The 51,200-nt window shown below is 60.7% G+C and carries 52 protein-coding genes (1 of these 52 cut by a window edge); 26 read left to right on the top strand and 26 right to left on the bottom strand.

Going from position 1 to position 51,200, the window contains the following annotated elements:
* Positions 1 to 95 precede the first annotated feature (95 nt).
* Positions 96 to 1,316 carry a CaiB/BaiF CoA transferase family protein gene (locus tag AD659_RS28770; RefSeq protein WP_053127093.1) on the bottom strand — a complete coding sequence of 407 codons (1,221 nt, stop codon included), beginning with the start codon at positions 1,314 to 1,316 and terminating at the stop codon, positions 96 to 98.
* A gap of 13 nt (positions 1,317 to 1,329) precedes the next feature.
* The gene (locus AD659_RS28765) at positions 1,330 to 2,511 is read right to left on the bottom strand and encodes an acyl-CoA dehydrogenase (protein ID WP_053127090.1); all 1,182 of its coding nucleotides are present in this window, start codon (positions 2,509 to 2,511) and stop codon (positions 1,330 to 1,332) included.
* A 156-nt stretch (positions 2,512 to 2,667) separates the two neighbouring features.
* Between AD659_RS28765 and AD659_RS28760 the strand changes: the two genes are divergently transcribed.
* From AD659_RS28760 to AD659_RS28715, 10 genes are all read left to right on the top strand, one after another.
* Positions 2,668 to 3,564 (top strand): LysR family transcriptional regulator, encoded by an 897-nt coding sequence (locus AD659_RS28760; protein WP_053127088.1) that lies wholly within the window; start codon positions 2,668 to 2,670, stop codon positions 3,562 to 3,564.
* A 434-nt stretch (positions 3,565 to 3,998) separates the two neighbouring features.
* Positions 3,999 to 5,120 carry a Re/Si-specific NAD(P)(+) transhydrogenase subunit alpha gene (locus tag AD659_RS28755; RefSeq protein WP_053127087.1) on the top strand — a complete coding sequence of 374 codons (1,122 nt, stop codon included), beginning with the start codon at positions 3,999 to 4,001 and terminating at the stop codon, positions 5,118 to 5,120.
* Between the two features lie 15 nt (positions 5,121 to 5,135).
* Positions 5,136 to 5,459, top strand: a complete 324-nt coding sequence (locus AD659_RS28750; RefSeq protein WP_003187010.1) for an NAD(P) transhydrogenase subunit alpha part 2 — start codon at positions 5,136 to 5,138, stop codon at positions 5,457 to 5,459.
* Positions 5,459 to 6,895, top strand: a complete 1,437-nt coding sequence (locus tag AD659_RS28745; protein ID WP_053127085.1) for an NAD(P)(+) transhydrogenase (Re/Si-specific) subunit beta — start codon at positions 5,459 to 5,461, stop codon at positions 6,893 to 6,895. The genes AD659_RS28750 and AD659_RS28745 overlap by 1 nt, the downstream gene beginning before the upstream one ends.
* Before the next feature lie 203 nt (positions 6,896 to 7,098).
* Positions 7,099 to 8,592 carry a succinyl-CoA:acetate CoA-transferase ScpC gene (gene scpC / locus AD659_RS28740; protein ID WP_053127083.1) on the top strand — a complete coding sequence of 498 codons (1,494 nt, stop codon included), beginning with the start codon at positions 7,099 to 7,101 and terminating at the stop codon, positions 8,590 to 8,592.
* Positions 8,593 to 8,911: 319 nt separating this feature from the next.
* Positions 8,912 to 9,127, top strand: coding sequence for a DUF1127 domain-containing protein (locus tag AD659_RS28735; RefSeq protein ID WP_003187014.1), 216 nt, complete (start codon positions 8,912 to 8,914; stop codon positions 9,125 to 9,127).
* Between the two features lie 346 nt (positions 9,128 to 9,473).
* Positions 9,474 to 9,791 carry a DUF2388 domain-containing protein gene (locus tag AD659_RS28730; RefSeq protein WP_053127081.1) on the top strand — a complete coding sequence of 106 codons (318 nt, stop codon included), beginning with the start codon at positions 9,474 to 9,476 and terminating at the stop codon, positions 9,789 to 9,791.
* Between the two features lie 106 nt (positions 9,792 to 9,897).
* Positions 9,898 to 10,206 (top strand): DUF2388 domain-containing protein, encoded by a 309-nt coding sequence (locus AD659_RS28725; protein ID WP_053127079.1) that lies wholly within the window; start codon positions 9,898 to 9,900, stop codon positions 10,204 to 10,206.
* A gap of 28 nt (positions 10,207 to 10,234) precedes the next feature.
* A complete protein-coding gene (locus tag AD659_RS28720; protein ID WP_003187020.1) occupies positions 10,235 to 10,555 on the top strand; it encodes a DUF2388 domain-containing protein in 321 nt (106 codons plus the stop codon).
* Complete coding sequence (locus AD659_RS28715) at positions 10,552 to 12,513, top strand: DUF7844 domain-containing protein (RefSeq protein WP_053127077.1); 1,962 nt, start codon at positions 10,552 to 10,554, stop codon at positions 12,511 to 12,513. The genes AD659_RS28720 and AD659_RS28715 overlap by 4 nt, the downstream gene beginning before the upstream one ends.
* 226 nt (positions 12,514 to 12,739) lie before the next feature.
* Here AD659_RS28715 and trpA read toward each other — a convergent pair whose 3' ends face one another.
* Both trpA and trpB read right to left on the bottom strand, forming a co-directional pair.
* On the bottom strand, positions 12,740 to 13,552 hold the full coding sequence (gene trpA, locus AD659_RS28710) for a tryptophan synthase subunit alpha (RefSeq protein WP_053127075.1): 813 nt from the start codon (positions 13,550 to 13,552) through the stop codon (positions 12,740 to 12,742).
* The gene (trpB, locus tag AD659_RS28705) at positions 13,552 to 14,784 is read right to left on the bottom strand and encodes a tryptophan synthase subunit beta (protein ID WP_053127073.1); all 1,233 of its coding nucleotides are present in this window, start codon (positions 14,782 to 14,784) and stop codon (positions 13,552 to 13,554) included. Before trpB ends, trpA begins: the two co-directional genes overlap by 1 nt.
* A 112-nt stretch (positions 14,785 to 14,896) precedes the next feature.
* On the opposite strand from trpB, the gene AD659_RS28700 reads away from it, so the two are divergent.
* The gene (locus tag AD659_RS28700) at positions 14,897 to 15,814 is read left to right on the top strand and encodes a LysR family transcriptional regulator (protein ID WP_053127071.1); all 918 of its coding nucleotides are present in this window, start codon (positions 14,897 to 14,899) and stop codon (positions 15,812 to 15,814) included.
* Here the strand turns inward: AD659_RS28700 and AD659_RS28695 are convergent.
* Positions 15,787 to 16,113, bottom strand: a complete 327-nt coding sequence (locus tag AD659_RS28695) for an ElaB/YgaM/YqjD family protein (RefSeq protein ID WP_053127069.1) — start codon at positions 16,111 to 16,113, stop codon at positions 15,787 to 15,789. The genes AD659_RS28700 and AD659_RS28695 overlap by 28 nt on opposite strands.
* Before the next feature lie 155 nt (positions 16,114 to 16,268).
* Between AD659_RS28695 and AD659_RS28690 the strand changes: the two genes are divergently transcribed.
* Positions 16,269 to 16,484 carry a dodecin gene (locus AD659_RS28690; protein ID WP_003177209.1) on the top strand — a complete coding sequence of 72 codons (216 nt, stop codon included), beginning with the start codon at positions 16,269 to 16,271 and terminating at the stop codon, positions 16,482 to 16,484.
* 114 nt (positions 16,485 to 16,598) lie between these two features.
* Positions 16,599 to 16,826 carry a DUF1161 domain-containing protein gene (locus AD659_RS28685; protein ID WP_053127067.1) on the top strand — a complete coding sequence of 76 codons (228 nt, stop codon included), beginning with the start codon at positions 16,599 to 16,601 and terminating at the stop codon, positions 16,824 to 16,826.
* 54 nt (positions 16,827 to 16,880) lie between these two features.
* Here AD659_RS28685 and AD659_RS28680 read toward each other — a convergent pair whose 3' ends face one another.
* The gene (locus tag AD659_RS28680) at positions 16,881 to 17,882 is read right to left on the bottom strand and encodes an LLM class flavin-dependent oxidoreductase (RefSeq protein ID WP_053127065.1); all 1,002 of its coding nucleotides are present in this window, start codon (positions 17,880 to 17,882) and stop codon (positions 16,881 to 16,883) included.
* Positions 17,883 to 18,120: 238 nt separating this feature from the next.
* Between AD659_RS28680 and AD659_RS28675 the strand changes: the two genes are divergently transcribed.
* Together AD659_RS28675 and AD659_RS28670 are read left to right on the top strand one after the other, a co-directional pair.
* On the top strand, positions 18,121 to 18,552 hold the full coding sequence (locus AD659_RS28675; RefSeq protein WP_053127063.1) for an OsmC family protein: 432 nt from the start codon (positions 18,121 to 18,123) through the stop codon (positions 18,550 to 18,552).
* A gap of 151 nt (positions 18,553 to 18,703) precedes the next feature.
* Positions 18,704 to 18,937 carry a DUF1161 domain-containing protein gene (locus AD659_RS28670; RefSeq protein ID WP_003196417.1) on the top strand — a complete coding sequence of 78 codons (234 nt, stop codon included), beginning with the start codon at positions 18,704 to 18,706 and terminating at the stop codon, positions 18,935 to 18,937.
* A 9-nt stretch (positions 18,938 to 18,946) separates the two neighbouring features.
* Here the strand turns inward: AD659_RS28670 and AD659_RS28665 are convergent, their stop codons facing one another.
* Entirely contained in the window at positions 18,947 to 19,372 is a 426-nt protein-coding gene (locus AD659_RS28665; protein WP_053127061.1) for a PA0061/PA0062 family lipoprotein, read from the bottom strand.
* 40 nt (positions 19,373 to 19,412) lie between these two features.
* The gene (locus AD659_RS28660; protein WP_053127060.1) at positions 19,413 to 19,826 is read right to left on the bottom strand and encodes a PA0061/PA0062 family lipoprotein; all 414 of its coding nucleotides are present in this window, start codon (positions 19,824 to 19,826) and stop codon (positions 19,413 to 19,415) included.
* Positions 19,827 to 19,884: 58 nt separating this feature from the next.
* Between AD659_RS28660 and AD659_RS28655 the strand changes: the two genes are divergently transcribed.
* On the top strand, positions 19,885 to 20,976 hold the full coding sequence (locus AD659_RS28655; RefSeq protein ID WP_053127058.1) for an aminopeptidase: 1,092 nt from the start codon (positions 19,885 to 19,887) through the stop codon (positions 20,974 to 20,976).
* Between the two features lie 281 nt (positions 20,977 to 21,257).
* On the opposite strand, the gene AD659_RS28650 is transcribed toward AD659_RS28655, so the two are convergent.
* From AD659_RS28650 to AD659_RS28640, 3 genes are all read right to left on the bottom strand, one after another.
* Complete coding sequence (locus AD659_RS28650; RefSeq protein WP_053127056.1) at positions 21,258 to 21,530, bottom strand: HU family DNA-binding protein; 273 nt, start codon at positions 21,528 to 21,530, stop codon at positions 21,258 to 21,260.
* A gap of 191 nt (positions 21,531 to 21,721) precedes the next feature.
* Positions 21,722 to 22,870, bottom strand: a complete 1,149-nt coding sequence (locus AD659_RS28645) for an NAD(P)/FAD-dependent oxidoreductase (protein ID WP_053127054.1) — start codon at positions 22,868 to 22,870, stop codon at positions 21,722 to 21,724.
* Positions 22,871 to 22,894: 24 nt separating this feature from the next.
* Complete coding sequence (locus tag AD659_RS28640; RefSeq protein ID WP_003177199.1) at positions 22,895 to 23,062, bottom strand: rubredoxin; 168 nt, start codon at positions 23,060 to 23,062, stop codon at positions 22,895 to 22,897.
* A 175-nt stretch (positions 23,063 to 23,237) separates the two neighbouring features.
* Here AD659_RS28640 and AD659_RS28635 point away from each other — a divergent pair, with 175 nt between their 5' ends.
* Complete coding sequence (locus AD659_RS28635) at positions 23,238 to 23,801, top strand: chorismate--pyruvate lyase family protein (protein WP_053127143.1); 564 nt, start codon at positions 23,238 to 23,240, stop codon at positions 23,799 to 23,801.
* On the top strand, positions 23,801 to 24,691 hold the full coding sequence (gene ubiA, locus AD659_RS28630; RefSeq protein WP_053127052.1) for a 4-hydroxybenzoate octaprenyltransferase: 891 nt from the start codon (positions 23,801 to 23,803) through the stop codon (positions 24,689 to 24,691). Before AD659_RS28635 ends, ubiA begins: the two co-directional genes overlap by 1 nt.
* 184 nt (positions 24,692 to 24,875) lie before the next feature.
* Here ubiA and AD659_RS28625 read toward each other — a convergent pair whose 3' ends face one another.
* Complete coding sequence (locus AD659_RS28625) at positions 24,876 to 25,259, bottom strand: COG4315 family predicted lipoprotein (RefSeq protein WP_053127049.1); 384 nt, start codon at positions 25,257 to 25,259, stop codon at positions 24,876 to 24,878.
* A gap of 152 nt (positions 25,260 to 25,411) precedes the next feature.
* On the opposite strand from AD659_RS28625, the gene phoB reads away from it, so the two are divergent.
* The 3 genes from phoB (at position 25,412) to AD659_RS28610 (ending at position 28,922) form a co-directional block, all read left to right on the top strand.
* Positions 25,412 to 26,101 carry a phosphate regulon transcriptional regulator PhoB gene (gene phoB, locus AD659_RS28620; protein WP_003177195.1) on the top strand — a complete coding sequence of 230 codons (690 nt, stop codon included), beginning with the start codon at positions 25,412 to 25,414 and terminating at the stop codon, positions 26,099 to 26,101.
* A gap of 44 nt (positions 26,102 to 26,145) precedes the next feature.
* Positions 26,146 to 27,468 carry a phosphate regulon sensor histidine kinase PhoR gene (phoR, locus tag AD659_RS28615; protein WP_053127047.1) on the top strand — a complete coding sequence of 441 codons (1,323 nt, stop codon included), beginning with the start codon at positions 26,146 to 26,148 and terminating at the stop codon, positions 27,466 to 27,468.
* A gap of 113 nt (positions 27,469 to 27,581) precedes the next feature.
* Positions 27,582 to 28,922, top strand: a complete 1,341-nt coding sequence (locus AD659_RS28610; protein WP_030138217.1) for a hemolysin family protein — start codon at positions 27,582 to 27,584, stop codon at positions 28,920 to 28,922.
* A gap of 257 nt (positions 28,923 to 29,179) precedes the next feature.
* Here the strand turns inward: AD659_RS28610 and AD659_RS28605 are convergent, their stop codons facing one another.
* From AD659_RS28605 to AD659_RS28565, 9 genes are all read right to left on the bottom strand, one after another.
* The gene (locus AD659_RS28605; protein WP_053127045.1) at positions 29,180 to 30,076 is read right to left on the bottom strand and encodes a peptidoglycan DD-metalloendopeptidase family protein; all 897 of its coding nucleotides are present in this window, start codon (positions 30,074 to 30,076) and stop codon (positions 29,180 to 29,182) included.
* Between the two features lie 79 nt (positions 30,077 to 30,155).
* Positions 30,156 to 31,241 carry a hypothetical protein gene (locus AD659_RS28600; RefSeq protein WP_053127042.1) on the bottom strand — a complete coding sequence of 362 codons (1,086 nt, stop codon included), beginning with the start codon at positions 31,239 to 31,241 and terminating at the stop codon, positions 30,156 to 30,158.
* Positions 31,242 to 31,515: 274 nt separating this feature from the next.
* Positions 31,516 to 32,463 carry a response regulator gene (locus tag AD659_RS28595; protein WP_053127040.1) on the bottom strand — a complete coding sequence of 316 codons (948 nt, stop codon included), beginning with the start codon at positions 32,461 to 32,463 and terminating at the stop codon, positions 31,516 to 31,518.
* Between the two features lie 169 nt (positions 32,464 to 32,632).
* Positions 32,633 to 33,394 (bottom strand): phosphate signaling complex protein PhoU, encoded by a 762-nt coding sequence (gene phoU / locus AD659_RS28590; RefSeq protein WP_030139132.1) that lies wholly within the window; start codon positions 33,392 to 33,394, stop codon positions 32,633 to 32,635.
* Between the two features lie 97 nt (positions 33,395 to 33,491).
* Positions 33,492 to 34,325 carry a phosphate ABC transporter ATP-binding protein PstB gene (gene pstB / locus AD659_RS28585; RefSeq protein ID WP_053127038.1) on the bottom strand — a complete coding sequence of 278 codons (834 nt, stop codon included), beginning with the start codon at positions 34,323 to 34,325 and terminating at the stop codon, positions 33,492 to 33,494.
* A gap of 175 nt (positions 34,326 to 34,500) precedes the next feature.
* Complete coding sequence (gene pstA / locus AD659_RS28580) at positions 34,501 to 36,171, bottom strand: phosphate ABC transporter permease PstA (protein WP_053127036.1); 1,671 nt, start codon at positions 36,169 to 36,171, stop codon at positions 34,501 to 34,503.
* Positions 36,172 to 36,186: 15 nt separating this feature from the next.
* Entirely contained in the window at positions 36,187 to 38,220 is a 2,034-nt protein-coding gene (locus AD659_RS28575; protein WP_173667210.1) for an ABC transporter permease subunit, read from the bottom strand.
* A gap of 406 nt (positions 38,221 to 38,626) precedes the next feature.
* Positions 38,627 to 39,625, bottom strand: a complete 999-nt coding sequence (locus AD659_RS28570) for a phosphate ABC transporter substrate-binding protein PstS (RefSeq protein ID WP_053127032.1) — start codon at positions 39,623 to 39,625, stop codon at positions 38,627 to 38,629.
* A 254-nt stretch (positions 39,626 to 39,879) separates the two neighbouring features.
* Positions 39,880 to 41,178, bottom strand: coding sequence for an MFS transporter (locus AD659_RS28565; RefSeq protein WP_053127029.1), 1,299 nt, complete (start codon positions 41,176 to 41,178; stop codon positions 39,880 to 39,882).
* 375 nt (positions 41,179 to 41,553) lie between these two features.
* Between AD659_RS28565 and AD659_RS28560 the strand changes: the two genes are divergently transcribed.
* Together AD659_RS28560 and AD659_RS28555 are read left to right on the top strand one after the other, a co-directional pair.
* Positions 41,554 to 41,958, top strand: a complete 405-nt coding sequence (locus AD659_RS28560) for an acyl-CoA thioesterase (RefSeq protein WP_003177184.1) — start codon at positions 41,554 to 41,556, stop codon at positions 41,956 to 41,958.
* A 57-nt stretch (positions 41,959 to 42,015) separates the two neighbouring features.
* Positions 42,016 to 42,915: a D-hexose-6-phosphate mutarotase gene (locus AD659_RS28555; protein ID WP_053127027.1), complete on the top strand. Its 900-nt coding sequence runs from the start codon at positions 42,016 to 42,018 to the stop codon at positions 42,913 to 42,915.
* A 127-nt stretch (positions 42,916 to 43,042) separates the two neighbouring features.
* Here AD659_RS28555 and AD659_RS28550 read toward each other — a convergent pair whose 3' ends face one another.
* The 5 genes from AD659_RS28550 to AD659_RS28530 form a co-directional block, all read right to left on the bottom strand.
* Positions 43,043 to 43,579 (bottom strand): DUF3299 domain-containing protein, encoded by a 537-nt coding sequence (locus tag AD659_RS28550; RefSeq protein ID WP_053127025.1) that lies wholly within the window; start codon positions 43,577 to 43,579, stop codon positions 43,043 to 43,045.
* Positions 43,580 to 43,666: 87 nt separating this feature from the next.
* The gene (locus tag AD659_RS28545) at positions 43,667 to 43,912 is read right to left on the bottom strand and encodes a GlsB/YeaQ/YmgE family stress response membrane protein (RefSeq protein WP_003187057.1); all 246 of its coding nucleotides are present in this window, start codon (positions 43,910 to 43,912) and stop codon (positions 43,667 to 43,669) included.
* A gap of 102 nt (positions 43,913 to 44,014) precedes the next feature.
* Positions 44,015 to 45,100 (bottom strand): 5-(carboxyamino)imidazole ribonucleotide synthase, encoded by a 1,086-nt coding sequence (locus AD659_RS28540; protein ID WP_053127023.1) that lies wholly within the window; start codon positions 45,098 to 45,100, stop codon positions 44,015 to 44,017.
* A 12-nt stretch (positions 45,101 to 45,112) separates the two neighbouring features.
* Complete coding sequence (gene purE / locus AD659_RS28535; RefSeq protein WP_003196369.1) at positions 45,113 to 45,604, bottom strand: 5-(carboxyamino)imidazole ribonucleotide mutase; 492 nt, start codon at positions 45,602 to 45,604, stop codon at positions 45,113 to 45,115.
* A gap of 247 nt (positions 45,605 to 45,851) precedes the next feature.
* Positions 45,852 to 46,769 (bottom strand): LysR substrate-binding domain-containing protein, encoded by a 918-nt coding sequence (locus AD659_RS28530; RefSeq protein ID WP_053127021.1) that lies wholly within the window; start codon positions 46,767 to 46,769, stop codon positions 45,852 to 45,854.
* 180 nt (positions 46,770 to 46,949) lie between these two features.
* Between AD659_RS28530 and aspA the strand changes: the two genes are divergently transcribed.
* The 3 genes from aspA to AD659_RS28515 form a co-directional block, all read left to right on the top strand.
* Positions 46,950 to 48,374, top strand: coding sequence for an aspartate ammonia-lyase (gene aspA / locus AD659_RS28525; protein WP_053127019.1), 1,425 nt, complete (start codon positions 46,950 to 46,952; stop codon positions 48,372 to 48,374).
* 488 nt (positions 48,375 to 48,862) lie between these two features.
* Entirely contained in the window at positions 48,863 to 50,314 is a 1,452-nt protein-coding gene (locus AD659_RS28520) for an alanine/glycine:cation symporter family protein (RefSeq protein WP_053127017.1), read from the top strand.
* 132 nt (positions 50,315 to 50,446) lie between these two features.
* A protein-coding gene (locus AD659_RS28515) for an asparaginase (RefSeq protein ID WP_053127015.1) crosses the window boundary here: on the top strand, positions 50,447 to 51,200 show its 5' portion. 251 nt of this gene lie beyond the right edge of the window; 754 of the gene's 1,005 nt are visible here — the first part of the coding sequence; it begins with the start codon at positions 50,447 to 50,449; the stop codon falls past the right edge of the window.

The following is a 51,200-nucleotide window of genomic DNA, read 5'->3' as shown; positions in this document are numbered from 1 at the left end:
AACCCTTAATTTCGCTTTTCTATCAATAAGTTGCGCAGCACCGGCAAACCCGCTGTTTTTGCCTTTTAAACGCGCCTCTATATAGAAGAGAAGACTCAAAGAACCCCAGCCTCCCTGAACGCCGTCACTGCCGCTTCATCCAACCCCAACACTCGCTGCAATACCTCCAGGGTATGCTCCCCTAATAAAGGGGGCGCATTGCGATACTGCACCGGCGTCTCGGACAATCGAATCGGGCTGGCCACCTGCGGCACTTTACCGGCCAGTAGGTGAGGCAATTCCATCGCCAATCCACGCGCCTGAACTTGAGGATCAGCAAACACCTGGGCCAGGTCGTTGATAGGCCCACATGGCACGCCTGCCTGCTCCAACTGAACCACCCACTCGGCGGTGGTCTTGAACACCGTCGCCTGGCGAATCAATGGAATCAGCACCGCCCGGTTCGCCACCCGCAGCTTGTTAGTGGCAAAACGCGGATCATCAGCCCACTGCGGCTGACCGGCCACCTCAGCGAACTTTCGGAACTGGCCGTCATTACCCACAGTCAGGATGAAATCGCCATCAGCCGTAGGAAAGTCCTGATAAGGCACGATGTTCGGATGCGCATTGCCCAGCCGCTTCGGCGCATTGCCCGTGGTCAGGTAATTCATCGCCTGGTTGGCCAGGCAAGCCACCTGGACATCCAGCAAGGCCATATCGATGTGCTGCCCGCCGCCGGCGTGGTCGCGGTGAGCCAGCGCCGCCAAAATGGCAGCGGTGGAATACAGCCCCGTGAGGATATCTGTCAGCGCGACCCCCACCTTCACCGGCCCCGCGCCCTCATCACCCTCAGGACGGCCGGTCAGGCTCATCAATCCCCCCAGCCCCTGGATCATGAAGTCATACCCGGCGCGCTTGGCATAAGGGCCGGTCTGGCCAAACCCGGTGATCGAGCAATAGATCAATTGCGGATTGATCGCCTTCAGCGAGTCATAGTCCAGGCCATACGCCGCCAGGCCACCTACCTTGAAATTCTCGATCAGGATATCGGACTTGGCCGCCAACTCCCGCACCAGCCGCTGACCCTCTGGCCGCGTAAAGTCGATGGTCACCGACTGCTTGTTGCGATTGGCCGACAGATAATAAGCAGCTTCGGTCGTGTTCTCGCCCTGGGCATCCTTCAAGAAGGGCGGTCCCCAGGCGCGCGTATCATCGCCATTGCCGGGACGCTCGACCTTGATGACATCAGCCCCCAGGTCCGCCAGGATCTGCCCAGCCCAAGGGCCGGCCAAGACCCTCGATAAATCCAATACCCGCAGATGCGAAAGCGCGCCCATGGCCGTTCTCCTATTAATAGAACGCCTGGATACCGGTTTGCGCACGCCCCAGGATCAGCGCATGAACGTCGTGTGTGCCTTCGTAGGTGTTTACCACTTCCAGGTTGACCAGATGACGGGCAATGCCAAACTCATCGGAGATGCCGTTTCCGCCCAGCATATCCCGCGCCATGCGGGCAATATCCAGCGACTTGCCGCAGGAGTTACGCTTCATGATCGAAGTGATCTCAACCGCCGCGGTGCCTTCATCTTTCATGCGCCCCAGGCGCAGACAACCCTGCAGGGCCAGCGTGATTTCCGTCTGCATGTCAGCCAGTTTCTTCTGGATCAACTGATTCGCAGCAAGCGGACGACCAAACTGTTGGCGATCCAGCGTGTACTGGCGAGCGGTGTGCCAGCAGAACTCAGCAGCCCCAAGGGCGCCCCAGGAGATGCCGTAGCGCGCGGAGTTCAGACAAGTAAACGGGCCCTTCAAGCCACGGACATCGGGGAAAATGTTTTCTTCCGGGACAAATACACTGTCCATGACGATTTCGCCGGTGATCGAAGCTCGCAACCCGACCTTGCCATGGATAGCCGGCGCGCTCAGCCCCTTCCAGCCTTTTTCGAGAACGAAGCCGCGGATATCACCGGCGTCGTCCTTACCCCAGACGACAAATACGTCAGCGATCGGACTGTTGGTGATCCACATCTTGCTGCCCGTCAGGCTGTAGCCGCCTTCCACTTTGCGTGCACGAGTAATCATCGCACCCGGGTCAGAACCATGGTTCGGCTCGGTCAGACCAAAGCAGCCGATCCACTCGCCAGACGCCAGCTTCGGCAAATACTTCTGTTTTTGCGCCTCAGTCCCGAATTCATTGATCGGCACCATGACCAGTGAGGATTGCACGCTCATCATCGAACGATAACCGGAGTCGACGCGCTCCACTTCACGAGCGATCAGGCCGTAGCTGACGTAGTTCAGCCCGCTGCCGCCGTACTGCTCAGGAATGGTTGCTCCCAGCAGGCCCACTTCACCCATCTCGCGGAAAATCGCCGGGTCGGTTTTCTCATGGCGGAACGCTTCCAGCACCCGCGGTGCGAGCTTCTGCTGGGCGAACTGCTCGGCAGTGTCGCGGATCATGCGTTCTTCTTCGGTGAGCTGCTGGTCCAGCAACAATGGATCGATCCAGTTGAAGCTCGCTTTACCGGCCATGAAAGAGTCCTCGCCAATTAAATAAATGTCGTGGACTGATCCTAGGCGCGCTTTCCTACAAGGGCAAACGAGGATTACGCACTAACCTGTGCTAATTTCTCACTCCGTAAACGCCATAAACCCGGTTTATGCAGTTATTGAGTGAGGCTTACGTACATGCGCCGTAAAATCCCCAGCACCGTCGCCCTGGTCAGTTTCGAGGCTGCCGCGCGCCATGAGAGCTTCACCAAGGCTGCGCACGAGCTTTCTCTTACCCAAGGCGCTATCTGCCGACAGATCGCCAGCTTGGAGGATTTCCTCAGCGTGGAGCTTTTCCGACGCTCGCGCCGCGGCGTCAAACTGACCGAAGCAGGACTTTCCTACAGCCGTCGAGTGGCTACCCAATTGGATGCCGTCGAGCGCGACACTCTTTCCGTGATGGGGCACACCGGCGCGAACGTGATCGAGCTGGCCGTGGTTCCTACTTTCGGCACCCAATGGCTGCTGCCACGCCTCAAGGAATTTCAGCAGCAACATCCGGAAGTCACCGTCAATTTGACCAACCGCACACGCCCCTTTCTCTTCGCGGACACGGAGTTTGATGCCGCGATTTATTTTGGTGACGCGGACTGGTCCGGTACCGAATCCCACAAGCTGATGGGTGAAAATCCGATGCCGGTATGCAGTCCCACCTTGCTAGACGGTCGCAAGAGCCTGACACCGGAAGCCATCGCCGAACTGCCCTTGCTCCAGCAGACCACTCGTCCGTATGCGTGGCGCCAATGGTTCAACGCTCAGAATCTGAATATTGCGCGAGACCTGACAGGGCCGCGTTATGAACTATTCTCCATGCTCGCCCAAGCGGCCATGCACGACATGGGCATCGCGCTGATTCCGCCCTTTTTGATTCAGCGCGAGCTGGCAGAGAAACGACTGGTCGTGGCCAACCGTAACGCGCTGTCGAGCATCAAGGCCTATTACCTGATGATTCCAGATCGAAAGGTCGAATCCGCCTCTCTTCGAGCTTTTCGTGATTGGCTGGTGAACCAAGCAACGAGCTATCACCTTGATTAATAACGAAAAATAAAAAACCTACTTAGGTAGTCAACTAACAAAGGTCGCTACAGATATAAGTTTATGTCGCATTCAGTCAATCTGTCATGAAACCCGTGCAGTAGTCTCCAAAGCGTTTAAATACATGGCTTAGAGCCATATCGCGGAGCGCATCAGCGCTTATTCATCTGGCCGATGGGAAAAATTGTCAATTTGAACCTGAATCCTTGGAAAGCACGGCCCACAAGGGCTGCCGATCGATAATTGCGACATTCGGTCACAGGGTGACTTGTAGTTAATTTTCCGTCACCCGTCATAATCCCTTGAAGGGCTGAATTTTCGCCTGCAAAATGCCGCGCCCCGCCTGGTTTGGCGGGATCGTGCTGATCGGCCGCCCCAGCCGCACCATCCGAAGTGCCTGGGTTTACTCAATAAGATCACGCAGGAGATTTGACGTGCACATTGGTGTTCCCCTCGAAACCCAAACGGGTGAAACACGGGTTGCTGCTACCCCGGAAACCATCAAGAAGTTGATCGGCCAAGGCCATAAAGTCACTGTTCAAAGCGGCGCCGGTATCAAGGCCAGCGTTATCGACAGTGCCTACGAGGCGGCGGGCGCAACCATTGGCAGCGCCAGTGATGCATTCGGGGCCGAGCTGATCCTCAAGGTGGTCGCTCCCAGCGACAGCGAACTGACGCTGATCAAGAGCGGCACCGTTCTGGTGGGCATGCTCAATCCGTTCAACAACGAAACCATCGCCAAGCTGGCCGAACGCGGTATCACTGCATTTGCCCTTGAGGCCGCGCCACGTACGTCCCGTGCCCAGAGCCTGGATGTGCTGTCGTCTCAAGCGAACATCGCCGGCTACAAAGCCGTGCTGCTGGCTGCCCACCACTACCCACGCTTCATGCCGATGCTGATGACCGCCGCAGGCACCGTGAAAGCGGCGCGCGTGCTGATTCTCGGCGCGGGCGTGGCCGGGTTGCAGGCGATTGCCACGGCCAAGCGCCTGGGTGCCGTGATCGAGGCTTCGGATGTGCGGCCGGCGGTCAAGGAACAAATCGAATCCCTTGGCGCCAAGTTCGTCGACGTGCCTTACGAGACCGACGAAGAGCGTGAATGCGCGGTCGGTGTCGGCGGTTACGCCCGGCCCATGCCTGCCAGCTGGATGCAGCGCCAGGCCCAGGCTGTGCACGAGCGAGCCAAACAGGCCGACATCGTCATCACCACCGCGCTGATTCCGGGCCGCAAGGCACCGACTTTGCTGAGTGCCGAAACCGTCGCGCAGATGAAACCTGGCTCGGTGGTCATCGACCTCGCGGCCGCCCAGGGCGGTAACTGCCCGTTGACCGTGGCCGATCAGGTGGTCGTCGAGAACGGCGTCACTATCTGCGGCCCGACCAACCTGGCTGGTGAAGTCGCGGCCGATGCCTCGGCGCTGTACGCCCGTAACCTGCTGGACTTCCTGAAGCTGGTCTTCACCAAGGAAGGTCAGTTCGACGTGAACCTGGAAGACGACATCGTCGCCGCGTGCCTGATGTGCCGCGACGGCCAAGTCATCCGCAAAAACGCCTAAGCAGGGATTCAGACAATGGAAGAGCTTATCTCCCCCGGTATCTACAACCTGATCATCTTTGTGCTGGCAATTTATGTCGGTTACCACGTGGTCTGGAACGTTACACCTGCTTTGCACACGCCGTTGATGGCCGTGACCAACGCCATTTCGGCAATCGTGATCGTCGGCGCCATGCTCGCCGCCGCGCTGACCGTAACGCCTCTGGGCAAGACCATGGGCACCCTCGCCGTGGCCCTGGCCGCGGTAAACGTGTTCGGGGGCTTCCTGGTGACGCGCCGCATGCTTGAGATGTTCAAGAAAAAAGCCCCGAAAGCCGTAAAAGAAGAGGCGCCCAAGTAATGAGCATGAACCTGGTAACGACGCTCTATCTGATCGCGTCGATCTGCTTCATCCAGGCCCTCAAAGGCCTGTCGCATCCGACCACATCCCGCCGAGGCAACTTGTTCGGCATGCTCGGCATGGCGTTGGCGGTACTCACCACTGTGGGCCTTATCTATAAGCTCGGTGCTGAGCTGGCCACTGCCGGCATTGGCTACGTCATCGTCGGCCTGCTGATTGGCGGCACCGCCGGCTCGATCATGGCCAAGCGCGTCGAGATGACCAAGATGCCGGAGCTGGTGGCATTCATGCACAGCATGATCGGCCTGGCGGCGGTGTTCATTGCCATCGCGGCGGTCGTCGAGCCGCAGTCCCTGGGCATCGTCAAACAACTGGGTGATTCGATTCCAGCCGGTAACCGTCTGGAACTGTTCCTCGGCGCCGCCATTGGTGCAATCACCTTCTCCGGTTCGGTGATCGCGTTCGGCAAGCTCTCGGGCAAATACAAGTTCCGCCTGTTCCAGGGCGCACCGGTACAGTTTGGTGGCCAGCACAAGCTCAACCTGATCCTGGGCTTGGCAACGCTGGGCCTGGGCTTGGCCTTCATGTTCACCGGCAACCTCGGCGCATTCGCCCTGATGCTGGCCCTGGCGTTTGTCCTGGGTGTACTGATCATCATCCCGATCGGCGGCGCGGACATGCCGGTGGTGGTTTCGATGCTCAACAGCTACTCCGGTTGGGCCGCAGCGGGTATCGGCTTCTCGCTGAACAACTCGATGCTGATCATCGCTGGCTCGCTGGTGGGTTCGAGCGGTGCGATCCTCTCGTACATCATGTGCAAGGCGATGAACCGTTCGTTCTTCAACGTGCTACTCGGCGGTTTCGGCAACACCGCAGATGCGGCTGGCCCGGCCGGTTCGAAAGAAGCCCGTCCGGTGAAATCCGGCTCGGCTGACGACGCGACCTTCCTGCTGACCAACGCCGACACGGTGATCATCGTGCCGGGCTACGGGCTGGCGGTAGCGCGGGCGCAGCATGCGCTGAAAGAGCTGACCGAGAAGCTGACCCACCATGGCGTGACCGTCAAATATGCGATCCACCCGGTCGCAGGTCGCATGCCCGGGCACATGAACGTCCTGCTGGCCGAGGCCGAAGTGCCTTACGACCAGGTGTTCGAGATGGAAGACATCAACTCCGAGTTCGGCCAGGCCGACGTGGTGCTGGTGCTGGGCGCCAACGACGTGGTCAACCCGGCGGCGAAGAACGATCCTAAGTCGCCGATTGCCGGCATGCCGATCCTCGAAGCGTTCAAGGCCAAGACCATCATCGTCAACAAGCGCTCGATGGCCAGCGGCTATGCCGGCCTGGACAACGAACTGTTCTACCTCGACAAAACCATGATGGTGTTCGGTGACGCCAAGAAGGTCATCGAAGACATGGTCAAAGCGGTGGAATAAACCTCAGCGCTGCTTCACCCCAAAACGCCCCGACTTGTCGGGGCGTTTTGATTTGTATCAAGGCAAAATATTACCGATCCGGTAATGATGTTTTGCCTGAAACGCCCGTAATAGACGCCTGAAATGCGACCTTTGTAGCGGGTCGGGCACAGCGCTAATTCACTAGACTGCGCATCTTGCTTTCCAGCCCGAGATAACCACCTATGTACCGTGATCGCATCCGCTTGCCTTCGTTATGGAATAAAGTGATGAGCGCTGCCGAAGCAGCCTTGTTGATCGAGGACGGCATGACCGTCGGCATGAGCGGCTTTACTCGCGCAGGAGAAGCGAAAGCAGTGCCCCACGCCCTGGCTGAGCGCGCCAAGGTCACCCCGCTGAAAATCAGCCTGATGACCGGTGCAAGCCTGGGCAACGACCTCGACAAGGAGCTCACCGAAGCCGGTGTACTGGCGCGACGCATGCCGTTCCAGGTCGACAGCACGCTGCGCAAGGCGATCAACGCAGGCGAGGTAATGTTCATCGATCAGCACCTCTCGGAAACCGTCGAGCAACTGCGCAACGGCCAGCTCAAGCTGCCCGATATTGCCGTGATCGAAGCCGTCGCCATCACCGAGCAAGGGCATATCGTACCGACCACGTCGGTGGGCAATTCGGCCAGCTTCGCCATCTTCGCCCGGCAAGTGATCATCGAGATCAACCTGGCTCACAACCCGAACCTGGAAGGGCTGCACGACATCTATATCCCGACCTATCGTCCCACCCGCACACCCATCCCCCTGGTGAAAGTCGACGACCGTATTGGCAGTCCCGCGATCCCGATCCCGCCGGAAAAAATTGCTGCCATTGTCATTACCCACCAGGGGGACTCGCCTTCGACCGTCGCGCCACCAGACAGTGACACCCAGGCCATTGCCGATCACCTGATCGACTTCTTCAAGCAGGAAGTCGCGGCCGGGCGCATGACCAACAAGCTCGGGCCGTTGCAGGCCGGGATTGGCAACATCGCCAATGCCGTGATGTGCGGGCTGATCGATTCCCCGTTCGAAGACCTGACCATGTATTCCGAGGTCCTGCAGGATTCGACATTCGACTTGATTGACGCCGGCAAGCTCAGTTTCGCCTCCGGCAGTTCGATCACCCTGTCGGGTCGACGCAATGCCGATGTGTTCGGAAACCTGGAAAAGTACAAGGACAAACTGGTCCTGCGCCCACAGGAAATTTCCAACCACCCCGAGGTGGTGCGCCGCCTGGGCATCATTGGGATCAACACCGCGCTGGAGTTCGACCTATATGGCAACGTCAACTCCACTCATATCTGCGGCACGAGGATGATGAATGGCATCGGTGGCTCAGGGGATTTCGCCCGCAATGCTCACTTGGCGATTTTCGTCACCAAGTCGATTGCCAAGGGCGGTGCCATTTCCAGTGTCGTGCCGATGGTCAGCCATGTGGACCATACCGAACATGATGTCGACATCCTGGTGACTGAGATCGGCCTGGCCGACCTGCGGGGCCTGGCACCAAGGGAGCGGGCACGCGTGATCATCGACAATTGCGTACACCCTTCCTATCGCCAGGCCTTGAACGACTATTTCGACGCCGCGTGCGTCTTGGGTGGCCATACCCCGCACATCCTGCGCGATGCACTGAGTTGGCACCTGAACCTTGAAGAAACCGGGCGCATGTTGGCCGTCTGATACAGCTGGATCACCGCTATCGCAAATACAGTTTTAGTTACGGCCCCTCACTCAAGCCTGATCCGACAAAAACTGTACTGCTGTACCGGTGATTTCTTACAGTCTTTTCTTACAAAACAGCCATCGATGGATAAAAACGCACCACTATCGTGCAGACAAGTACAGTTGCCTCAATATCGACCAGTACACCGCTCTTTCACAGTTAACTGGTCTCTCACAATACAAGTGAACTGTATCTAGAGAGACTGGCCAAACGAGAGGATCATGGGCACCAGTTAAACCACTACCTAATCCCGCCACAAGCGGAAGGATGTCAACCATGGAACGTACACTCAGTTCCGAGCTGTTTTTCGAAGACAAAGCTGAAAAAAACCAGGCTTCCCTGCCTCTTCGCGTTATCGCCAACCTGATGTTGTGGCAGCGCCGCATCGCCAGCCGTCACCAACTGGCTCGTCTGGATTCGCGCCTGCTGGCTGATGCCGGTATCAGCGAAGCACAACGCTACGAAGAGCTGAGCAAGCCGTTCTGGCGCTAACTCAGCGTCGCTGGCCCTGACCCACCGGGTCCACCGCCAGCACCGAATTGAACAAAACAAGACCCGTCGCGGGTAACCGCGACGGGTCTTGTCGTTTCCGAGTCCGACCTTTAAGGACGACTGGAGAGAAATAACAGTTTTCGCACAAATAAAAATATACCAGTACAGTTATGCTTGAACCGTAACGCCCAATACAAGCTTCCTAAAGCCAACGACTCTCGCAAGGGCTGTCAGCCAACACGTTCCTGTCCTAATATCGAGGCGAACGTGGCGAAGCGAGTCGAGCATGCGTCTCCTCTTCCAGCTACACGCACCGGCATCACCTCATCTTTCAAGGAGTTTCATCATGATCCGTCTTCGCCTGCTCAGTGCAGTTGCCTTGCTGGCCGTAGCCGCCCATTCCAACGCCAGCAGCTTCATCGTCACCACCGACTCCCTCGTTGGAGCACTCAAGGCCACGTCCGACGTGACTTCCGATGCAACTTCATCACTGCGAGACAACAAGATCGTTCAAGCCGCCCGTGATGACGCCGCCAGCTTCGTGGCCAGCGAAGGCGCCATCCGTGGTGTGAAACTGGAAAGTGCCCTGGATTACATCCGCCAGCAGGCACCGCAACTTAACGCCACCGATGCACAGCTGGCCCAGGCCATCCTGGTGATCTGATGCAACATGAAACATCGGGCGCCAATTGGTGTTCCGATGTTTCAGCACTGGCTCTGGCCCGCAGGTTTGCGCTAGCCTTCAGGCTCGCTATCAACCGTCGAGTCCCATGCGTTTTTACTCAGATCTGTTCATCGCGTCTTTATTCGTCGTTTTTTGCTGGTCCGTGCCCGCCCATGCCTTCGACGTGTCCACCCAGCAAGTGGTGGTCAGCGGCTATGCCACGAGCATGGTGACCTCCGCGCCCTTCGACCATAAACTGATCGTCGCCGCTCACGATGACGCTGCGGCCTTCATTGCCAGCGACGGGCAGTTGCGAGGTGCACAACTGGAATCGGCCCTGGATTACCTGCGCCGGACCCAACCAAAACTTCATGCCAGCGACCTTGAACTGGCACAGGCAATTCTCGTCCAATAGTTATCCTTATTTTCTCCGGAGTCGTTCCATGCGTAGCCCGCTGATTGCTGCCGCCCTAGGCCTGCTGGTGTTGGCCGATGTGGCCCAGGCACATACCCTGGTAGCCACCAGTAACATCATCGTTCGCGCTTCCCAGCGCACGATTGATTTCACTTCCGACACCACCACGTCCATTCGTGATTCGAAAATCGTTCGCGAAGCCCATGACGATGCCGCCAGTTTTGTCGCCAGCAATGGTGAAATTCGCGGCGCTCATCTCGAGGCCGCCTTCGACACCTTGCGCACCCGCGTGCCGGAAGCCCGCGACGCCAGTGACCAGGTTCTCGCCGAAGCCATCCTCGCATTGTGAGGCGGTTCGCCGCCTGGCTGGCGGCCGGGGCCTTGCTGCTTACGGGCAGCATGGCCCAGGCCGGCCTGCAATTGCACCTCAACGCCGAAGGCCTGAGCCCGGCGCAACAGCAGGCCAGCCAGGCGCTGCTCGATGAAGCCATGCAGGCTCTGCCGCCGCGCTTCATCGAGCGGCTGGACCGACGCATCGATGTCGGCTGGACCGACCAGATGCCTGCCAACGCCTACGGCCAGGCCTCGCTGGTGTCGCAACTGGACCTCAATAGCAACCTGCTCGACAGCCTTGTCGACGGCAGCGCTGCGGCGCAAAAGACCCATCGCCCCCACGGTACCGTGCGCCGGGAAATGCTCGCCACGGTCCTGCACGAACTGACCCACATCTATGACCGCTCGCGTCTATGGCCAGATGCCGAACGCACGCTGATCCAACGCTGCACTCGACGCAACAGCAGCGCCGGGTTGATCGGTCTTCCGGATGAATGCCGGGGCCAGAACGACCGCCGCTTCACCCTCAGCGATGATCCGCGCTTGCTGGACCTCGCCGGCTGGCCGCAATACGTCGGCCGGCGCGGTGAGCGGGAACAGCACAACCGCCAAGTCGCCCGCAGCCCGGATCTCTATGAAACGAGCAGCCCCAAGGAGTTCGTCGCGGTCAACATGGAGTACTTTCTCCTCGACCCGAGCTACGCCTGCCGACGCCCCGCCCTGTATCGCTATTACCAGGAACACTTCGGTTGGGCACCCGCCGCCAAGGACACCTGCGCCAAATCGTTCGCGTTCCTCAACGCCGGGAACGACTTCGCCAAGACGCCACTGGGCAAGGTTGATCCCGAGCGGGTCTATGCCATTGATTACCTGCTGGCCGAAGCCAACCAGAACTGGGTGAGCCGCTGGGGCCACAGCATGCTCCGGCTGGTGATCTGCGCACCGGGTCGTCCACGTGGACCGGACTGCCGACTGGATCTGGACCAACACCTGGTGCTGTCATACCGCGCCTTCGTCGGCGATGTGCAGCTGTCGAGTTGGGATGGGCTGGTCGGCAAATACCCGTCGCGCCTGTTCGTATTGCCGTTGGCCCAGGTGATCGATGAATACACCAAGACCGAACTGCGCAGCCTGGCATCGGTGCCGCTGAACCTGTCGCGCACCGAGATCGAGGAGACGGTCGAGCACGCCGCCGAAATGCATTGGAGCTACGACGGCAACTATTACTTCCTGTCCAATAACTGCGCCGTGGAAAGCTTGAAGTTGCTACGCAGCGGCAGCAATAACGCGCAGCTCAACGGCCTGGACAGCATCCTGCCCAACGGCTTGTTGGAAGTCCTCAAGGGCCGAGGCCTGGCGGACACCAGCGTGCTGGATGATCCCAAGGAAGCCTTGCGCCTGGGCTACCGCTTCGACTCATTCCGTGAGCGGTATCAGGCGATGTTCGATGTGCTGAAGAAGTATCTGCCGATCAAGCAGCAAACGGTGGAAGACTGGCTGGCCCTGGACGCCGCCGAACGCCGCGTCTGGTTCGAAAAGGCCGACCTGCGCACCAGCGCGGCGCTGTTGCTGCTGGAACAGGCCAGTTATCGTCGGCAACTGTTGCTGGCGCAGGATGAAGTCAAACAGCGTTACCTAGGCGCCCGTGAGTTGCAGAACGGTGGCATGGAAAGGGCTAATGCGACGCTGCAGCAGATCCTCGCCAACAGTGGCTTCCTGAGCCGCCCGGCCGAATTGCTCGGCAGCAGCGGCTACGGCTTGCCGCAACCCAGCGAGTGGCAACGCTTGGAATCAGAAAGCAGTTTGCGGCAGAAACAACTGCAAACGCTGACAGGCGATCTCGACAAGGAAGTCAGGGCGCTGCTCGAGCCGGGCCGCGCGGCTGAAATTGCTGCAAGCGAGGCCAATGTGAAGGAGATCGGCGAGCATTTGCGCAAACTGCATAAGGCTGGGGGCGGGTTGGAGTTGCCCTGACGAGCAGTGCCACCATTGTGGCGAGGGAGCTTGCTCCCGCTGGGTCGCGAAGCGGCCCCAAACAGGCTTATGCAATTTTTCAGACAGACCACATTGGCAGGTTTACGACTGCTTCGCAGCCGAGCGGGAGCAAGCTCCCTCGCCACAAGAGCAGTCCTGGTGCAATAAAAAGGGGTTCAGAACCACGTTCTGAACCCCTTTTTTTGGCTGAGAGCCGAACCAGGAATCAGCCCAGACGCGCCTTGCGCACACCATCAGCCAGGGCGGCACACAAGCTCAACACGCCATCGATCGCCTGTTCCGACGTATCGGCACTGGCGATATGGTCGATCAGCGCCGAGCCCACCACCACACCATCGGCCAACCGCGCGATAGCCGCCGCCTGCTCCGGCGTACGGATGCCAAAACCAATGCTGATGGGCAACTCAGTATGGCGACGCAAGCGCGCCACGGCTTCTTCCACATGTTCCAGCGTCGCGGCGCCAGCACCGGTCACGCCGGCCACCGACACGTAGTACACAAAACCCGAACTGCCGTTGAGCACCGTAGGCAAACGCACATCGTCGGTTGTCGGCGTCGTCAGGCGGATGAAGTCCAGGCCAGCAGCCTGGGCCGGTTCGCACAGTTCGCTGTTGTGCTCGGGCGGCATGTCCACGACGATCAGGCCATCCACGCCAGAATCCAGCGCCTCGCCAATGAAACGCTGCACGCCATAACGGTGGATCGGGTTGAAGTAGCCCATCAGCACCAGCGGTGTCTCAGTGTTGTCCTTGCGGAACTCGCGAACCATCTGCAGGGTTTTCGCCAGGCTCTGCTGAGCCCCCAGGGCGCGGATGTTCGCCAACTGGATCGCCGGGCCGTCGGCCATCGGGTCGGTGAACGGCATGCCCAACTCGATCACGTCAGCACCGGCCGCCGGCAGGCCTTTGAGGATCGCCAGCGACGTGTCGTAGTCCGGGTCGCCAGCCGTGACGAAAGTCACCAGGGCGGCACGGTTCTGTTCCTTGAGTTCGGCAAAACGGGTTTGCAGGCGGCTCATCAGTGTTTCTCCTGCTGGGACTGTTCCATGTGGTGCATCACGGTTTGCATGTCTTTGTCGCCACGGCCGGACAGGTTGACCACCATCAGGTGATCTTTCGGCAGGTTGGGTGCGCGTTTGAACACTTCGGCCAGGGCATGGGCGCTTTCCAGCGCGGGAATGATCCCTTCCAGGCGACAGCATTTGTGGAAGGCTTCCAGGGCCTCGGCGTCAGTGACCGAGGTGTATTGGACGCGACCAATGTCGTGCAACCAGGCATGTTCCGGGCCGATGCCGGGGTAGTCGAGCCCCGCGGAAATCGAATGGGCGTCGATAATCTGGCCGTCGTCGTCCTGCAGCAGGAAGGTGCGGTTGCCGTGCAGGACACCGGGGACGCCGCCGTTAAGGCTTGCCGCGTGCTTGCCGGTCTCGATGCCATAACCTGCGGCTTCGACGCCAATGATCTCGACACTCTTGTCGTCCAGGAACGGGTGGAACAGGCCCATCGCGTTGGAACCGCCACCAATGCATGCCACCAGGCTATCCGGCAGGCGGCCTTCCTGGGCTTGCAGTTGGTCACGGGTTTCCTTGCCGATCACGGCTTGGAAGTCGCGCACCATCGCAGGATATGGATGCGGGCCCGCCACGGTGCCGATCAGGTAGAACGTGCTGTCGACGTTGGTGACCCAATCGCGCAAAGCCTCGTTCATGGCATCTTTCAGGGTGCCGGTGCCGGCGACCACAGGGATGACTTCAGCGCCCAGCAGCTTCATGCGGAACACGTTGGCCTGCTGGCGCTCGATGTCAGTGGTGCCCATGTAGATCACGCAATCCAGGCCGAAACGCGCGGCCACGGTGGCGGTGGCCACGCCGTGCATGCCGGCGCCGGTCTCGGCGATGATGCGTTTCTTGCCCATGCGCCGCGCCAGCAGGATCTGGCCGATGCAGTTGTTGATCTTGTGCGCGCCAGTGTGGTTCAGCTCTTCACGCTTGAGGTAGATCTTGGCGCCGCCACAGTATTCGGTCAGGCGTTCGGCGAAGTAGAGCGGGCTCGGACGACCGACGTAGTCGCGCTGGAAGTAGGCCAGTTCCTCGATAAAGGCAGGATCTTCCTTCGCCACTTCGTATTCACGGGCCAGATCAAGGATCAGCGGCATCAAGGTCTCGGCCACATAACGGCCGCCGAATGCGCCGAACAGGCCGTTGGCATCGGGGCCGCTGCGCAGGTTGAAGGGGGTCGTAGGCTGGGTCATCGGGCGCTCCAGGCAAATGCGTTGAAAGACAATGAAGTCCACTCTACCCCTGACATCACCCACTGAAAACCGATAAGATCGCCGCAACATGTCAGGAAAACTCACAGATAAAATGCGCCACGACCTGCCCCCCCTCAATGCCTTGCGCGCCTTCGAGGCCACTGCCCGCCTGAACAGCGTAAGCCAGGCGGCCGAACAGCTGCACGTCACCCATGGGGCCGTGAGCCGACAGCTGAAGGTGCTGGAAGAGCATTTGGGTGTCAGCTTGTTCATCAAGGACGGGCGCGGCCTGAAACTCACAGATGCCGGCTTGCGCCTGCGGGACGCCAGCACCGATGCGTTCGAGCGCTTACGCGGTGTTTGCGCGGAGCTGACACAAAGTACGGCGGACGCCCCGTTTGTACTGGGCTGCTCGGGAAGCCTGCTGGCACGCTGGTTCATTCCCCGCTTGGGCAGGCTCAATGCTGACCTGCCGGATTTGCGCCTGCACCTGTCCGCCGGCGAAGGCGACCTGGACCCCAGGCGACCGGGGCTGGACGCCTTGCTGGTATTCGCCGAGCCGCCCTGGCCGGCCGACATGCAAGTGTATGAACTGGTGAGCGAGCGGATCGGCCCGGTGATGAGCCCGCACTACGCCGGGTTCACCCGCTTGCAGGGTGCACCGCCCAGCGCGCTGCTCGAAGAACCGTTGCTGCACACCACCTCGCGCCCACAGGCTTGGCCGACCTGGGCACGACAAAACACCCTTGAACCCCAGGCATTAAAGTTCGGGCAAGGATTCGAGCATTTGTATTATTTGCTGGAAGCCGCCGTGGCGGGGTTAGGCGTGGCGATCGCGCCCGAGCCGCTGGTGGCCGAGGACGTCCGCGCCGGTCGCCTGGTCGCGCCGTGGGGCTTCGATGAAACCACGGCGCGACTGGCGTTGTGGCTACCCAAGCGCGCCGCGGACGGGCGCGCTCGGCAATTGGCCCAGTGGCTCAGGTATGAACTGAGCCAACCCACTCAGTCACCGCGTTTGCATAGCAGGTAAGCCGCCAGCAAACCCAGCGCACCGACCGCGACACCGGCCGTGGTCCATGGGTGTTCCTGCGCGTAGTCGCGTGTGGCGATCCCGGTTTCACGGGTTTTCACCTTGACCTCTTCATACGCGTCACTGAGCAGATGGCGAGAATGTTTCAACGCATTTTCGGCATTGGCCTTGAGTGACTTGAGGGTCTTACGCGACTCGTCCGAAGCGTCGTCCTTCAGACTTTCCAACGACTTGAGCAGACTTTCGATCTCCGCTTCCATGCTTTGCAACGAGGCTTTGCGTAACGAAGTGCTGGCCATGGTGGCTCTCCTGCAGTGGTTGAGTATCGTGTGAGAATTGGGACTGCGACGGTTTGGGAAAGTGCAGTAAATCTGAACTTTCGCCGCTTGAACGGGCACACATGTAAGGCGATAAATCGCTGCTAGGCTGTTTAAAGACAACCAAGGAGAACGTCATGAGTGATCATCACACGTACAAGAAAGTCGAACTGGTCGGCTCCTCTCCCACCAGCATTGAGGATGCCATCAACAATGCCCTGGCGGAGGCCAGCAAAAGCCTCAAGCATCTGGAGTGGTTTGAAGTCACGGAAACCCGCGGCCACATCGAAAATGGCCGGGCCGCGCATTTCCAAGTGACCATCAAGGTTGGTTTTCGAATTGCCAATAGCTGAGGTTCGTTGAACTTGCACGCTGGCGGAGTGCCATAGGGAGTGGCGATGCGCTATGGTTCGCGCATTACGTTTTCCAATACCTGCCCTATTTGATCCGACCAAGGAGTGCGAGCGATGAAAAAATTGATGGTGGCCCTGGGTTTGCTGAGCCTTGCCGGTGGTGCGTTTGCGGCCGGCAAGCCCTGCGAAGAGCTGAAAAGCGAAATCGCAGCGAAGCTGGACGCCAAGGGCGTGTCGGGCTATTCGCTGGAGATCGTCGATAAAGGCGCAGCGACTGACGGACAAAAAGTCGTCGGCACTTGTGAGGGCGGTGCGAAGGAAATCGTCTACAAACGCGGCTGATAGCGCGCTCAGCTCAAAGCCGACGCACAGCGTCGGCTTTTTATTGGCCGCGACTTAGCCCTTCATGACCTGCGCCAACAACTCGTAGGAGTGCAAGCGATCGGCGTGCTCATACAGGTCGCTGGTGAAAATCAGCTCATCGGCCTGGGTTTGCTCGATCAACACTTGCAGCTTGGCGCGAATCTTCTGCGGACCGCCGACCATGGCCAGGCCCAGGAAATCGCCGACCGCCTCTTTCTCATGGGGCAACCAGAGACCGTTCATGGTTTCGACCGGCGGACGCTGCACCAGGCTCTGGCCACGCATCAGCGCCAGGATTCGCTGGTACACCGACGTCGCCAGGTAATCGGCCTGTTCATCGGTATCCGCGGCCACCAGCGGCACGCCGAGCATCACATAAGGCTTGTCGAGCACCGCTGACGGTTTGAAGTGATTGCGGTAGATGCGGATCGCCTCATGCATGAAGCGTGGTGCGAAATGGGAGGCGAATGCGTAGGGCAAACCGCGCTCACCGGCCAGTTGCGCACTGAACAGGCTCGAACCCAATAGCCAGACCGGCACGTTGGTGCCGGTGCCGGGCATGGCGATGATGCGTTGATCCGGAGTGCGCGGGCCCAGGTAGCGCATCAGTTCGGCCACGTCATCGGGAAAGTCGTCCGCGCTGCCTGAGCGCTCGCGGCGTAGCGCCCGAGCGGTCATCTGGTCGGAACCGGGCGCACGGCCCAATCCCAGGTCGATGCGACCCGGGTAGAGGCTTTCCAGCGTGCCGAACTGTTCGGCGATGATCAACGGCGCGTGATTGGGCAGCATGACGCCGCCGGAGCCGACGCGGATGGTCGAAGTGCCCCCGGCCAGATACCCCAACAGCACCGCCGTCGCTGAGCTGGCGATACCGTCCATATTGTGGTGTTCGGCCACCCAGAAGCGGGTATAGCCGTATTGCTCCACGTGCTGCGCGAGGTCCAGCGAGTTGCGCAAGGACTGGGCGGCATTGCCATCAGCGCGAACGGGCACCAGGTCGAGGGTTGAAAATTTCACTTCGGACAGCTGTTTCATGGGCCGGGATCTCCAACGGCGTTCCGGGCTTTTCCTACGGGTAAAAGCCTGCCGTTTCTAAAGGTGTGTGCCATGCAATGTGGGCATATACCCGAGTTTCAATAGCTGCGACGAATTTTCCTACTAAATTCGTCGGCTAATCGACGGGGTGAACTTTTCCAGGCGGTCTATCCTCACAACCCAGACAGTAAAAAAACACCCAGGCGCGGCTTTCGCGTCGGATCTACAGGAGGCAGACATGGCTATCATCAAAAAAGCATCGGCTCATTGGGAAGGTGACCTGAAAACCGGTATCGGCTCCATTTCCACCGAAACCGGTGTGTTGCGTGAAGCGCCCTACGGCTTCAAGGCGCGCTTCGAAGGCGGCAAGGGCACCAACCCGGAGGAATTGATCGGCGCGGCCCATGCCGGCTGCTTCTCCATGGCCTTTTCGATGATCCTCGGCGACGCCGGGCTCAAGGCCGACAGCATCGACACCAACGCCGAAGTGACCCTGGATCAGGTCGAGGGAGGTTTTGCGATCACGGCGGTCAAGCTGGTGCTCAAGGCGAAAATCCCCGGTGCCACCCAGGACCAGTTCAATGAACTGAGCAACAAGGCCAAGGAAGGGTGCCCGGTTTCCAAGGTGCTGAACGCCAAGATCACCCTGGATGCGACGCTGGTGAGCTGACCCATGAAGGAATCGCAGCCTTTGCAGGCGCTACCGAAGGCTGCGATTTTATTGAATGCGGTCGAGACTGTTTAGCCTGGCGCAATTATGATCGAATGAAACCCGCAGTTTCAGCGCATAGGCAGTGCGCGCTGCCATGAGGAATTCGAACATGAAACGATCAGCCCTGGTGGTCATCGGCTGCGCATTCGCTGCATCCGCCCTAGCAGCACCCAAATCCTGTGAAGAGCTGAAAGCGGAAATCGAAGCAAAGATCCAGGCCAATAACGTGTCGTCCTACACGTTGGAAATCGTCACCAATGACGAAGTCCACGACCAGAACATGGTGGTGGGTACCTGTGAAAACGGCACGAAGAAAATCATCTACCAGAAGAACGACCGCTAGGACGGGACCCTATGGAACGCAATTGATTTGTCGTTCCTCGGCCACGATTTGACGCTTGGCGTCGTAGAGCCGGGCGCTGGGCGTGAATGCCAGGTTGCGAGCCTCCAGACGATAGCGCTGGCCGGCCTCGAAATGGTCGTAGCGCACGAGCATGTAGCACAGTCGCTCTTGCGGTTCGGCCTGCATGCCCAACCCACCACCACTGAATACTTCGAAGTCGAAGCGCACTTTCAGTTCGTGGCTGCCCGGCGAAACCTGAAAGAACCGTCCGTCGCGCAAGCGCTGGCCGTCCAGGCTTTCAGCCATCAGCATTTTGCCGCCCGGCATGGGGGTAGCGAAATCAACCCATGCCATGTTCGGGTCGACCGGGGGCAGCGGGCTCGTTGCGCAACCGCTCATGGAGACCAGGGCCAGTAACAGCAGGGATAAGCGCATGATGAGTTTCCTGAAAATCAGGCCTTGAGCATAGCGCCAATCACGTTTGTTGGCAGCCCGCCGGCGTACCCTGCCCTACCACCTTGCGCTGCTGATCATAAAGCTTGGCCCACGGCCGGAAACCAATGCTGCCGGCCTGTAGCTGATAACGTTGGCCGGCGTTGAAGTCCTTGAATTTCACGTTCAACCGACAATCGCGCCACAGCGGTTCGGCATCCGGGCCGATGTTGCCGGGCTCGACAGCAAACTGATAACGCACCGTCAGCTCATGGCTGCCGGGTTGCACTTCGAAATAACGTCGGTCGACGGACAGCTTGTCATCGACTTCCAGCGCCTGCAGCGCGGTGTCCTGCTGGTTGCCCAGGTCGATCCACGCCTGGGATGGATCGGGGTCAGGCAAGCCGGCACACCCCGTCAGCAACAACAGGCCACTCGTCAGCATCAACACGCGCATAGCGAAGCTCCAGGCAAGCGAGATAGTCTTGTAGGCAGACTTCCCAGGGTGATTCCAATTGATCAGGCCGCGTTCAAGCCATCGGTTACTCGACCGTGTTTTCCAGATTTTGTTTCCAGGCCTGCTGCTTTTGTTACTGAACGGTTGCGCCAGTGCCGGTTATTACAGCCAACTTGTCGGCGGGCAGCTGCAATTGCTGCAGGGCCGCGAGCCTATCGACCAGGTCATAGCCGACCCCGCTCGCGATACCCAACTCAAGGCGTACCTGGCCCAAGCGCGCAAGGCACGGGCCTTTGCCAGTGACCACCTGCATCTACCGGACAATCAAAGCTATCGCCTGTATGCAGACATTGGCCGGCCGTTCGTAGTCTGGAATGTCTTCGCCACGCCAGAGTTTTCCCTGGCACCGCTAAATCATTGTTTTCCCATTGCCGGTTGCGTGGCTTATCGCGGTTATTACAGCCAGGGCGCCGCCCGTGGCGAGGCCGCGTTGCAGCGCTTGCAAGGCATGGACGTGGCGATCGGTGGAGTAGAGGCCTATTCGACGCTGGGCTGGTTCAACGATCCGATCCTGAGTTCGATGATGCACTGGGGCGACGAACGCCTGGCGACGCTGATCTTTCATGAACTGGCGCACCAGCGGTTTTATGTAAAGGACGACACCGAATTCAATGAATCCTTCGCCACCTTCGTCGAACAGGAGGGCACCCGGCAATGGCGCGCCAGCCGTGGGCTGGCGCCGGATAACGGCAAGCAGGTGCGCCAGCGCGATCAATTCATCCAACTGATCCTCGACACCCGCCAGCGCCTGGAAAAGCTCTACACCCTACCCCTGTCGGCCGAGCAGATGCGCCAACGCAAGGCTGCAGAATTCGAACGCCTGCGTGCCGACTACGTGGAAATGCGCGACACCCAGTGGGCGGGCGACAAGCGCTACGATGCCTGGGTCTACGCGCCACTGAACAACGCCCGGTTACTACCGTTCGGGCTGTATGACCAGTGGGTACCGGCGTTTGCGGCACTCTTCAAGCAGGAGGGCGGGAACTGGATTGCGTTTTATGCAGTGGTGGAAAAACTGGGGAAACTGCCGATCGAGGAGCGCAAGGCGGCCTTGAAGGTATTGGCGGAGCCGAAGACTTCTGCGGACTAGGCTGGCGTCATCGCGAGCAAGCTCGCTCCCACAGTGAGGCATCTCCAAACCCTGTGGCGAGGGAGCTTGCTCCCGCTCGGCTGCGCAGCAGTCGTCGCTTTTGGGGCCGCTTCGCGACCCAGCGGGAGCAAGCTCCCTCGCCACAGGTGATGATCACCACTGGAACAGCGCCGTCTCGCCAAACCAATTCACCCTGCACAAAAAAGGGCATACCGATTCATCGGTATGCCCTTTTTGATTGCCGCTTGCTTCCCCCTGGCCGAGGTACTCGTAGCAAATTATCAGTTAACGCTTTCTTTCAAGGACTTGCCTGGTTTGAAGGCAACGGTGTTGCTGGCCTTGATCTTCACCGGCTCACCGGTCTGTGGGTTCTTGCCAGTGCGAGCGCCGCGGTGGCGTTGCAGGAACGTGCCAAAGCCCACCAGGGTAACGCTGTCCTTGCGGTGCAGGGCGCCGGTGATTTCTTCGAGGACGGCGTTGAGGACGCGGTTGGCTTGTTCTTTGGTGAGGTCTGCTTTTTCCGCGATGGCGGCGGCGAGTTCTGGTTTACGCATGAATGAAGCCCCTTTGACGGTTTTTTTGTTGTTATGTCCGTGCTGTTCTCTTTGGAACAGCCCCTAAGGCGCCGCAGGCTCTACTCTGCGGCAGACGGGAGTGAGGATGGCACGGTGCCGAAAACCGCGCCAGTGTCCGGGCGACCTTTGTGGGACCAAAAGTAGGGTTTTTGCGACAGAACGACCAGTATTTACGCCAGCAGGGCTGGAAGCTCCTTGTTCAGTGCCAGTTTCTCCATCACCGCAGTGCCTGTCAGGGCGTAACCCAACAGATTGCCTTGAGCGTCGCGGCACAGCGCCTTGATGTCCGTGCCCTGCCCTTCGACGCTCCACACGCCCTCGCTGCCTCGCGGCGGCGGCGACACCACCAATGGGCACACCGGGGTTTTGACGGTGATCGGCATGGCGCCGTAGCTGACGGCAGTCGGGTTGCCGGCGAGCGTCTGGGCCAGCGCCCGGGCGCAGCTCATCAGCGGCATGACATACAGCAGGTTCAAGCCGTCGACCTCGGCGCAATCGCCCAGGGCGTAGATGTTGGCGTGGGAGGTCTTGAGGTGACGGTCGACCACGACGCCGCGGTTGACCACCAGGCCGGCGGCGGCTGCGAGGTCGATCCGTGGGCGTAGACCGATGGCCGAGACCACCAGGTCGCAGGCGATCACCTGGCCATCGGACAGGTGTGCCTCCAGCCCGTCGGCGACCTTCTGCAAGCGGTTGAGCACAGGGCCCAAGTGGAAGCGCGCGCCGAGGCCTTCCAGCCCGGCCTGGACCGCTGCGGCCGCTGCCGGGTGCAACAGCGTCGGCATGACTTGCTCACACGGCGCCACCAGTTGCACTTCGTAGCCACCCAGAGTCAGGTCGTTGGCAAACTCGCAGCCAATCAGGCCAGCGCCCAGTAACAACACCCGGCGCTTGCCGGTGGCCGCGGCCCTGAAGCGTGCATAGTCCTCCAGGTCGTTGATCGGAAAGATCAGGTCCGCCGCATCGCCCTGTACCGGCACGCGTACGGTTTCTGCACCCCAGGCCAGGATCAGGTCACGATAATTCACCGCTTCCTCACCGATCCACAGCCGCTTGTGGCCCGGATCGATGCCGCTGATGCGGGTGTGGGTGCGCACTTCGGCCTTGAGTTGCTCGGCCATGGCCCCCGGCTCGGCCATGCTCAGGCCGGCGGCGTCTTTGTTCTTGCCAAAGCCTGTGGAGAGCATCGGCTTGGAATACGAGCGACCGTCGTCCGCGGTGATCAGCAGCAACGGGGTTTCGCTGTCGAGCTTGCGAAACTCCCGGGCCAGGTTATAACCGGCCAGCCCAGTACCGACGATGACGACAGGTGCACTCATGTTGCTCTCCACTTGATGAAACGATCAGTTGATTTCGATCATTTCGAAATCCATTTTGCCAACGCCGCAGTCCGGGCACAGCCAGTCTGCCGGTACGTCCTCCCAACGGGTGCCGGGCGCGATGCCATCGTCAGGCCAGCCGTCGGCTTCGTTGTAGATCAGGCCACAGACGATACATTGCCACTTCTTCATTCCAATACTTCCTCATGATGTCAGGCCTTGGCCGGTATTTTCCGGCTCAGGGCCGTTTTGTACTGATCGGCTGCAACAGATGCAAGCACGATCGGCAGGCTACAGGCCGGCCCCGTCAAAACCGGTGACCGACATGGTAAGCTCGCGGCCTCATTTGCTGCCATTCAAGACCTCTGTGCCGCATACAAATTCGATATTTCCTACACTCCAATGGCTGCCCCAGCCCCTGCTGTCGCCCCGCCCCGATGCGGGTGTACTCGATTGGCTGTTCGACGAAGGCTCCCTGACCCGGCGCCTCACACGCCTGTCGGATGGCCATTTCAGCGTGACGCCGTTGTTCGAAGGTTGGCAGCCATTGCGCACCGACGAATGTGCCGCGCTGGACCTGGCCGAGGGCAGCGAGGGCTGGGTACGCGAGGTGTATCTGCGCGGCCGCGACCAACCTTGGGTGTTCGCCCGCAGTGTGGCGGCGCGCAGCGCCTTGCAGGGTGACGGGTTGCAGATGGACGAACTGGGCAGCCGCTCCCTGGGCGAATTGCTGTTTTGCGACCAGGCGTTCCAGCGCCGGGCCATCGAGGTTTGCCATTACCCCGAGGCCGGGTTGCCGGAAGACGTCCGCGCCAGCGGGCTGTGGGGTCGCCGCTCACGTTTCGATCGCGGTGCGTTGAGCGTGCTGGTGGCGGAAATCTTCCTGCCCCGCTTGTGGACCGTCGCCCGCGCCTATTCGGAGAATTTTTGATGTACGTGCACCTGCTCAAATCCTTGAATCGCCTGAACCCACGGGCATGGGACTTCGTGCAATTGACCCGCATGGACAAGCCCATCGGCATCTACCTGCTGCTGTGGCCGACGTTGTGGGCGTTGTGGATTGCCGGTGAAGGCTCGCCGTCCATCGCCAACGTGGTGATTTTCGTCCTCGGCGTGGTGCTGACCCGCGCCGGTGGCTGTGTGATCAATGACTGGGCCGACCGCAAGGTGGACGGCCACGTCAAACGCACCGAGCAACGCCCGCTGGTGAGCGGCAAGATCAGTTCGAAAGAAGCGCTGGTGTTCTTCGCCGTGCTGATGAGCGTGAGTTTCCTGCTGGTGCTGTGCACCAATGCCCCGACCATCCTGCTGTCCCTCGGTGGCCTGGCGCTGGCGTTCAGCTACCCGTTCATGAAGCGCTATACCTACTACCCGCAAGTGGTGCTGGGGGCGGCGTTCTCCTGGGGCATGCCAATGGCGTTCACCGCCGAAACCGGTCACCTGCCGGCGGCCGCCTGGTTGCTGTACATCGCCAACCTGCTGTGGACAGTGGGCTACGACACCTACTACGCAATGACCGACCGGGACGATGACCTGCGCATCGGCGTGAAGTCCACGGCGATCCTGTTTGGCGATGCCGACCGGGTGATCATTCTGATGCTGCAAGGCCTGGCCTTGGGCTGCCTGCTGTTGGCCGGGTCGAAATTCCAGCTCGGCGGCTGGTTCCACCTGGGGCTGGTGGCTGCGGCCGCGTGCTTCGCCTGGGAGTTCTGGTACACCCGTGGCCGGGACCGGATGCGTTGCTTCCAGGCGTTCTTGCATAACCACTGGGCCGGCTTGGCGATTTTCGTGGGGATCGTGCTGGATTACGCGTTGCGCTGAGGCCGCTGACCCAGCGGTAATCCTTGGGTCATGAAACCTTTGTGGAACCTTGAGTCACGAAAGCCTTTGTGGCGAGGGAGCTTGCTCCCGCTGGGCAGCGAAGCGGCCCCAAGATCTAGCGGTCGCTGCGCAACCGAGCGGGAGCAAGCTCCCTCGCCACAAAAAAGCGTCTCAGTGGGACGCGTTACTTAGCCTTGGCAACTTTCCAGGCGCCGTCCATTTTGCCCTCGCCGGTCATGTCTCCGGCCTTCTTGTCCATCACGAAGGTGTACAGCGGCATGCCCTGATAGGCCCACTGCATTGAGCCATCATCACGCTTGATCACGGTCCAGTCACCCATGGATTTATCACCCGCCTCAGCCATCAGCGGTGGCCAATTGGCGGCACACTTGTCATTGCACGCCGATTTGCCGGCCGAGTCCTTGGCGAAGGTGTAAAGCGTCATGCCCTTATGGTCGGTGAACATACCGTCCTTCTCCATCGCAGGATCGGCTGCCATCGCCAATCCAGGCAGCGTCAGGGCAGCAGCCATCAGCAGGGCTTTGAAGGAAACAGTCATTTGTTTCATGGAAACCTTCTTTTGTGGTTGTCAGGATTCGGACTGAAAAGCTTAGTCCAGGATCCCCTCCCTTGCCGCAGGACGAAATAACTGTCACACGACTGCAATAATTCCGTTATCTAATGCGGCGCAAGACAGTTAAATGACAAGAGGATTACCCCATGGTTGGCAGGAGCATTCTGATCGTCGACGACGAGGCGCCCATCCGCGAGATGATCGCTGTTGCGTTGGAGATGGCCGGCTATGACTGCATGGAAGCAGAAAACTCTCAACAGGCCCATGCCATCATCGTCGACCGCAAGCCCGACCTGATCCTGCTGGACTGGATGCTGCCCGGCACGTCAGGCATCGAACTGGCCCGGCGCCTCAAGCGCGACGAGCTGACCGGCGATATCCCGATCATCATGCTCACCGCCAAGGGCGAAGAGGACAACAAGATCCAGGGCCTGGAAGTCGGCGCCGACGATTACATCACCAAACCGTTCTCCCCACGGGAATTGGTGGCGCGCCTGAAGGCCGTGCTGCGGCGCGCCGGGCCGACCGATGGCGAAGCCCCGATCGAAGTCGGTGGCCTGCTGCTCGACCCGATCAGCCACCGCGTGACCATCGATGGCAAACCCGCCGAGATGGGCCCGACCGAATACCGCCTGCTGCAATTTTTCATGACTCACCAGGAACGTGCCTACACCCGCGGACAACTGTTGGACCAAGTCTGGGGCGGCAACGTCTACGTCGAGGAACGCACCGTGGACGTGCACATCCGGCGCCTGCGCAAGGCCCTCGGCGATGCCTATGAAAATCTGGTACAAACCGTGCGTGGCACCGGTTATCGTTTTTCGACCAAGGCCTGATCCGAGCCCTTACCGCCCGACAAGCTGACAAGGACGCGCGTCACGTGAATCAAAACTGGCATGGCACCCTGATTCGCCACATGTTGTTGCTGGTGACTGGCTGTTTGCTGATCGGCCTGATCAGCGGTTATTACGGCTGGAGCCTGGCCGCGGGCCTGGGGCTTTATCTGGCCTGGACACTCAAGCAATTGCTGCGCCTGCATGAATGGCTGCGCCTGCACCAACCCGACGAGGCCCCGCCCGACGGCTATGGCCTGTGGGGCGAGGTGTTCGACAGCATCTACCACCTGCAACGGCGCGACCAGCGCGTTCGCGGGCGTTTGCAGGCGGTGATCGACCGGGTCCAGGAGTCCACCGCCGCGCTGAAAGACGCGGTGATCATGCTCGACAGCGATGGCAACCTGGAGTGGTGGAACCGTGCTGCCGAGACGTTGCTGGGCCTCAAGACGCCCCAGGACAGCGGCCAGCCGGTGACCAACCTGGTGCGTCATCCACGCTTCAAGGAATATTTCGAACAGGCCAATTACGCCGAGCCGCTGGAAATTCCTTCGCCCACCAACGACCGGCTGCGCATCCAGTTGTACATCACCCGCTACGGCAACAACGAGCACTTGATGCTGGTGCGCGATGTCACGCGTATCCATCAGCTGGAACAAATGCGCAAGGATTTCATCGCCAACGTTTCCCACGAGCTGCGCACGCCGTTGACGGTGATCTGTGGTTACCTGGAAACCCTGCTCGACAACGTCGAGGAGGTGAACCCGCGCTGGAGCCGGGCCTTGCAGCAGATGCACCAGCAAAGCGGACGCATGCAGACCCTGCTCAACGACTTGCTGTTGCTGGCGAAGCTGGAAGCCACCGATTACCCGTCGGACAACCAGCCAGTGCCGATCGACGACCTGCTGCAAACCATTGTCGAAGATGCCCAGGAACTGTCCGGTTCCAAGCAGCAGACCATCACCCTGGAAGCCGACCCGGGCGTGCAGCTCAAAGGCAGCGAGGCGGAACTGCGCAGTGCGTTTTCCAACCTGGTGTTCAACGCGGTCAAGTACACGCCGGAGCAGGGCCGGATCCATGTGCGCTGGTGGGGTGACGAGCAAGGCGCGCACCTGAGCGTGCGCGATTCGGGCATCGGCATCGACAGCAAGCACCTGCCGCGCCTGACCGAACGTTTCTACCGCGTCGACTCCAGCCGCAACTCCAACACCGGGGGCACCGGGCTGGGCCTGGCCATCGTCAAACACGTCCTGCTGCGCCACCGCGCCCGCATGGAAATCAGTAGCGTACCCGGCCATGGCAGCACCTTTACCTGCCATTTCGCCCCGGCCCAGGTGGTTCGCGCACGCCTCGCCAACCCCGCTGATTGAGACCGCCCCCTAGGCAATCGCCGAGTCAGCCGCTACATTGACTGACTTGCGCCTGCCTTTTCAGGCGCTCATTTTCAACTTCTACGACTATTCGGAACCCGCAAAACCCCATCATGGACCCTTCCCCTGGCTTGTCCCTCGTCACACTCTTCGCCGAATTCGGCATGATTCTTTTTGCTCTGATCCTGGTTTTGCTCAACGGCTTCTTCGTTGCGGCAGAATTCGCCATGGTCAAGCTGCGCTCGACCCGGGTCGAGGCCATCGCCGAGCAGAACGGCTGGCGCGGGCACATCCTGCGCACCGTCCACAGCCAGCTCGACGCCTATCTGTCGGCATGCCAGCTGGGTATCACCCTGGCGTCCCTGGGGCTGGGCTGGGTCGGTGAGCCGGCGTTCGCCCACATCCTCGAGCCGCTGCTGGGCGCGGTCGGCGTCCAGTCGCCGGAAGTGATCAAGGGCGTGTCGTTCTTCACCGCGTTCTTCATCATTTCGTACCTGCACATCGTGGTCGGTGAACTGGCGCCCAAATCCTGGGCCATTCGCAAGCCCGAGTTGCTGTCGCTGTGGACCGCCGTGCCGCTGTACCTGTTCTATTGGGCCATGTACCCGGCGATCTACCTGCTCAACGCCAGCGCCAACGCCATCTTGCGCATCGCCGGCCAAGGCGAGCCTGGGCCCCATCACGAGCACCATTACAGCCGCGAAGAACTGAAGCTGATCCTGCACTCCAGCCGTGGCCAGGACCCGAGCGACCAGGGCATGCGCGTACTGGCCTCGGCCGTGGAGATGGGCGAGCTGGAAGTGGTGGACTGGGCCAACTCCCGGGAAGACCTGGTGACGCTGGAATTCAACGCGCCGCTCAAGGAAATCCTGGCGATGTTCCGTCGCCACAAGTTCAGCCGTTATCCGGTGTACGACAGCGAGCGCCAGGAGTTCGTCGGCCTGCTGCACATCAAGGACTTGCTGCTGGAACTGGCGGCCCTGGATCACATTCCCGAGTCGTTCAACCTGGCCGAACTGACCCGGCCGCTGGAGCGCGTGTCGCGGCACATGCCGCTGTCGCAGTTGCTGGAGCAGTTCCGCAAGGGCGGCTCGCACTTCGCCGTGGTCGAGGAAGCCGACGGCAACATCATCGGCTACCTGACCATGGAAGACGTGCTGGAAGTGCTGGTGGGCGACATCCAGGACGAACACCGCAAGGCCGAGCGCGGCATCCTCGCCTACCAGCCGGGCAAGCTGCTGGTGCGTGGCGACACGCCGCTGTTCAAGGTCGAGCGCCTGCTGGGGATCGACCTGGACCACATCGAAGCCGAAACCCTGGCCGGGCTGGTCTATGAAACCCTCAAGCGCGTGCCGGAAGAGGAAGAAGTGCTGGAAGTCGAGGGCCTGCGGATCATCATCAAGAAGATGAAAGGGCCGAAGATCATCCTGGCGAAGGTGTTGATGCTCGATTGAGCATCAACCTGCCCGCAAGTTGAAGGTATAACCCACCGTGGCGAGGGAGCTTGCTCCCGCTGGTTCTGTAGGAGCTGACGAGCGAAGCGAGGCTGCGATCTTTTCACTGCCAATTGAGTCTGCAGCGAAAGATCAAAAGATCGCAGGCTTCGCCAGCTCCTACAGAGCTGAAAGACCGCGTCGCCTTCGTCGCGGGCAAGCCTTGCTCCCACAGATAAATCGCTCCACCACAAGTGCACCCTCATCACGCCTCGGCGCTACTGCTTGCCCAACGCAAAGTTGGGCAAGTCGCCCACTGGTTGGTTGAACTGGTAGGGAATCGACACCAGCCCCAGCCCGGTATTGCGCTGCACCACGAAATGCAGGTGCGGCCCTGAGCTGTTGCCCGTATTGCCCGACAGCGCCAACGCCGTGCCCACCGCGACCCGCTGCCCTTCCCGTACGCTCACCGAGCCCTTTTGCAGGTGCAGATAGACGCCCATGGTGCCGTCGTCGTGCAGCACCCGCACGAAGTTACCCGCAGGATCATCCCCGCGGCCGGTCTGCTCATTTTCGGTCTTGATGACCACGCCCCCCCGCGCGGCGATGATCGGCGTGCCGACGGGCATGGCGATGTCCATGGCGTAGCGGTTCTTCGGGCCGTAATGGCTGTATTGACCATTGGCCCCTTGGCTGAGCCGGAACGGCCCGCCGCGCCAAGGCAGCGGGTACCGATAGTCCTGGGCGGCGCCTGCAGGGTCGCCCAGGGAATATTCGAACCTTGGGGTATACACCAGCGGCCTGCCGGGCCGGGTGGCCGTGAGCAGCGCCAGGCGCAGGTTGCTGCGTGCCGGCAGCACCCGACGAATCGGCCGGCTCGGCGCCCCGCTGACGTTGCGCAGCCCGGCGAAACTCAACTCGATCTCCACCGGCGCGTACAGGTCATTGCGCACGAACACCGCATCCCCGCCCTTCTGCTTCTTGATATCGAGAAACACCTGCCGCTCCAGGCGCTCGACCATGCGGTCGCGGAACACGAACACCTGGGCGCCCTTGCTGGGGCGATCGCTGTAGGAGACAACACCATTGGCATCGGTGGATTTGTAGATCGTCATGGCCTCGACCGAGGTGGAGGCCAGGACAAGAGCGCAGGCGTACAACAGGGGCACGAGCATGGGCAAAAGTTCTGTCGAAAAATGAAGGCTTGAACAGCAGCCTAGCAGCTGGGATGGACCAGCGTAGTCGACGGATGTTTCAAACTGGGTTGGCGCTTGCGCTGTGCATGCCAGGTACTACCAGAAAAAAGTCAGGAGAACCCACAACTCCCCCATCCCGACGATGAATCAAACCCCAAACCCATATATACAGGTCGTCCTCTGGAAACCAGGTCGGCACGGAAAAGCGTATCTGACCCGCTTCAATGTCGGACGCCTTCACATAATACCGCCGCACAAATCCAGTATACGGATGCACAGTGTAGGACATCAGTATCGCCACATCCCCCGCGGCCATTCCTTGAGTCTTGAGCAACAGGGGTATGCCGCCCTCTTCAATAATAGGCTGGACCTGGGCTGGGATACGAAGGTCTTCGTCCACTGGATAAACCGCCTCAGGCACAGCCAGACCACTGGCGACCTTAAGCTCAAGTAAAAGGGACGTCTGGGTGCCCGTCGTCGACAGCGCTGTACAGATAACCCTGACGCGGCCACCTTTGTGCGGCATCAGATGAGCAGGTTCGACCCGCACGACCAGATCTTCATCCGGATCCGGGCCGACGGTAAGGTGTTTGACGAAACAACCATCCGCATGCGTCCCCCACCAATAGATAGAAACGAGTGCGTCGAGGGTCAGCGAAAATCCGGCTTTGATTCTAAGGTTTACGCCCTGCGATAGCACTGCCAGGGGGATAACGCCATCAACGGCTTCATCCACTTGGGGCTTGAATATCCGCTCCCCGGGCCCTTCCTCGATCGAATACTGGGTGAGCGGCGAAGTGGGCTCTTCGAATTCGAAATAATAGTACCTCAGGCTTGCCTCTTGCCCTTGAAAAGCCAACGCCTGGTCAGCCGACACCGCCACGAGGGTGTCCTGATTTTCTTCCTGGATTTGTCCACCGATGCCAAAACCGGCATCCGCTGAGCCCATCGTTAAGTGATATGGACCACCTACCCTCATCCCTTCGACAAAGGGAAAACGAATGGTCAGCCCCTTCTCCAGATAGGCATATGAAATCTTCCCGTCCACAGCTTCATCAATCGTAGCGGGGAGCAAAGGGCCCTGACCACGATGAAATTCATCGGCAATCCGGTTTCTTTCTTCCAAGCTGATGTAATTGGTCATCGCAAACTCCTGTTTCGTCATGCGCTCACGAAAAGTGACCGCTCACGACAATCTAGGAAGCACGACCCAACAATTAACCTGTAGGAAGTAACAGTTCAGACGAGTGGGGTCGGGGCTGCGACTGAGGTCTGGATGCTATGCCGAGGCTGATGGCCTCATCGCGAGCAGGCTCGCTCCCACAGTTGATTTCCAGTGGTCATTGAAACTGCGTTCACCGCAGATCCAATGTGGGAGCGAGCTTGCTCGCGATAGCGGACTCAAAGGCGCCGCCGAATCAGGCGCCCGGTACGAAGTGTTTCTGCGCCGTACCGCGGGCGATCAGGCGGGAGATGTAGTCGAGTTTCTGCGGGTCTTTGTCGACGAAGCGGAACGTCAGTTGCAGCCACTCGCTGTCGGGAGTCTGCTCATGGGCGACGATGGCGTGCAGGTAGCCGTTGAGACGAGCGGTCTCGGCGTTGTCGCCCTGCTCCATGTCCAGCACCGCACCTTCGAGTACTTGCGGCAGGGTGTCGGAGCGTTTGACCACCAGCAGCGCCTCCTTGAGGCTCAAGGCCTTGATCACGCATTGCTGGGTGCCGCTGGACAGGCGCAACTGGCCTTGGCCACGGTTGGTCGTCGAAGCGGCCGCTACCGGTGCCTTGACCGGTGGGCTGTTGAGCAAACCACGAGCCGGAGCAGCAGCGGGAGCGGGAGCGGCAGCCGGTTTGGCAAACGGATTTACCGCTGGCGCCGAAGCGACCGCCGCCACCGGAGCCTTGCCGCCCGTCAGGGCGCTGAGGGAATCATTGCCAAACGCCGAATTCATCTTGGTCGGGGCGCTGTTCATCAGCGTGTCGAGCTTGCCGACCTTGTGCAGGGCCTGCTTGACCTTGGTCAGCAACTGCTCGTTGGTGAACGGCTTGCTGACGTAGCCGGAGACGCCGGCCTGGATCGCCTGGACCACGTTTTCCTTGTCGCCACGGCTGGTGACCATCACGAACGGCATGCCCTTGAGGGTGTCCTGCTGACGGCACCAGGTCAGCAGTTCCAAGCCGGACATTTCCGGCATTTCCCAATCGCACAACACCAGATCGAATGCCTCGCGAGCCAGCAGGGCCTGGGCTTTCTTGCCGTTCACCGCGTCTTCGATACGCACGCCCGGGAAGTAGTTGCGCAGGCACTTCTTCACCAGGTCACGAATGAACGAAGCATCGTCCACGACCAACACACTGACCTTACTCATCCAGATACACCTCTAAAAAATCCCGGCAAGCATACCGCTTTTACTGATGGCACATTGCCAAAAAAACCTTCAGTCACGCCGGGACTTTTCGTTCGCGGGGTGCTGCTTTCGATGAAAAAAAATCCAAAAAAAAGCCCGACCAGAAGGCCGGGCGCTTTTCTTGGCAATCTTACTTATCGTCAGTTTCGCCGGGAACATTAGCGGTTTCGGACGGGGTGCCCTCAACTTCTTCCTTCATCCGCTTGAGCCCCATATGGCGCACATCGGTGCCGCGCACCAGGTAGATGACAAGTTCCGAGATGTTGCGTGCATGATCGCCGATACGTTCCAAGGAACGCAGCACCCAGATGATGCTCAACACGCGGGAGATGGAACGCGGGTCTTCCATCATGTAGGTCGCCAGCTCGCGCAGGGCCGTCTTGTATTCGCGGTCGATGATCTTGTCGTACTGGGCCACCGACAACGCCAGGTCGGCGTCAAAGCGGGCAAAGGCATCCAGCGCGTCGCGGACCATGTTGCGCACTTGGTCACCAATGTGGCGAACCTCGACGTAACCACGCGGCGCTTCGCCTTCTTCGCACAACTGGATGGCACGACGGGCGATCTTGGTGGCTTCGTCGCCGATCCGCTCAAGGTCGATCACCGACTTGGAGATGCTGATGATCAAGCGCAGGTCGGACGCCGCCGGTTGACGACGGGCCAGGATACGCAAACACTCCTCGTCGATGTTGCGTTCCATCTGGTTGATCTGGTCGTCGATCTCGCGCACCTGCTGGGCCAGGCCGGAGTCGGCCTCGATCAGCGCGGTCACCGCGTCGTTGACCTGCTTTTCCACCAGCCCGCCCATGGCCAGCAAGTGACTGCGCACTTCCTCCAGCTCGGCGTTGAACTGTGCGGAAATATGGTGAGTAAGGCCTTCCTTCGAAATCATCTTGTTCGCTCCGCGAAAGTTGCAAGCTTCAAGCTGCAAGCTTCAAGCAGTTAAATGTTGATCCTGATAGCGCAGTGCGGCTATGCAGTTGCCTCGACTAGCCGTAGCGACCGGTGATGTAGTCTTCGGTCTGTTTCTTGGCCGGATTGGTGAACAGCGTATCGGTATCGCCGAATTCCACCAGTTTGCCCATGTACATGAACGCGGTGTAGTCGGAAACCCGCGCCGCCTGCTGCATGTTGTGGGTCACGATGACGATGGTGAACTTGGACTTGAGCTCGTAGATCAGCTCTTCGACTTTCAGCGTCGAGATCGGGTCCAGGGCCGAGCAGGGTTCGTCGAGCAGCAGCACTTCCGGCTCCACGGCGATGGTGCGGGCGATCACCAGGCGTTGCTGCTGACCACCGGACAGGCCGAGGGCCGATTCGTGCAAGCGGTCCTTGACCTCATCCCACAGCGCCGCGCCTTTGAGGGCCCATTCCACGGCTTCGTCGAGGACGCGCTTTTTGTTGATGCCTTGGATGCGCAGGCCGTAGACCACATTCTCGTAGATGGTTTTCGGGAACGGGTTGGGCTTCTGGAACACCATGCCGACGCGACGACGCAGTTCAGCCACGTCCTCACCCTTGCGGTAGATGTTGTTGCCGTAGAGGTTGATTTCACCTTCGACGCGGCAGCCGTCCACCAGGTCGTTCATGCGGTTGAAGGTGCGCAGCAAGGTTGACTTGCCGCAGCCCGACGGGCCGATGAACGCGGTGACGCGCTGTTTCGGGATATTCAGGCTGACGTCATACAGCGCCTGCTTCTCGCCGTAGAACAGGTTAAGGCCGGGCACTTCGATGGCGACAGTTTCCTGGGCCAGGTCCAGGCTCTGCTTGTCGCGGCCCAGGGCCGACATGTTGATGCCGTGTGTATGTGCTTCGTGTTGCATGGGAGGCTCCCTGTGCTAACAAATTCGGTTCGGTTGACCACTGAGTGGCCATGCCAATTTGTATATGTGTCTGTGTGGGAGCGAGCCTGCTCGCGATTCAGGCGACTCGGTCTAGCTTTGAACCGAGGTGATGCCATCGCGAGCAGGCTCGCTCCCACAGAAAATCAATGTGTAATCAACTATCCAGTGCCTTGTACTTCTCACGCAGGTGGTTTCGGATCCACACCGCCGACAGGTTGAGCGTGGCGATCACCAGCACCAGCAGCAACGCCGTGGCATAGACCAGCGGTCGCGCCGCTTCGACGTTCGGGCTCTGGAAGCCGACGTCATAGATATGGAAGCCCAAGTGCATGATCTTCTGATCCAGGTGCAGATAGGGGTAGTTGCCGTCCAGCGGCAGCGACGGGGCCAGTTTCACCACGCCGACCAGCATCAACGGCGCCACTTCACCGGCGGCACGGGCCACGGCAAGGATCATCCCGGTCATCATCGCCGGGCTCGCCATCGGCAGGACGATTTTCCACAGGGTCTCGGCCTTGGTCGCGCCGAGGGCCAGGGAGCCTTCGCGCACGGTACGCGGAATCCGCGCCAGGCCTTCTTCGGTGGCCACGATCACCACGGGCACCGCCAGCAGCGCCAGGGTCAGGGAGGCCCAGAGCAGGCCCGGGGTACCGAAGGTCGGTGCCGGCAAGGCTTCGGGGAAGAACAGACGGTCGACCGAACCACCCAGCACGTAGACGAAGAAGCCCAGGCCGAACACACCGTAGACGATGGCGGGAACGCCGGCGAGGTTGTTCACCGCGATGCGGATCAGGCGCGTCATCGGGCCCTGGCGGGCGTATTCACGCAGGTAGACCGCCGCCAGCACGCCGAACGGCGTCACGATCATCGCCATGATCAGGGTCATCATCACGGTACCGAAAATCGCCGGGAAGATGCCGCCTTCGGTGTTGGCTTCACGGGGGTCGTCGCTGAGGAATTCCCAGACCTTACTGAAGTAGAAACCCATCTTGGTGAACGTGCCCATGCCGTTTGGCTGATAGGCGTGCACCACTTTGCCGATTTCGATTTCCACTTCCTTGCCGTTGGCATCGCGGGCGGTCAGGCTGTCGCGATTGAACTGCGCATGCAGGTCGGCCAGGCGTGCTTCGATGTCCTTGTAGCGGGCGTTGAGTTCGGCGCGTTCGCTTTCCAGGTCAGCCTGGGCGGCGGCGTCGAGCTTGCCGTCCAGCTCCAGCTTGCGACCGTGCAGGCGGATACGCTCAAGGCCGGCGTTGATGGCGCCGATGTCGACTTTTTCCAGGGTCTTGAGCTCGTCGGCCAACTGATTGACGCGCTGTACGCGAGCCTGCAGCTGTGGCCAGGCGGCCTTGCCTTCGGCGATGACCTTGCCACCTTCCTTGACGTTGACCAGGTAGCCGTAGAAATTTCCCCACTCACGACGCTCGATGGCCATCAGCTCCGGCGGCGTGGTCTGGTTGGTCAGCCAATCGCCGACGATCCAGGTGAAGTCAGTGCCGTTCAGGTCCCGGTTGCCGACCTTGATCAGTTCGCGGGTCATGAACTCGGGGCCTTCGTCCGGCACCGGCAAACCGGCGCTTTTCAGGCGCTCGCGAGGCACTTCTTCTTTCTGTACGACTTCGCCGACCACCAGGTGCGCTGGCATGCCCGGCACGTTGTAGCTGGCGTGGATCAGGTCCGCCGGCCAGAAGTGGCCCAGGCCGCGCACGGCGATCACCGCCAGCAGGCCAATGGTCATGATGACCGCGATGGACACCGCGCCACCGCTGATCCAGACGCCGGGGGCGCCGCTCTTGAACCATCCTTTCAGGGAGTTCTGTTTCACAGACTTCTACCTTTCTTAAAGCGACGAATATTTCTTGCGCAGACGCTGACGGATCAGCTCGGCGAGGGTGTTCATGACGAAGGTGAACAACAGCAGCACCAGGGCCGACAGGAACAGCACGCGGTAATGGCTGCCGCCGACTTCGGATTCCGGCATCTCCACCGCCACGTTGGCCGCCAGGGTGCGCAGGCCTTCGAACAGGTTCATTTCCATGACCGGCGTGTTACCGGTGGCCATCAGCACGATCATGGTCTCGCCCACCGCACGGCCCATGCCGATCATCAGCGCCGAGAAGATGCCCGGGCTGGCGGTGAGGATCACTACGCGAGTCATCGTCTGCCATGGCGTGGCACCGAGGGCCAGGGAGCCCAGGGTCAGGCCGCGTGGCACGCTGAACACAGCGTCTTCGGCGATGGAATAGATATTCGGGATCACCGCGAAGCCCATCGCCAGGCCAACCACCAAGGCGTTGCGCTGGTCGTAGGTGATACCCAGGTCGTGGGAGATCCACATGCGCATGTCGCCGCCGAAGAACCAGGCTTCCATGTACGGGCTCATGTACAGCGAGAGCCAGCCCACGAACAGGATCACCGGGATCAGCAGGGCGCTTTCCCAGCCGTCCGGCACCCTCAGGCGAATGGATTCCGGCAGGCGGCTGAAGGCGAAACCGGCGACCAGGATACCGATCGGCAGCAACATCAGCAGGCTGAAGATGCCCGGCAGGTGCCCTTCGACATACGGCGCCAGGAACAGGCCGGCGAAGAAACCGAGAATCACCGTCGGCATCGCTTCCATCAGCTCGATCACCGGCTTGACCTTGCGACGCATGCCCGGGGCCATGAAGTAGGCGGTGTAGATCGCCGCGGCAACCGCCAGCGGCGCCGCCAGCAGCATCGCGTAGAACGCCGCTTTCAGGGTGCCGAAGGTCAGCGGCGAAAGGCTCAGCTTGGGTTCGAAGTCGGTGTTGGCGGCGGTCGATTGCCAGACGTATTTAGGTTCGTCGTAGTTTTCGTACCAGACCTTGCTCCACAACGCGCTCCACGACACTTCCGGGTGCGGATTGTCCAGCGTCAACGGTTGCAGCTTGCCACCCTGTTCGACGATCAAGCGGTTGGCCCGTGGCGACAGGCCAAACAGGCCTTGGCCGTCAACCACCTGGTCCACCAGCAGGGTGCGGTGGGCGGTGCTGTGGAACACACCGAGCTTGCCGGCGGCGTCGAGGGCCACAAAGCCTTTGCGACGTTCTTCGGCGCTGATTTCAACGATAGGCGCGCTGCCCATCTGGAAGGTACGAATCTGTTTGAAGCGCAGCTCGCCGTCCGGATCGCGGGCCATGAACCACTGGGCCAGGCCGCCCTTGGAGTCGCCGATGATCAGCGAGATACCGCCCACCAACTGAGTGGCAGCGGTGACTTGAGCCTCGCCGTTCTCCAGCAGTTTGTAGCGACCGTTGAGGCTCTTGTCCCGCAGGCTGAACACATCGGCCTGGGCACGTCCGTTGACCACATACAGCCATTGCTGGCGCGGGTCGACGAAGATGTTCTTCACCGGCTCGGTCATCTGCGGCAGGTCGATACGCGTCTGCTCGCTGGTGACTTCGCCGGTCATCATGTTTTCTTCGCTGGTGAGCGACAGCACTTGCAGCTGGGCGCCGCTCGAGCCGGCCAGCAGCAAGGTCGAATCGGTGGCGTTGAGGCTGACGTGCTCCAAGGGCGCGCCCTGCTCGTTCAACGCGATCGGCGCCTCGCCGTAAGGGTATTCGACGGCAGGCGAGATGGTTTTCTTGCCGTCCGGGTAGGTGACCTTATACGTGTGACGGAATACCAGGGCCTGGCCGTTGGACAGACCGATCGCCACCAGCGGGCTGCCGGGCTGGTCTTCACCAATGGAAGTCACGCTGATGCCGGCCGGAACCGGCAGGTCGACACGGCGCAGTTCGGCGCCACTGGCAAGGTCGAAAAACAGCGCCTGGCCTTTGTCGGAAACCCGCATGGCGACTTGGTTCTGTTCTTCGATGGAGATCATCAGCGGCTTGCCGGCGTCTTGCATCCAGGCGGGCGTGATCGAATCCTTGGCGGTCAGGTCCGCGCCCTGGAACAGGGGCAGCACCACGTAGGCCAGGAAAAAGAAAATCAACGTAATGGCAGCGAGGACGGCGAGACCGCCGACCAGCACGTACCAGCGGGTCAGGCGATCCTTGAGCGCGCGGATGCGGCGCTTGCGTTGCAGCTCAGGCGTATTGAAGTCAATGCGCTTGGGAGGGGAAGTCGTAGTCATTGTGGAGTTGGCCAGATCATTCATGCGCACACCCTAGCGATCCTGTATGACAGAAAGATGACAGTGAAGTGACGCAACAAATCCGCCGCCAGCTAGAAGCGGCAGCGGACAGAAAAATTTGGCTGTGGGAGTGGTATCCACCCCCACAGCAGCCCGGGCGTTGGCCCGGACTCAGGCGTTACTGCTTGGCGACGTTGCCGCCTTCCTGCAGACCCAGGTCAGCCAGTGCCTTGGCGGCAACTTTGGCCGGAACAGGGATGTAGCCATCCTTGACCACGACTTCCTGGCCCTGCTTGGACAGGATCAGTTTCACGAACTCGGCTTCCAGCGGGGCCAGAGGCTTGTTCGGCGCCTTGTTGACGTAGACGTAGAGGAAGCGCGACAGCGGGTACTTGCCGTTCAGGGCGTTTTCTTCGGTGTCTTCGATGAACTCGCCGCCTTCTTTCTTGGCCAGGGCAACGGTTTTCACGCTGGCGGTCTTGTAGCCGATACCCGAGTAGCCGATGCCGTTAAGCGAGCTGCTGATCGACTGCACAACCGAAGCCGAACCTGGCTGTTCGTTGACGTTTGGCTTGTAGTCGCCTTTGCACAAGGCTTCTTCTTTGAAGTAGCCGTAGGTGCCGGATACCGAGTTACGACCGAACAGCTGGACCGGCTTGTTGGCCAGGTCGCCGGTCACGCCCAGGTCGCCCCAGGTCTTGACGTCAGCCTTGGCGCCGCACAGGCGAGTCGAGGAGAAGATGGCATCGACCTGAGCCATGGTCAGGTGCTTGATCGGGTTGTCCTTGTGCACGAACACGGCCAGGGCGTCCACGGCCACCGGGATAGCGGTTGGCTTGTAGCCGTATTTCTGCTCGAAGGCCTGCAGTTCGTTGTCCTTCATCTTGCGGCTCATCGGGCCCAGGTTGGCGGTGCCTTCGGTGAGAGCGGGTGGCGCGGTGGAGGAACCGGCGGCCTGAATCTGGATGTTTACGTTCGGGTATTCTTTCTTGTAGTTCTCGGCCCACAAGGTCATCAGGTTGGCCAGGGTATCGGAGCCGACGCTGGAGAGGTTGCCCGATACACCAGTGGTCTTGGTGTAGCTCGGGATCGCAGGGTCAACAGCGGCAACCGCGTTGGCAGTCGCAACGCCAGCAGCGACAAACGTCATTGCCGCCATCAAACGCTTCAGTTTCATGCCTTACTCCTAGCAGATAGGGTGTGTTAAGTCGGCAAAGTATCGGTAAGCCGTATGAACACTCTATGGCTGAAATATGACAATTGGATGAAAGGCCAGCATTGAGTTTTGCAGGATGTTTTTCGTGGCGAGGGAGCTTGCTCCCGCTGGGTTGCGCAGCGACCCCCTCTTTTTGTGAGTGCTGTGCACTCAAGCGGGAGCAAGCTCCCTCGCCACAATGAATCACACCCGCCTCAAGTAAAGCAGGCAGCCGCTTAGCGTCCCTTCTTCCAGAGATACCCACCCACCACAACCCCGATCCCACAGATGGCCGCCACGTAATACGCCGGCCCCATCGAGCTCTCTTTCAACAACAGGGTCACGATCATCGGCGTCAACCCGCCAAAGATCGCGTAGGCCAGGTTGTAGGAGAACGACAGGCCGCTGAAGCGCACCACGGCCGGGAAGGCATTGACCATGACATAGGGCACCGCGCCGATGGTGCCCACCAGCAAGCCGCTCAAGGCATACAGTGGGAACAGCCACTCGGGGTGGTCGAACAGGCAGTGGTAAAAGGTCCAGAACGTGATCATCAGCAAACCACTGCCGAAGACAAACACCCGCCCGGCACCGAAACGGTCGGCCAGCACACCCGCACCGATGCAACCCAAGCTCAGGAACACGATCGCCAGGCTGTTGGCTTGCAACGCAACGGTCGGGCTGAAGTGGTACACCGTCTGCAGCACGGTCGGTGTCATCAGGATGACCACGATGACGCCGGCCGACAGCAGCCAGGTCAGCAGCATGGAAATGACGATGGCGCCGCGATGATCACGCAGCACGGCTCGCAGCGGTACTTCCTCGGCCAGGGCCTTGCGCAGTTGCAGCTCGGCGAACACCGGGGTTTCGTGCAGCCAGCGGCGCAGGTACACCGAGAACAGCCCGAACACGCCACCCAGCAGGAACGGGATCCTCCAGGCGTAATCGGCCACTTCCACCGGCGTATAGAGGGTATTGATGGCCGTGGCGACCAGCGAACCCAACAGGATCCCCGCCGTCAGGCCGCAGGTCAGCGTGCCGCAGGCATAGCCGATGTGGCGAGCCGGAACGTGTTCGGAAACGAATACCCAGGCGCCCGGCACTTCCCCGCCGATGGCCGCGCCCTGAATCACCCGCATCAGCAACAGCAGGATGGGCGCCCACATGCCGATCTGCGCATAGGTGGGCAAGAGGCCCATGATCAGGGTCGGCACCGCCATCATGAAAATGCTCAGGGTGAACATCTTCTTGCGCCCCAGTAGGTCGCCGAAGTGAGCCATGATGATCCCACCCAGCGGCCGGGCCAGGTAACCGGCGGCAAAAATGCCGAACGTCTGCATCAGGCGCAGCCACTCGGGCATTTCGGCAGGGAAGAACAATTTGCCGACCACGGTGGCAAAGAATACGAAGATGATGAAATCGTAGAACTCCAGCGCACCGCCCAAGGCTGAAAGCGACAGGGTCTTGTAATCGTTGCGGGTCAGCGGACGTGCGGGTTGTGCGGGCGTCGCCGTGCTCGAAGGCGCAGTGGTCATGGCAAGGGCTTCTCTTATAGTCGGTTCTGCAACCCTGATAACGCGGGTTGGGGCCTGGGCAGGTTCGGCACGATAGCAAATTGTTCGAAAAAGCACATAGAGGCGCGTATTTGACGGTCAAAATCAGAACCGAGTGGTCGTCTCGACGCCTATCGCCCGATATACTCGCAACCTTGCAATACTCTGTAAGGGGTTGCTGTGCGAAAACGTCGTTGGTGATGTAGTACAAGATCAGCCGGTTTCGCAGAGTTTCCCTTTGGCACGCCTTTACGAAAAACGTGACGAACGCAGTATGTTCGGGCTGAATCGTTTTTTACAAAGACGGCTATTCACCTGAAGCACAAGACAGCGTTACGGGTCAGAGGCACCCCCGGCATGATAGAGCTCGAACAAGAAGATCCCATCCCGCAAGGCGACCTGGCCCTGCAAATCACCGCGCTCCCACGGGAGACCAACGGCTTCGGCGATATTTTCGGCGGCTGGCTGGTGTCCCAGATGGACTTGGCCGGCACCGCCATGGCCAGCAAAGTGGCCGGCGGACGCGTGGCTACCGTGGCGATCGATCGCATGGCGTTCCTGGTCCCGGTGGCGGTGGGTGCGCAGTTGTCGTTCTATACCCAGGCGCTGGAAATCGGCCGCAGCTCGATCCAGATGATGGTCGAGGTCTGGAGCGACGACCCGCTGTCCAGTGAATGGCGCAAGGTGACCGAGGCGGTATTCGTCTTCGTCGCCATCGACGGCAGCGGTCGTACCCGCTCGGTTCCGCCGCGCGCCCGTTAAACACGGCGGCCGTTTTGCGGTCCATTGCAGTCCCTGTTACCGAACGAGATTTGCAACATGCCTACGCCCAACGTCGACGCGGTCAAACTGGATGAACTGAACGCCTGGCGCATCCGCCACGGCCAGGCCGAGTTGCTGGTCGCCCAGCAAGGCGCGCACATCCTCAGCTATCAAGTGGACGGCCAGCCGCCCCTGATCTGGCTCAACGACCAGGCCACGTTCAAGGCCGGCAAAAGCATCCGCGCAGGCGTGCCGGTGTGCTGGCCGTGGTTTGGCAACCTGACCCGCAACCCCGACAGCGTACAGGCCATGCGCGTAAGCAATGACCCGGCCACTGCCCACGGCCTGGTGCGGGCGATGGATTGGGAATTGAAGGGCATCGAAGCCGAAGGCGAAAGCCTGAAAATCGAGTTCGTGCTGCCCTACCCCGAAAACGGCCTGGCGGGCTGGCCCCACCAGGTCGACCTGACGCTGACCATCGTGATGGACGAGCAACTGCACATCCGCCTCACCAGCCATAACCGTGGCAGCGAAACCGTCAGCCTCAGCCAGGCGTTGCACAGCTACTTCGCCGTGAGCGACGTACGCAACGTGCTGGTCGAAGGCGTCGATGGCTTGAGCTACATCGAGACCCTGGACGACTGGAACACCCACACCCAGGCCGGCAACCTGAACTTTGCCGGCGAGACCGACCGTATCTACCTCGACACCCCGCCGACGCTGAGCATCCTTGACCCACAGTGGGAACGACGGATCGAACTGACCAGCAGCGGTTCGCGCTCGGCGGTGATCTGGAACCCCTGGACCGAACGCGCCAAGGCCTTCAGCGACATGGCCGACGATGGCTGGCAGCACATGCTGTGCATCGAGACGGCAAATGTGATGGATGATGTGGTGACGTTGTTGCCAGAAGCCAGCCATACCCTGGGCGTGAGCATCCGCAGCAAACCGCTCTAAGCCACACTGAAAAATCCCCATGTGGGAGCGAGCCTGCTCGCGATAGCGGACTGACAGTCAATATTTTCATTGACTGATACACCGATATCGCGAGCAGGCTCGCTCCCACAGTGGGCTCGTGTCAGGCCTACAAATCCGCCTCCTGCACCACCCTCACCTTCTCCGCCTCCAGCGCATACGCCGCGCTCGCCAGGTCATTGTCGACCTTTTCGATCTTCAGCGTGCCGGTCACCCACAGCGGTGTATAGATGTCGTCCAGCTTCAGGCCCTTGGGATAGCGAACCAACACCAACTGATTAGGCGGCGGTGGCGGGACGTGGATACAGGCGCCGGGGTAGGGCACCAGGAAAAACAGCGTGCTGCGGCCCTTGGCGTCGGTTTCCAGCGGCACCGGGTAACCGCCGATGCGGATGTGCTTGTCGTTCATCGACGCCACGGTCTTGGTCGAATACATCACCGCCGGCAAGCCTTTGCTTTGCTTCAAGCCGCCTTTTTCGGTGAAGGTGCCGTTGGCTTCCGGGGAATTGTGGTCGATCTCGGGCATGGCCTCGAGGGCTTTCTGGTCCGACTTGGGCATCAGTTCCAGCCAGTCGGTTTCCGGCAGCTCGGCGGCATGGGCCAGGCCACTGCCCAGCAGAAGAAGGGTCAACACTAGACGGCGCATGAAAGGGCTCGGCAATGAGTGGGGATGGAACGCCGGGCAGTTTAGCCCTCTCTGTGCGCCGCGCAGAGAGGGCTTTATCAGGTTTAATCAGTTTCTTTTGATCAGGCCGTAGATCACCAGCAGCACGATCGCGCCCACCAGGGCCCCGATAAAGCCCGCGCCTTGGCCGGCCTGGTAGATGCCCAGGGCCTGGCCGCCGTAAGTGGCTGCCAACGAACCGCCGATACCGAGCAGGATGGTCATGATCCAGCCCATGCTGTCATCGCCCGGTTTCAGGAAGCGTGCCAGCAGGCCAACGATCAAGCCGATAAAAATGGTTCCGATGATTCCCATGGCATTCCCCTCTGGTTGAATAGCGATGCCAAAGCCTGGACAGACTTTGGCACTTAGCCATGAGAGAGGTTAGCCGACGAATGGTTCCACCGCCGTTCCAGATTATTGTTCGGCGATCAGCGTCTCGACCTTGATGATCTGCTGGGCCAACGTGGCCCGGTCAGCGCAGCGCAGGTTGGCGTGACCGACCTTGCGCCCGACCTTGAACGCCTTGCCATAGTGATGCAGATGGCAGTCGGCGATCGACAGGACTTTCTCGGTGTCCGGCACCTTGCCGATGAAGTTGAGCATCGCGCTCTCACCGACCTTGGCGGTCGACCCCAGCGGCAGCCCGGCCACCGCCCGCAGGTGGTTTTCGAACTGGCTGCACTCGGCGCCTTCGGTGGTCCAATGCCCGGAGTTGTGGACCCGCGGTGCGATTTCGTTGGCCTTGAGGCCGCCGTCCACTTCAAAGAACTCGAACGCCATCACGCCGACATAGTCGAGCTGCTTGAGCACCCGGCTGGAATAGTCTTCGGCCAAGGCCTGCAACGGGTGATCGGTGCTGGCGACGGACAACTTGAGGATGCCGTCCTTGTGGGTGTTGTGCACCAGCGGGTAGAAGCGGATTTCACCGTCGCGGGCACGCACGGCGATCAGCGAGACTTCCCCAGTGAACGGCACGAAGCCTTCCAGCAGGCAGGCGACGCTGCCGAGCTCGGCGAACGTACCGGCCACATCTTCCGGCTTGCGCAGGACTTTCTGGCCCTTGCCGTCATAACCCAGGGTACGGGTCTTGAGCACGGCGGGCAGGCCGATGGCCGCGACCGCGGCGTCCAGGTCGGCCTGGGACTGGATGTCGGCGAAGGCCGGCGTCGGGATGCCCAGGTCCTTGAACATGTTCTTTTCGAACCAGCGGTCACGGGCGATCCGCAAGGCTTCGGCGCTCGGGTAGACCGGGACGAACTGGGACAGGAAGGCCACGGTTTCGGCCGGGACGCTTTCGAATTCGAAGGTCACCAGGTCGACTTCATCGGCCAACTGGCGCAGGTGATCCTGGTCGCCGTAATCGGCCCGCAGGTGTTCACCCAGCGCTGCGGCACAGGCGTCCGGCGCCGGGTCCAGGAAAGCGAAGTTCATCCCCAGCGGCGTACCTGCCAGGGCCAACATGCGACCCAACTGGCCGCCACCGATTACACCGATCTTCATTCGTCAACAACCTCAGGCAATGCGTGGGTCTGGATTGTCCAGGACGCTGTCCGTCTGCTCAGCGCGGAATTTTTTCAGCACGGTATGAAATTGTGGATGCTTGGCGCCCAGGATGCTCGCCGACAGCAGGGCCGCGTTGATCGCGCCGGCCTTGCCGATGGCCAGGGTCGCGACCGGGATGCCTGCCGGCATCTGCACGATCGACAGCAACGAATCGACGCCCGAGAGCATCGACGACTGGACCGGCACGCCCAGCACCGGCAGGTGGGTCTTGGCCGCGCACATGCCCGGCAAGTGGGCCGCGCCACCGGCACCGGCGATAATCACCTCGATGCCACGCGCCTCGGCCTCTTCGGCGTACTGGAACAGCAGGTCCGGGGTGCGGTGGGCAGAGACCACTTTCACCTCGTAAGGGATGCCGAGCTTTTCCAGCATATCGGCGGTGTGGCTAAGGGTGGACCAATCGGACTTGGAGCCCATGATCACGCCAACCAGTGCACTCATCGTCGTGCCTCTTCTCTCTGGGCGCCCGCAGGCGCGTCAAAAAACAACAAGCCACGCAGGAAACCGGCGTGGCTTGTTGTACGAATGATGGCCGGGCGAACCGACCGAAGGCCGGGCAGTATACCGAAAATGGTGCGTTAAACGCACTTTCGCCGACCATCTGTCATTTGGCGAGAAGTGGCGGTTTTATTGACTCGCAGGTCAGCGCCGGAACACTACAAATCCCACAAAGGGGACTGCGTTGGACTCAAGATCCGATAGCACCCTGCGCCACACCGCCTTCAAGCTTGCGCCACAGCAACCGCACATTGGCCTTGCGCACCAGGGCGCAGCGGTACAGGCGGATCTCCAGGGGCACGTGCCATTGCGTGCCGCCGCAGATCACCAGTTCGCCCCGGGCCAGTTCGGCACGTACGCTCAGGTGCGGTACCCAGGCGATGCCCAGGCCTTCCAGGGCCATGCTTTTCAGGCTGTCGGCCATGGCCGTTTCGTAGATCGTGGTGAACCGCAGCGCCCGCTGGCGCAACAACTGGTTGACCGAACGCCCGAGGAACGCCCCGGCACTGTAGGCCAGCAACGGCACGCTCGCCTCGCCTTCAAGGTCGAACAGCGGGTTGCCGTTGGCATCGGCGGCGCACACCGGGAGCATTTCGGTCTGGCCCAGGTGCAGCGACGGGAAGATTTCCGGGTCCATCTGCATGGCCGAATCCGGATCGTAGAAGGCCAGCATCAAGTCGCAGCCGCCTTCTCGCAAGGCGTGGACCGCGTCGCCGACGTTGGTCGCCACCAGGCGCGTGGCGATGTTCATCCCTTCGTTGCGCAGTTGCGCGATCCAGCGTGGGAAGAAGCCCAGCGCCAGGGAGTGGGCAGCGGCCACTTGGATGACTTCGCCCTGCCCGCCTTCCAGGTGATGCAAATGGCGCAGCACTTCGCCCAGTTGCTCGACCACCGTCCGCGCCGTCACCAGGAACAATTGCCCCGCCGCCGTCAGCTCGACGGGCGTACGGGAGCGGTTGACCAGGGTCAGCCCCAACGCTGCCTCGAGGCTGCGGATTCGCCGGCTGAACGCCGGTTGCGTCACGAAGCGCCGCTCGGCCGCCTGGGAAAAACTGCGAGTAGCGGCCAAGGCACTGAAGTCCTCAAGCCATTTGCTTTCAAGATTCATCACCGCCTCCCCTACACGCACCAAAACAGGTCACACGTTCGCCGCACCGTCGGCGTCACACCGGCATTATGCCGAATATGCATAGGCCAGTGTTTAACAGCATTGGCCCTATTTTTCACGAGAGCCTAGGATCCACAGCGTTCCGGCTCAGACCGGGTCCTTATCGAGATGATTTCCGTCATGTCCTCCGCTGCATCATTCCGCACAGAAAAAGACCTGCTTGGCGTACTCGAAGTACCGGCGCAAGCGTATTACGGCATCCAGACCCTACGAGCGGTAAACAACTTCCGTCTCTCCGGCGTCCCGATCTCGCATTACCCCAAGCTGGTGGTCGGTCTGGCAATGGTCAAACAGGCCGCCGCTGACGCCAACCGCGAACTGGGCCAGCTCAGCGAAGCCAAGCACGCCGCCATCAGTGAAGCCTGTGCACGTTTGATCCGCGGCGATTTCCACGATGAATTCGTGGTGGACATGATCCAGGGCGGCGCCGGCACGTCGACCAACATGAATGCCAACGAAGTCATCGCCAACATCGCGCTGGAGGCCATGGGCCACCAGAAAGGCGAATACCAGTACCTGCACCCCAACAACGACGTGAACATGGCGCAGTCCACCAACGACGCCTACCCGACCGCGATCCGCCTGGGTCTGCTGCTGGGTCACGACGCATTGCTGGCCAGCCTCGACAGCCTGATCCAGGCGTTCGCGGCCAAGGGTGAAGAATTCAGCCACGTCCTGAAGATGGGCCGCACCCAACTGCAAGACGCCGTGCCGATGACCCTCGGCCAAGAATTCCGCGCCTTCGCCACGACCCTGAGCGAAGACCTGGCGCGCCTGAAAACCCTGGCGCCTGAGCTGCTCACCGAAGTGAACCTGGGCGGCACCGCCATCGGCACCGGCATCAACGCCGACCCGCGCTACCAGGCCCTGGCCGTACAGCGCCTGGCGACCATCAGCGGCCAGCCGCTGGTCCCGGCCGCCGACCTGATCGAAGCCACCTCCGACATGGGCGCCTTCGTGCTGTTCTCCGGCATGCTCAAGCGCACCGCGGTCAAGCTGTCGAAGATCTGCAACGACCTGCGCCTGCTGTCCAGCGGCCCACGCACCGGCATCAACGAAATCAACCTGCCGGCCCGCCAGCCAGGCAGCTCGATCATGCCCGGCAAGGTCAACCCGGTGATCCCGGAAGCGGTCAACCAGGTGGCGTTCCAGATCATCGGCAACGACCTGGCCCTGACCATCGCGGCCGAAGGCGGCCAACTGCAACTGAACGTGATGGAGCCGCTGATCGCCTTCAAGATCTTCGACTCGATCCGCCTGCTGCAACGGGCCATGGACATGCTGCGCGAGCACTGCATCGTCGGCATCACCGCCAACGAAGCGCGCTGCCGTGAGCTGGTCGAGCACTCGATCGGCCTGGTTACCGCCCTGAACCCGTACATCGGCTATGAAAACGCCACCCGCATCGCCCGTGTTGCCCTGGAAAGTGGCCGCGGCGTGCTGGAACTGGTGCGCGAAGAAGGCTTGCTCGACGACGCCATGCTCGACGACATCCTGCGCCCGGAAAACATGATTGCTCCGCGTCTGGTCCCGCTCAAAGCGTGATCGACACGGCCACCGCTCACCAGGTCGAGGGACTAGACACCTCTCACCTTTTGAGGGCTTGGGGATCTTCCCCAAGCCCTTTTTTTAATTGATAGCTGCCAAGGATGACCGAACCTGTGGGAAGGAACCTGCTCGCGATAAACGACGATGCGCTGCCCGTTGTAAACCGCGTCGCCAGCCAACGCGAGCAGGCTCACCCCCACAAGAACCTGACCACAAGGCCAGGTGTTTCAAAGGGTCCGCTTCGTCGGACGCACCACAACTGTGCAGACGGGCACCGCACTGATAGGTATAGTGCCGCCCCTCTTCGCATGAGCGGTCGTCCGCAACGAGACCTTTAAACATGCGAAAACCGAACTAATAACAAACCCGCGAAAATGGACCGGGACGAAAAATCGCCGCATCTGTCGTGCCGCGCGCCGACTGATGTAACGCGATGTTTCCAAATGGCCAGCATTTGCTTAAACAAAAAACAGCGAGGAATACTCATGCTCGAAGTCATCAACGACTTCCTATCAGGGAAAGTGCTGATCGTGCTCATTGTCGGGCTCGGTGGCTACTTCACGATCCGCTCGCGTTTCGTCCAGTTCCGTCACTTCTTCCACATGTTCACGGTGTTCCGTGACAGCCTGAAAAGCAGCACTGACCAGCTCAGCTCCTTCCAGGCCCTGATGCTCAGCCTGGCCGGCCGTGTCGGCGCGGGCAACATCGCCGGTGTCGGCATCGCCGTGACCCTCGGTGGTCCCGGTGCGGTGTTCTGGATGTGGGTGACCGCCCTGGTCGGCATGTCCAGCAGCTTCTTCGAATGCTCCCTCGGCCAGCTCTACAAGCGCTGCGACGCCGAAGGCCAGTACCGTGGCGGCCCGTCCTATTACATCCAGCACGGCCTGCAGAAACGCTGGTTGGGCATGATCATGGCATTCCTGCTGCTGGTGACCTTCGGCTTCGCCTTCAACGGCCTGCAAGCCCACGCGGTCACCCACTCCCTGAACAACGCCTTCGGCTTTGACACCACCTACACGGGCCTGGGCCTGGCGGTGCTGCTGGGCCTGGTGTTCATCGGTGGGATCAAGCGCATCGCCAAGGTTGCCGACCTGCTGGTACCGGTCAAGACCCTGGCGTACATCGCCGTGACCCTCTATGTGATCGTGCTGCAGTTCGAACATGTACCGGGCATGCTGGTGACCATCGTCAAGAGCGCCTTCGGCCTGGACCAGGCCTTCGGCGGCCTGATCGGCAGCGCCATCGTCATGGGCGTCAAGCGTGGCGTGTTCGCCAACGAAGCCGGCCTGGGCAGTGCACCTAACGTTGCCGCCGTCGCGTCGGTCGAGCACCCGGTCGCCCAGGGCGTAGTCCAGGCGTTCAGCGTGTTCCTGGACACCTTCGTGATCTGCACCTGCACCGCGCTGCTGATCCTGCTGTCGGGCTTCTACACCCCAGGCTTCGAAGGCGACGGCATTGCCCTGACCCAGAACTCCCTGGCGGCCGTCGTGGGTGACTGGGGCCGGATATTCATCTCCGTGGCCCTGTCGTTGTTCGTGTTCACCTCGATCCTCTACAACTACTACCTGGGCGAGAACAACCTGCGCTTCATGATCGGTGACAATCGCAAGGTCCTGATGGGCTACCGCGCCCTGGTCCTGGTCCTGATTTTCTGGGGCGCCATCGAGAACCTCGGCACCGTGTTCGCGTTCGCCGACATCACCATGACCCTGCTGGCGTTCGTGAACCTGATCGCGCTGTTCCTGCTGTTCAAGGTCGGCATGCGCATCCTGCGTGACTACGATGACCAGCGTTCGGCCGGCATCAAGGTTCCAGTGTTCGACTCCAGCAAGTTCCCGGACCTGGACCTGGACCGCAAGGCGTGGCCAGCCACCCCGTCGGCGCCGGTTGCCAAACCTGACGCCGCGACTGCTGGCGTGGCCGCAGCGCAACGCTGATCGGCAGGCTGTTCGTAAAAAACCGGGCGCACCCCCTGCGCCCGGCGTGACACAGCGTAAGGTCGGCGTCATGCTCGGCCTTATGTTGTGGCGGCTGACCCAAGCCGCCGTTTTCGTCCTCGGAGAACAACCATGAATTCCTTGACCTACCCTGCCGCCCAGCACGTCATGGTGCTCTACACCGGCGGCACCATCGGCATGCAGGCCAGCGCCCACGGCCTGGCCCCGGCATCCGGTTTCGAAGCGCGGATGCGCGATTACCTGCACAGCCAGCCCGAACTCGTCATACCGCAATGGCGCTTCCGGGAAATGACGCCGCTGATCGACAGCGCCAACATGACCCCGGCCTATTGGCAGCAACTGCGCGAAGCGGTGGTCGACGCCGTGGATGTGCAGGGCTGCGACAGTGTGTTGATCCTGCACGGCACCGACACCCTGGCCTACAGCGCGGCGGCAATGAGCTTCCAACTGCTGGGCCTGCATGCGCGGGTCTGCTTCACCGGCTCGATGCTGCCCGCCGGCGTGACCGACAGTGACGCCTGGGAAAACCTCAGCGGCGCCCTGGTCGCCCTCGGACAGGGCCTGGCGCCGGGCGTGCACCTGTACTTCCACGGCGAGCTGCTGGCGCCGACCCGTTGCGCGAAAGTGCGTAGCTTTGGTCGTCATCCGTTCAAGCGCCTGGAACGCCAGGGCGGCGGCACCCCAGCGTCGTCCCTGCCGGTTCAGTTGAACTACAACCAGCCCAAGCAACTGGCGAACATCGCGGCGCTGCCGCTGTTTCCCGGCATCAGCGCCCAAGTCCTCGATGGCCTGCTGGGCAGCGGCATCCAGGGCCTGGTGCTGGAGTGCTACGGCAGCGGCACCGGGCCGAGCGACAACCCGGCCT

The sequence above is a fragment of the Pseudomonas thivervalensis genome (assembly GCF_001269655.1).
Taxonomy (GTDB): Bacteria; Pseudomonadota; Gammaproteobacteria; order Pseudomonadales; family Pseudomonadaceae; genus Aquipseudomonas; species Aquipseudomonas thivervalensis.
The sequence above is the reverse complement of the archived record's forward strand: the minus strand, read 5'-3'. Positions and strand labels throughout refer to the sequence as shown.

Excerpts from the sequence above, each read along its gene's own strand:
- phoU (WP_030139132.1), bottom strand. The coding sequence starts at position 33,394 with ATGATTTCGAAGGAAGGCCTTACTCACCATATTTCCGCACAGTTCAAC.
- AD659_RS28610 (WP_030138217.1), top strand. The coding sequence starts at position 27,582 with ATGGACCCTTCCCCTGGCTTGTCCCTCGTCACACTCTTCGCCGAATTC.
- AD659_RS28685 (WP_053127067.1), top strand. The coding sequence starts at position 16,599 with ATGAAAAAATTGATGGTGGCCCTGGGTTTGCTGAGCCTTGCCGGTGGT.
- scpC (WP_053127083.1), top strand. The coding sequence starts at position 7,099 with ATGTACCGTGATCGCATCCGCTTGCCTTCGTTATGGAATAAAGTGATG.
- AD659_RS28760 (WP_053127088.1), top strand. The coding sequence starts at position 2,668 with ATGCGCCGTAAAATCCCCAGCACCGTCGCCCTGGTCAGTTTCGAGGCT.
- AD659_RS28735 (WP_003187014.1), top strand. The coding sequence starts at position 8,912 with ATGGAACGTACACTCAGTTCCGAGCTGTTTTTCGAAGACAAAGCTGAA.
- AD659_RS28530 (WP_053127021.1), bottom strand. The coding sequence starts at position 46,769 with ATGAATCTTGAAAGCAAATGGCTTGAGGACTTCAGTGCCTTGGCCGCT.
- AD659_RS28600 (WP_053127042.1), bottom strand. The coding sequence starts at position 31,241 with ATGACCAATTACATCAGCTTGGAAGAAAGAAACCGGATTGCCGATGAA.
- AD659_RS28625 (WP_053127049.1), bottom strand. The coding sequence starts at position 25,259 with ATGAAACAAATGACTGTTTCCTTCAAAGCCCTGCTGATGGCTGCTGCC.
- pstB (WP_053127038.1), bottom strand. The coding sequence starts at position 34,325 with ATGCAACACGAAGCACATACACACGGCATCAACATGTCGGCCCTGGGC.
- AD659_RS28550 (WP_053127025.1), bottom strand. The coding sequence starts at position 43,579 with ATGCGCCGTCTAGTGTTGACCCTTCTTCTGCTGGGCAGTGGCCTGGCC.
- AD659_RS28770 (WP_053127093.1), bottom strand. The coding sequence starts at position 1,316 with ATGGGCGCGCTTTCGCATCTGCGGGTATTGGATTTATCGAGGGTCTTG.
- trpA (WP_053127075.1), bottom strand. The coding sequence starts at position 13,552 with ATGAGCCGCCTGCAAACCCGTTTTGCCGAACTCAAGGAACAGAACCGT.
- AD659_RS28640 (WP_003177199.1), bottom strand. The coding sequence starts at position 23,062 with ATGAAGAAGTGGCAATGTATCGTCTGTGGCCTGATCTACAACGAAGCC.
- AD659_RS28665 (WP_053127061.1), bottom strand. The coding sequence starts at position 19,372 with ATGCGCTTATCCCTGCTGTTACTGGCCCTGGTCTCCATGAGCGGTTGC.
- AD659_RS28575 (WP_173667210.1), bottom strand. The coding sequence starts at position 38,220 with ATGCAAGACGCCGGCAAGCCGCTGATGATCTCCATCGAAGAACAGAAC.
- AD659_RS28595 (WP_053127040.1), bottom strand. The coding sequence starts at position 32,463 with ATGAGTAAGGTCAGTGTGTTGGTCGTGGACGATGCTTCGTTCATTCGT.
- ubiA (WP_053127052.1), top strand. The coding sequence starts at position 23,801 with ATGTACGTGCACCTGCTCAAATCCTTGAATCGCCTGAACCCACGGGCA.
- AD659_RS28650 (WP_053127056.1), bottom strand. The coding sequence starts at position 21,530 with ATGCGTAAACCAGAACTCGCCGCCGCCATCGCGGAAAAAGCAGACCTC.
- trpB (WP_053127073.1), bottom strand. The coding sequence starts at position 14,784 with ATGACCCAGCCTACGACCCCCTTCAACCTGCGCAGCGGCCCCGATGCC.
- AD659_RS28645 (WP_053127054.1), bottom strand. The coding sequence starts at position 22,870 with ATGAGTGCACCTGTCGTCATCGTCGGTACTGGGCTGGCCGGTTATAAC.
- AD659_RS28520 (WP_053127017.1), top strand. The coding sequence starts at position 48,863 with ATGCTCGAAGTCATCAACGACTTCCTATCAGGGAAAGTGCTGATCGTG.
- purE (WP_003196369.1), bottom strand. The coding sequence starts at position 45,604 with ATGAGTGCACTGGTTGGCGTGATCATGGGCTCCAAGTCCGATTGGTCC.
- AD659_RS28565 (WP_053127029.1), bottom strand. The coding sequence starts at position 41,178 with ATGACCACTGCGCCTTCGAGCACGGCGACGCCCGCACAACCCGCACGT.
- AD659_RS28730 (WP_053127081.1), top strand. The coding sequence starts at position 9,474 with ATGATCCGTCTTCGCCTGCTCAGTGCAGTTGCCTTGCTGGCCGTAGCC.
- AD659_RS28560 (WP_003177184.1), top strand. The coding sequence starts at position 41,554 with ATGATAGAGCTCGAACAAGAAGATCCCATCCCGCAAGGCGACCTGGCC.
- AD659_RS28675 (WP_053127063.1), top strand. The coding sequence starts at position 18,121 with ATGGCTATCATCAAAAAAGCATCGGCTCATTGGGAAGGTGACCTGAAA.
- AD659_RS28570 (WP_053127032.1), bottom strand. The coding sequence starts at position 39,625 with ATGAAACTGAAGCGTTTGATGGCGGCAATGACGTTTGTCGCTGCTGGC.
- AD659_RS28695 (WP_053127069.1), bottom strand. The coding sequence starts at position 16,113 with ATGGCCAGCACTTCGTTACGCAAAGCCTCGTTGCAAAGCATGGAAGCG.
- aspA (WP_053127019.1), top strand. The coding sequence starts at position 46,950 with ATGTCCTCCGCTGCATCATTCCGCACAGAAAAAGACCTGCTTGGCGTA.
- AD659_RS28660 (WP_053127060.1), bottom strand. The coding sequence starts at position 19,826 with ATGCGCGTGTTGATGCTGACGAGTGGCCTGTTGTTGCTGACGGGGTGT.
- AD659_RS28700 (WP_053127071.1), top strand. The coding sequence starts at position 14,897 with ATGCGCCACGACCTGCCCCCCCTCAATGCCTTGCGCGCCTTCGAGGCC.
- AD659_RS28750 (WP_003187010.1), top strand. The coding sequence starts at position 5,136 with ATGGAAGAGCTTATCTCCCCCGGTATCTACAACCTGATCATCTTTGTG.
- AD659_RS28690 (WP_003177209.1), top strand. The coding sequence starts at position 16,269 with ATGAGTGATCATCACACGTACAAGAAAGTCGAACTGGTCGGCTCCTCT.
- AD659_RS28555 (WP_053127027.1), top strand. The coding sequence starts at position 42,016 with ATGCCTACGCCCAACGTCGACGCGGTCAAACTGGATGAACTGAACGCC.
- AD659_RS28540 (WP_053127023.1), bottom strand. The coding sequence starts at position 45,100 with ATGAAGATCGGTGTAATCGGTGGCGGCCAGTTGGGTCGCATGTTGGCC.
- AD659_RS28765 (WP_053127090.1), bottom strand. The coding sequence starts at position 2,511 with ATGGCCGGTAAAGCGAGCTTCAACTGGATCGATCCATTGTTGCTGGAC.
- AD659_RS28720 (WP_003187020.1), top strand. The coding sequence starts at position 10,235 with ATGCGTAGCCCGCTGATTGCTGCCGCCCTAGGCCTGCTGGTGTTGGCC.
- AD659_RS28670 (WP_003196417.1), top strand. The coding sequence starts at position 18,704 with ATGAAACGATCAGCCCTGGTGGTCATCGGCTGCGCATTCGCTGCATCC.
- AD659_RS28545 (WP_003187057.1), bottom strand. The coding sequence starts at position 43,912 with ATGGGAATCATCGGAACCATTTTTATCGGCTTGATCGTTGGCCTGCTG.
- AD659_RS28680 (WP_053127065.1), bottom strand. The coding sequence starts at position 17,882 with ATGAAACAGCTGTCCGAAGTGAAATTTTCAACCCTCGACCTGGTGCCC.
- AD659_RS28725 (WP_053127079.1), top strand. The coding sequence starts at position 9,898 with ATGCGTTTTTACTCAGATCTGTTCATCGCGTCTTTATTCGTCGTTTTT.
- AD659_RS28605 (WP_053127045.1), bottom strand. The coding sequence starts at position 30,076 with ATGCTCGTGCCCCTGTTGTACGCCTGCGCTCTTGTCCTGGCCTCCACC.
- phoB (WP_003177195.1), top strand. The coding sequence starts at position 25,412 with ATGGTTGGCAGGAGCATTCTGATCGTCGACGACGAGGCGCCCATCCGC.
- AD659_RS28745 (WP_053127085.1), top strand. The coding sequence starts at position 5,459 with ATGAGCATGAACCTGGTAACGACGCTCTATCTGATCGCGTCGATCTGC.